This is a genomic window from Aquimarina pacifica (genome assembly GCF_000520955.1).
GTDB lineage: Bacteria > Bacteroidota > Bacteroidia > Flavobacteriales > Flavobacteriaceae > Aquimarina > Aquimarina pacifica.
In genome coordinates, this window is sequence record NZ_JACC01000003.1 from 1 (window position 1) to 57,671 (window position 57,671).

Annotated in this window: 48 protein-coding genes and 1 other RNA gene (1 of these 49 running past the window's edge); 24 read left to right on the forward strand and 25 right to left on the reverse strand. The window is 32.4% G+C overall.

The features are described from left to right. Window positions 1-366: 366 nt before the first annotated feature. Genes DZ60_RS0102330 through DZ60_RS0102340 form a run of 3 tightly spaced genes read left to right on the forward strand, consistent with a single transcriptional unit; the run spans window position 367 to window position 7,192 of the window. Window positions 367-3,702, forward strand: coding sequence for a transglutaminase family protein (locus tag DZ60_RS0102330; protein WP_025740151.1), 3,336 nt, complete (start codon window positions 367-369; stop codon window positions 3,700-3,702). A 17-nt stretch (window positions 3,703-3,719) separates the two neighbouring features. Beyond that, window positions 3,720-6,296, forward strand: coding sequence for a circularly permuted type 2 ATP-grasp protein (locus tag DZ60_RS0102335; protein ID WP_034228517.1), 2,577 nt, complete (start codon window positions 3,720-3,722; stop codon window positions 6,294-6,296). A 2-nt stretch (window positions 6,297-6,298) separates the two neighbouring features. Beyond that, window positions 6,299-7,192: a transglutaminase family protein gene (locus DZ60_RS0102340; protein WP_025740154.1), complete on the forward strand. Its 894-nt coding sequence runs from the start codon at window positions 6,299-6,301 to the stop codon at window positions 7,190-7,192. A gap of 118 nt (window positions 7,193-7,310) precedes the next feature. Here DZ60_RS0102340 and DZ60_RS0102345 read toward each other — a convergent pair whose 3' ends face one another. The 3 genes from DZ60_RS0102345 to DZ60_RS0102355 all read right to left on the reverse strand — a co-directional run bounded on the left by DZ60_RS0102345 (window position 7,311) and on the right by DZ60_RS0102355 (window position 12,493). Beyond that, window positions 7,311-8,255 carry an alpha-E domain-containing protein gene (locus DZ60_RS0102345; RefSeq protein WP_025740156.1) on the reverse strand — a complete coding sequence of 315 codons (945 nt, stop codon included), beginning with the start codon at window positions 8,253-8,255 and terminating at the stop codon, window positions 7,311-7,313. A gap of 4 nt (window positions 8,256-8,259) precedes the next feature. Then, window positions 8,260-9,726, reverse strand: coding sequence for a circularly permuted type 2 ATP-grasp protein (locus DZ60_RS0102350; protein WP_025740158.1), 1,467 nt, complete (start codon window positions 9,724-9,726; stop codon window positions 8,260-8,262). Window positions 9,727-9,961: 235 nt separating this feature from the next. Further along, entirely contained in the window at window positions 9,962-12,493 is a 2,532-nt protein-coding gene (locus DZ60_RS0102355; RefSeq protein WP_025740160.1) for a T9SS type A sorting domain-containing protein, read from the reverse strand. 221 nt (window positions 12,494-12,714) lie between these two features. On the opposite strand from DZ60_RS0102355, the gene trhA reads away from it, so the two are divergent. Further along, a complete protein-coding gene (gene trhA, locus DZ60_RS0102360; protein ID WP_025740161.1) occupies window positions 12,715-13,341 on the forward strand; it encodes a PAQR family membrane homeostasis protein TrhA in 627 nt (208 codons plus the stop codon). Between the two features lie 161 nt (window positions 13,342-13,502). Here the strand turns inward: trhA and DZ60_RS0102365 are convergent, their stop codons facing one another. The 3 genes from DZ60_RS0102365 to DZ60_RS0102375 are packed head-to-tail and all read right to left on the reverse strand — an operon-like array spanning window position 13,503 to window position 15,350. Beyond that, window positions 13,503-13,931: a DUF4268 domain-containing protein gene (locus DZ60_RS0102365; RefSeq protein WP_025740162.1), complete on the reverse strand. Its 429-nt coding sequence runs from the start codon at window positions 13,929-13,931 to the stop codon at window positions 13,503-13,505. A gap of 10 nt (window positions 13,932-13,941) precedes the next feature. Continuing rightward, a complete protein-coding gene (locus DZ60_RS0102370; RefSeq protein ID WP_025740164.1) occupies window positions 13,942-14,619 on the reverse strand; it encodes a ZIP family metal transporter in 678 nt (225 codons plus the stop codon). Beyond that, window positions 14,619-15,350, reverse strand: a complete 732-nt coding sequence (locus DZ60_RS0102375) for a class I SAM-dependent methyltransferase (protein ID WP_025740165.1) — start codon at window positions 15,348-15,350, stop codon at window positions 14,619-14,621. The genes DZ60_RS0102370 and DZ60_RS0102375 overlap by 1 nt, the downstream gene beginning before the upstream one ends. A gap of 105 nt (window positions 15,351-15,455) precedes the next feature. Between DZ60_RS0102375 and DZ60_RS0102380 the strand changes: the two genes are divergently transcribed. Then, complete coding sequence (locus tag DZ60_RS0102380) at window positions 15,456-16,613, forward strand: THUMP domain-containing class I SAM-dependent RNA methyltransferase (protein ID WP_152537345.1); 1,158 nt, start codon at window positions 15,456-15,458, stop codon at window positions 16,611-16,613. Window positions 16,614-16,634: 21 nt separating this feature from the next. Here DZ60_RS0102380 and DZ60_RS0102385 read toward each other — a convergent pair whose 3' ends face one another. From DZ60_RS0102385 to DZ60_RS0102400, 4 genes are all read right to left on the reverse strand, one after another. After that, window positions 16,635-17,387: a DUF6048 family protein gene (locus tag DZ60_RS0102385; RefSeq protein WP_025740169.1), complete on the reverse strand. Its 753-nt coding sequence runs from the start codon at window positions 17,385-17,387 to the stop codon at window positions 16,635-16,637. Then, window positions 17,362-17,892 carry a DUF6452 family protein gene (locus DZ60_RS0102390; protein ID WP_025740171.1) on the reverse strand — a complete coding sequence of 177 codons (531 nt, stop codon included), beginning with the start codon at window positions 17,890-17,892 and terminating at the stop codon, window positions 17,362-17,364. Before DZ60_RS0102390 ends, DZ60_RS0102385 begins: the two co-directional genes overlap by 26 nt. Before the next feature lie 63 nt (window positions 17,893-17,955). Beyond that, window positions 17,956-19,371, reverse strand: a complete 1,416-nt coding sequence (gene rlmD, locus DZ60_RS0102395) for a 23S rRNA (uracil(1939)-C(5))-methyltransferase RlmD (RefSeq protein ID WP_025740172.1) — start codon at window positions 19,369-19,371, stop codon at window positions 17,956-17,958. 129 nt (window positions 19,372-19,500) lie between these two features. After that, entirely contained in the window at window positions 19,501-20,664 is a 1,164-nt protein-coding gene (locus DZ60_RS0102400; RefSeq protein WP_025740173.1) for a mechanosensitive ion channel, read from the reverse strand. 271 nt (window positions 20,665-20,935) lie between these two features. On the opposite strand from DZ60_RS0102400, the gene DZ60_RS0102405 reads away from it, so the two are divergent. From DZ60_RS0102405 to rocD, 3 genes are all read left to right on the forward strand, one after another. Beyond that, entirely contained in the window at window positions 20,936-21,487 is a 552-nt protein-coding gene (locus DZ60_RS0102405; RefSeq protein ID WP_025740174.1) for an RNA polymerase sigma factor, read from the forward strand. Continuing rightward, on the forward strand, window positions 21,477-21,866 hold the full coding sequence (locus DZ60_RS0102410; RefSeq protein WP_025740176.1) for a DUF6768 family protein: 390 nt from the start codon (window positions 21,477-21,479) through the stop codon (window positions 21,864-21,866). Before DZ60_RS0102405 ends, DZ60_RS0102410 begins: the two co-directional genes overlap by 11 nt. Window positions 21,867-22,103: 237 nt before the next feature. Then, window positions 22,104-23,384, forward strand: coding sequence for an ornithine--oxo-acid transaminase (gene rocD, locus DZ60_RS0102415; protein WP_025740178.1), 1,281 nt, complete (start codon window positions 22,104-22,106; stop codon window positions 23,382-23,384). Between the two features lie 30 nt (window positions 23,385-23,414). On the opposite strand, the gene DZ60_RS24615 is transcribed toward rocD, so the two are convergent. Together DZ60_RS24615 and DZ60_RS0102420 are read right to left on the reverse strand one after the other, a co-directional pair. After that, window positions 23,415-23,780, reverse strand: a complete 366-nt coding sequence (locus DZ60_RS24615; protein WP_152537346.1) for a DUF2752 domain-containing protein — start codon at window positions 23,778-23,780, stop codon at window positions 23,415-23,417. A 25-nt stretch (window positions 23,781-23,805) separates the two neighbouring features. Then, window positions 23,806-24,087, reverse strand: a complete 282-nt coding sequence (locus DZ60_RS0102420) for a CD225/dispanin family protein (protein WP_025740179.1) — start codon at window positions 24,085-24,087, stop codon at window positions 23,806-23,808. A 344-nt stretch (window positions 24,088-24,431) separates the two neighbouring features. On the opposite strand from DZ60_RS0102420, the gene DZ60_RS0102425 reads away from it, so the two are divergent. Together DZ60_RS0102425 and DZ60_RS0102430 are read left to right on the forward strand one after the other, a co-directional pair. Further along, a complete protein-coding gene (locus DZ60_RS0102425) occupies window positions 24,432-24,641 on the forward strand; it encodes a hypothetical protein (RefSeq protein WP_025740180.1) in 210 nt (69 codons plus the stop codon). Further along, window positions 24,638-25,198 carry a hypothetical protein gene (locus DZ60_RS0102430; RefSeq protein WP_025740181.1) on the forward strand — a complete coding sequence of 187 codons (561 nt, stop codon included), beginning with the start codon at window positions 24,638-24,640 and terminating at the stop codon, window positions 25,196-25,198. Before DZ60_RS0102425 ends, DZ60_RS0102430 begins: the two co-directional genes overlap by 4 nt. A 39-nt stretch (window positions 25,199-25,237) precedes the next feature. Here the strand turns inward: DZ60_RS0102430 and DZ60_RS0102435 are convergent, their stop codons facing one another. Further along, window positions 25,238-26,269, reverse strand: a complete 1,032-nt coding sequence (locus DZ60_RS0102435; RefSeq protein WP_152537347.1) for a hypothetical protein — start codon at window positions 26,267-26,269, stop codon at window positions 25,238-25,240. 13 nt (window positions 26,270-26,282) lie between these two features. Beyond that, window positions 26,283-27,185 carry a hypothetical protein gene (locus DZ60_RS22300; RefSeq protein ID WP_025740184.1) on the reverse strand — a complete coding sequence of 301 codons (903 nt, stop codon included), beginning with the start codon at window positions 27,183-27,185 and terminating at the stop codon, window positions 26,283-26,285. Window positions 27,186-27,401: 216 nt separating this feature from the next. Here DZ60_RS22300 and DZ60_RS0102445 point away from each other — a divergent pair, with 216 nt between their 5' ends. Next, window positions 27,402-28,553 carry a cysteine desulfurase family protein gene (locus tag DZ60_RS0102445; RefSeq protein WP_025740186.1) on the forward strand — a complete coding sequence of 384 codons (1,152 nt, stop codon included), beginning with the start codon at window positions 27,402-27,404 and terminating at the stop codon, window positions 28,551-28,553. Window positions 28,554-28,578: 25 nt separating this feature from the next. Here the strand turns inward: DZ60_RS0102445 and DZ60_RS0102450 are convergent, their stop codons facing one another. Both DZ60_RS0102450 and DZ60_RS0102455 read right to left on the reverse strand, forming a co-directional pair. Next, entirely contained in the window at window positions 28,579-31,047 is a 2,469-nt protein-coding gene (locus DZ60_RS0102450) for a TonB-dependent receptor (RefSeq protein ID WP_025740189.1), read from the reverse strand. 13 nt (window positions 31,048-31,060) lie between these two features. Continuing rightward, window positions 31,061-32,749 carry a M23 family metallopeptidase gene (locus DZ60_RS0102455; protein WP_025740191.1) on the reverse strand — a complete coding sequence of 563 codons (1,689 nt, stop codon included), beginning with the start codon at window positions 32,747-32,749 and terminating at the stop codon, window positions 31,061-31,063. A 542-nt stretch (window positions 32,750-33,291) separates the two neighbouring features. Between DZ60_RS0102455 and DZ60_RS0102460 the strand changes: the two genes are divergently transcribed. From DZ60_RS0102460 to DZ60_RS0102475, 5 genes are all read left to right on the forward strand, one after another. Beyond that, the gene (locus DZ60_RS0102460; RefSeq protein ID WP_025740193.1) at window positions 33,292-33,582 is read left to right on the forward strand and encodes a hypothetical protein; all 291 of its coding nucleotides are present in this window, start codon (window positions 33,292-33,294) and stop codon (window positions 33,580-33,582) included. Between the two features lie 7 nt (window positions 33,583-33,589). Further along, on the forward strand, window positions 33,590-33,880 hold the full coding sequence (locus DZ60_RS0102465; RefSeq protein ID WP_025740195.1) for a cell division protein ZapA: 291 nt from the start codon (window positions 33,590-33,592) through the stop codon (window positions 33,878-33,880). A 52-nt stretch (window positions 33,881-33,932) separates the two neighbouring features. Further along, window positions 33,933-34,045, forward strand: a non-coding RNA gene (gene ssrS / locus DZ60_RS24620) — 6S RNA. A 55-nt stretch (window positions 34,046-34,100) separates the two neighbouring features. Next, window positions 34,101-35,669, forward strand: coding sequence for a ribonuclease Y (gene rny / locus DZ60_RS0102470; protein ID WP_025740197.1), 1,569 nt, complete (start codon window positions 34,101-34,103; stop codon window positions 35,667-35,669). A 136-nt stretch (window positions 35,670-35,805) separates the two neighbouring features. Beyond that, complete coding sequence (locus tag DZ60_RS0102475) at window positions 35,806-37,683, forward strand: M61 family metallopeptidase (protein WP_025740198.1); 1,878 nt, start codon at window positions 35,806-35,808, stop codon at window positions 37,681-37,683. 195 nt (window positions 37,684-37,878) lie between these two features. Here DZ60_RS0102475 and DZ60_RS0102480 read toward each other — a convergent pair whose 3' ends face one another. Continuing rightward, the gene (locus DZ60_RS0102480; RefSeq protein ID WP_025740199.1) at window positions 37,879-38,337 is read right to left on the reverse strand and encodes a GNAT family N-acetyltransferase; all 459 of its coding nucleotides are present in this window, start codon (window positions 38,335-38,337) and stop codon (window positions 37,879-37,881) included. A gap of 256 nt (window positions 38,338-38,593) precedes the next feature. Here DZ60_RS0102480 and DZ60_RS0102485 point away from each other — a divergent pair, with 256 nt between their 5' ends. The 3 genes from DZ60_RS0102485 (at window position 38,594) to DZ60_RS0102495 (ending at window position 44,851) form a co-directional block, all read left to right on the forward strand. Next, window positions 38,594-40,453: a DNA topoisomerase IV subunit B gene (locus DZ60_RS0102485; protein ID WP_025740200.1), complete on the forward strand. Its 1,860-nt coding sequence runs from the start codon at window positions 38,594-38,596 to the stop codon at window positions 40,451-40,453. Between the two features lie 32 nt (window positions 40,454-40,485). Then, a complete protein-coding gene (locus DZ60_RS0102490; protein ID WP_025740202.1) occupies window positions 40,486-43,137 on the forward strand; it encodes a DNA gyrase/topoisomerase IV subunit A in 2,652 nt (883 codons plus the stop codon). A 124-nt stretch (window positions 43,138-43,261) separates the two neighbouring features. Continuing rightward, window positions 43,262-44,851 carry a kelch repeat-containing protein gene (locus tag DZ60_RS0102495; protein WP_034228455.1) on the forward strand — a complete coding sequence of 530 codons (1,590 nt, stop codon included), beginning with the start codon at window positions 43,262-43,264 and terminating at the stop codon, window positions 44,849-44,851. A 91-nt stretch (window positions 44,852-44,942) separates the two neighbouring features. Here the strand turns inward: DZ60_RS0102495 and DZ60_RS0102500 are convergent, their stop codons facing one another. The 5 genes from DZ60_RS0102500 to DZ60_RS0102520 form a co-directional block, all read right to left on the reverse strand. After that, window positions 44,943-45,521 (reverse strand): PhnA domain-containing protein, encoded by a 579-nt coding sequence (locus tag DZ60_RS0102500; RefSeq protein WP_025740205.1) that lies wholly within the window; start codon window positions 45,519-45,521, stop codon window positions 44,943-44,945. Window positions 45,522-45,722: 201 nt separating this feature from the next. Further along, complete coding sequence (locus DZ60_RS23950) at window positions 45,723-47,330, reverse strand: PKD domain-containing protein (protein ID WP_025740207.1); 1,608 nt, start codon at window positions 47,328-47,330, stop codon at window positions 45,723-45,725. A gap of 780 nt (window positions 47,331-48,110) precedes the next feature. Next, window positions 48,111-48,923 (reverse strand): TerC family protein, encoded by an 813-nt coding sequence (locus DZ60_RS0102510; RefSeq protein ID WP_025740209.1) that lies wholly within the window; start codon window positions 48,921-48,923, stop codon window positions 48,111-48,113. Continuing rightward, a complete protein-coding gene (locus tag DZ60_RS0102515) occupies window positions 48,923-49,297 on the reverse strand; it encodes a hypothetical protein (RefSeq protein WP_025740212.1) in 375 nt (124 codons plus the stop codon). The genes DZ60_RS0102510 and DZ60_RS0102515 overlap by 1 nt, the downstream gene beginning before the upstream one ends. Before the next feature lie 69 nt (window positions 49,298-49,366). Next, window positions 49,367-49,855 carry a helix-turn-helix domain-containing protein gene (locus DZ60_RS0102520; protein ID WP_025740214.1) on the reverse strand — a complete coding sequence of 163 codons (489 nt, stop codon included), beginning with the start codon at window positions 49,853-49,855 and terminating at the stop codon, window positions 49,367-49,369. Window positions 49,856-50,232: 377 nt separating this feature from the next. On the opposite strand from DZ60_RS0102520, the gene DZ60_RS0102525 reads away from it, so the two are divergent. From DZ60_RS0102525 to DZ60_RS0102540, 4 genes are all read left to right on the forward strand, one after another. Beyond that, window positions 50,233-51,387, forward strand: coding sequence for a M14 family zinc carboxypeptidase (locus tag DZ60_RS0102525; RefSeq protein WP_025740215.1), 1,155 nt, complete (start codon window positions 50,233-50,235; stop codon window positions 51,385-51,387). A gap of 78 nt (window positions 51,388-51,465) precedes the next feature. Continuing rightward, a complete protein-coding gene (locus DZ60_RS0102530) occupies window positions 51,466-51,945 on the forward strand; it encodes an Lrp/AsnC family transcriptional regulator (RefSeq protein ID WP_025740217.1) in 480 nt (159 codons plus the stop codon). 133 nt (window positions 51,946-52,078) lie between these two features. Further along, window positions 52,079-54,664, forward strand: coding sequence for a phosphoenolpyruvate carboxylase (locus DZ60_RS0102535; RefSeq protein ID WP_025740219.1), 2,586 nt, complete (start codon window positions 52,079-52,081; stop codon window positions 54,662-54,664). 139 nt (window positions 54,665-54,803) lie between these two features. Then, window positions 54,804-55,316, forward strand: coding sequence for a DinB family protein (locus DZ60_RS0102540; protein WP_025740220.1), 513 nt, complete (start codon window positions 54,804-54,806; stop codon window positions 55,314-55,316). Between the two features lie 18 nt (window positions 55,317-55,334). Here DZ60_RS0102540 and DZ60_RS0102545 read toward each other — a convergent pair whose 3' ends face one another. The 3 genes from DZ60_RS0102545 to DZ60_RS23955 are packed head-to-tail and all read right to left on the reverse strand — an operon-like array spanning window position 55,335 to window position 57,390. Then, window positions 55,335-55,967 (reverse strand): alpha/beta hydrolase, encoded by a 633-nt coding sequence (locus DZ60_RS0102545; protein ID WP_025740221.1) that lies wholly within the window; start codon window positions 55,965-55,967, stop codon window positions 55,335-55,337. Between the two features lie 9 nt (window positions 55,968-55,976). Next, entirely contained in the window at window positions 55,977-56,825 is an 849-nt protein-coding gene (locus DZ60_RS0102550; RefSeq protein ID WP_025740223.1) for an alpha/beta hydrolase family protein, read from the reverse strand. 1 nt (window position 56,826) lies between these two features. Beyond that, window positions 56,827-57,390 carry a TetR/AcrR family transcriptional regulator gene (locus DZ60_RS23955; RefSeq protein ID WP_025740225.1) on the reverse strand — a complete coding sequence of 188 codons (564 nt, stop codon included), beginning with the start codon at window positions 57,388-57,390 and terminating at the stop codon, window positions 56,827-56,829. Window positions 57,391-57,475: 85 nt separating this feature from the next. Here DZ60_RS23955 and DZ60_RS0102560 point away from each other — a divergent pair, with 85 nt between their 5' ends. Beyond that, on the forward strand, window positions 57,476-57,671 hold the 5' end (the start) of the coding sequence (locus tag DZ60_RS0102560; protein WP_025740227.1) for a PaaI family thioesterase. The gene runs 233 nt beyond the window's last position; the window shows 196 of its 429 coding nt (coding positions 1-196); it begins with the start codon at window positions 57,476-57,478; its stop codon lies off the right edge, out of view.

Sequence of the window (57,671 nt, forward strand, 5' to 3'; positions counted from 1 at the left end):
TTCATAATACTATGAAGGGTTTTTTTTATACCATAATTTCATCAGAATTAAAACAACAAATATTTGAAATGGGAGGGGATAAAACACAAAAAAACTCCTTAAAAAAACTCTAATAGGAGGAACTATTGTGTTTTTTTGATATTTCTAATTACATTTTGAATACTTATGCAGTGATAAAAAAATGAAATCTTTATTTTAATTAAAATAGAATAGAAAGTCAACAAGAATAACTTTTGATAAATGATAAACTCATAAATAAGATTAAAAAAAAATAAAAAATATGGTTTCTTAATAATTTAAAAATAACTTTAGATTTCTTATCGATTGAATTTCATTGATAATAGAAGTTAATTTTAAAACATATTTATGGCATTAAAAGTAGTCGTTTCTCATAAAACAGTTTATAAGTATGATCGTGATGTTAAATTATCACCACATGTGTTTCGTTTGCGTCCTGCCCCACATAGTCGAACACCGATTGAATCTTATTCTCTTAAGATTACACCAGAAAATCAATTTTTTAATTGGCAGCAAGATCCATTCGGAAATTATCTTGCACGTTTAGTTTTTCCGGATAAGACTAATAAGCTATCCATTGAAGTGGAAATTATAGCAGATCTAAAAACCATTAACCCGTTTGATTTTTTTGTTGAGAAATCTGCAGAAGAATTCCCATTTATATATGACAAAACTGTTAAAAAGGAATTATTACCATATCTTGAGATTACTGATAAAGGACCACTTCTAACAAAGTTTTTGACTACTATTAATACCACTTCTCGTAAAACTGTTGATTTTTTAATTGATTTGAATCAAAAAATATATAATTTTTTGAGTTATAACGTACGTATGGAAGCGGGAGTGCAAACCTGTGAAGAGACACTAAATAAAAGAAGTGGTTCTTGTCGAGATTTTGCTTGGTTATTTGTACAATCTCTTCGTCATTTAGGTTTCGGAGCACGTTTTGTATCAGGATATTTGGTTCAATTAGCATCAGATGAAAAATCTCTGGACGGCCCGTCCGGACCAGAAGAGGATTTTACAGATTTGCATGCATGGATAGAGGTGTATCTTCCTGGTGCTGGATGGATAGGTTTTGATGCTACTTCAGGATTGTTAGCAGGAGAAGGACATATTCCGTTGGCATGCACACCTTCTTTTGAAAGTGCAGCACCAGTATCGGGCTTTACAGATATTTGTACTACTGAGTTTGAATTTGAGAATTCGGTAAAACGAATTTTTGAAACTCCCCGGGTAACTAAACCATATACAGAATATCAGTGGAAAGAAGTTAACAAGTTAGGTTTAAAAGTAGAGAAGGAATTAGAAAAAAATGATGTTAGGTTAACAATGGGAGGCGAACCCACATTCGTTTCAATTGATGATATGGAGTCCGAAGAATGGAATACTGCTGCCGATGGACCTATGAAGAAAGAATTAGCCAAAGATTTATCAAGGAGATTAATGAAAGTTTTTGCGAACGGTGGGGTATTACATCATGCGCAGGGAAAATGGTACCCCGGAGAACCACTGCCCCGGTGGCAAATTGAAATATGCTGGAGAAAGGATGGAGAAAAAATCTGGCATGATAAAAAATTATTATCCACATTTAATACCGTTGCATCTCTTCCTGATAATGTCGATAAGTTATTTTTAGAAACTCTTTCGCAGTACTTGGCTATTTCTTCAGAGAATATTATTCCTGCATATGAAGATGCTTTTCATTATATGTGGGAACAGGAAAAATTGCCAGTTGATTATAATCCTAGTGAAGATACAGAGGGATCCTTGGTAAAAGAAAAGTTTAATAAAATTATTTCAGAGGGTACTTCAACTCCTGTTGGATATATATTACCGCTTAATAACTCTAAGAATATTTGGTTTACATGTGAGTGGACTTTTAGAAGGAAACATTTATTTTTAACCCCTGGGAATTCTCCTATGGGATTACGCTTGCCGTTAAATTCTTTACTTTCAAAACCTGCTCATGAAATATTTCCAATATATGAGCCTGATCTTTTTTCAAAGAAAAAGAAGTTTCCAAGCTTCAGAAGACGTGTGGTGAAAAGATATAACGAATTCTTAGAAAAAGGGATAGATTCTAGTTTGTCAAATTATTTTATCAGAACAGCACTTTGTTCAGAAATTAGAGAAGAGAAATTACATCTTTTTTTACCTCCATTAGATACAGCAGAAGCATTTTTAGATTTAATAGCGGCGATAGAGTTGACGGCCGAAAAAATCAATATTCCAATTGTATTAGAGGGCTATGAGCCTCCAAAAGATAATCGATTAGAGTCTCTCAAAATAACTCCAGATCCTGGTGTTATCGAAGTTAATGTACACCCTTCTCATGATTGGGCTGAATTAGTACAAACAACATCTACGATTTATCAACAGGCAAAGGAGGCAAGATTAGGAACAGAAAAGTTTATGCTCGATGGTAAGCATACTGGAACTGGAGGAGGAAACCACGTTACAATAGGAGGGGCCACACCTAAAGATAGTCCTTTATTGCGTAAACCAAGTTTATTACGCAGTTTATTGACTTTTTGGCAACATCATCCTGGACTATCATACTTATTTTCTGGGGCTTTTGTGGGGCCGACCAGCCAAGCTCCACGTATTGATGAAGCGAGGCTAGAAAATCTATATGAGCTAGAAATTGCTTTTAGTCAAATTCCTAAAAACGAAGAAGTCCCTTTTTGGCTTACAGATCGGTTATTTAGACATTTGTTAACTGATCTTACTGGTAATACACATAGGGCTGAGTTTTGTGTTGATAAATTGTATTCCCCAGATTCTTCTTCAGGCAGGTTAGGGATTTTAGAACTAAGAGGTTTTGATATGCCTCCGCACCCACAAATGAGCCTGGTACAAAATTTATTGGTAAGAACATTAGTCTCTTGGTTTTGGAAAAAACCCTATACCCATAATTTAGTTCGGTGGGGAACTGGTCTACATGATAAATTTTTGCTGGAACACTATGTTAGAGAGGATATAAAAGATATTGTTGTTCAATTGAATAAAGCTGGTTACCAGTTTAAGGCGGACTGGTTTGATCCTTTTTTTGAGTTTCGATTCCCATTAAATGGTGTAGTTACTATTAATAACACAAAGTTAGAATTACGTTCTGGAATAGAACCTTGGAATGTACTTGGTGAGGAAATGGCAGGAGGCACAACTTCGAGATTCGTAGATTCATCTTTAGAACGTGTTCAAATCAAGGTTTTTGATTTTATAGATGAAAGATATGTAGTAACTTGCAATGGTGTTAAGGTTCAATTACATAGTACGGGTGTTAAGGGCGAATATGTCGCTGGTATTAGATATAAGGCTTGGAACCCCTATTCCGCATTGCATCCAACTATAAAAGCTGAGGAGTCTTTGGTTTTTGACATCGTGGATACTTGGAATAAGAGATCTATTGGTGGTTGTACATATTTTATATCACATCCAGGAGGAAGATCCTATGATACATATCCTGTAAATAGTTTTGAGGCTGAATCGAGGCGAATAAATCGGTTTTGGGAATTCGGACACACGCAAGGAGAAATTAATTCGATGGATGGAAATTTCGATGATAGTGCGGTTGATATGAGTAAAAAAGTAAAAAATAACAGAAGTTCTAAAAAATTCAATTATAAAGAACTTCCAATTGATTATGAATTTCCATATACATTGGATTTGCGTAAAAAATGATAAAAAGTAATGTCCTAATGGATTTAAATACTAAAGAAGGACTCGTTAGAGATTATTTTTCAGAACATAGTTATGATGAAATGTTTTTATCAACTATGGAAATTAAACCTGCCTGGAAAAATATTTCCAATAGTTTAATTAATATGGGACGCGATGAGTTATTATCTAGACAGAAAGATATTGATTGGATGCTTTCTGAGAATGGGGTAACCTATAATGTTTATAATGATCCCAAAGGATTAAACAGACCTTGGAATTTGAATATAATTCCATTTGTATTATTAGAGTCAGAATGGAGAGGTATTGTAAAGGGGTTGCAGCAGCGAGTTCATCTTTTGGATTTAGTTGTGAAGGATATCTATGGAAAAAGGGAGTTGATAAAAAATGGTATTATTCCTGCAGAAATTGTTTATGGTCATCGAGGGTTTCTAAGACAATGCGATCAAATACTCTATAATACTCCAAAAAATATATCTATTTATGCATCCGACCTCTCTAGAGGTCCAGATGGCAGAATGTGGGTAGTTAATGATAGAGCACAGGCACCTTCTGGTATGGGGTATGCTTTAGAAAATAGGGCTACGGCGGGTAGTGTGTTATCTGATGTTTACAAAAAAAATGATGTAAAAAGAATTGACGGTTTTTTTCGTGATTTTAATAAATTACTAGTAGAATCTTCGCCTAGTAAAAATCCAAATCCTACTATTGTTATTATTACTCCTGGACCACATAACGAAACCTATTTTGAGCATGCATATTTGTCATCATATTTTGGTTATCCTTTGGTAAGAGGGAATGACTTAGTCGTACGTGAAGGCTTTTTATGGATGAAATCTTTAAAAGGGTTAAAGAAAATTGATGTGGTATTGCGCAGGGTAGATGATGTTTTTATGGATCCCTTAGAACTAAGAGAAGACTCTTATTTGGGGGTTACAGGACTTTTAGATGTGGTACGTAGGCAAAATGTTACCGTAATAAACCCTATAGGAACAGGTGTTATCGAAAATTCGGGATTGATTCCTTTTATGCCCGCTATTGCTAAATATTACTTGGGTGAGGACTTAATATTACCACAAATTGCTACTTGGTGGTGTGGACAGGAAAAAGAACGATCATTTGTACTAGAGAATTTATCAAAATTCGTTATAAAACGTATTGATCGATCCAATAGAGAAGATATAGTTTTTGGAGAATTTTTAACGTCAGAAGAAGAGGTGAATTTAAAAAATAAGATTTCTAAAAGTCCTTATCTTTATGTAGCACAAGAGAAAATAACTTTTTCTACAGTGCCCAACTTTACTAATGAACGATTTGAACCCAGAAATATGGTATGCAGAGCATTTGCAATAGCCAAAGGAGATGATTATAGGGTAATGTCCGGAGGGTTGGTACGAGTTTCTCCCGAAATAAAAACACGTAGGGTAAGTAATCAGCGTGGAGGAACAAGTAAAGATTTTTGTGTGCTATCTGAATCTAATAATTTAGAAAATATACATCCAGTATGGCAAAATGATCAAAAAATAACAGTGGCTAAATTGGATGACCTCCCTAGTATGACTGCCGAAAATCTATATTGGACCGGTAGATATTTAAGTAGGGCATTAATTACGAGTAGATTCTTGCGAATGGTGCTGAAGCAATGTACAAATTCAGATTTAGATATTCATACGATTACAGAAAATGAAAAGTTACATGTGCTACTTAGAGGGGTTACTAAGTTAACGAATACATTTCCAGGTTTTTTTGATTCTTCTAAGGGCAATCCTCTGCCAGATATAAGAAAGGAATTAACGGCTGTGGTTTTCGATAAGACTAAGCAAGGTAGTTTAGCAAACATACTCTCGTCTTTTAATAATTCATATTATGCCATCCGTAACTTATGGTCAACAGATATGTGGCGTGTTTTTGATAGTATTCAAAAAATATGTGTTCTTATGGAAGAAAAAAATGAAAGTACAGACCCTGTTTCTCTTAAAGCTATTTTAAAAATATTAGATCAGTTAATTACCAGACTTATTGCCATCATGGGGCTAATTGAAGAAAGTATTTTAGTTAATCAAGGATTGCTCCTATATTTTATAGGATTGAATTTGGAAGCCAGTATTTTTAAAATTAAAAAACTGGATATACTAATTACAAAATCAACAAATAAGGATATGGAATATGACTTATTAGAATGTTTGTTGAATAGTATGGAAAGTCTAAATATCTATAGATATAGCTATCGTTCTTATATCACAGTTGAAAATACATTATCCCTCGTACTCCTTAATCCTGAATATGCAAGATCATTGATGTACTTGGTATCTAGATTACGAAAAGATATTGGTAAATTACCATTTTCGGAAAATAAAGGTACATTAAATAATTCTCAAAGATTTATTAATGAAGCATTTTTAAAACTGAAAAGTATTACAGTAACAGGTTTGATAGATTCAAGTACAGAATATAGGAATGTGAAAGAAAATTTTAAAGAATTATTAATAGAATTAGAGGAGCAACTGACAGGTATATCTATTGATATTACGAATACATATTTTAATCATATTTCTGTACAATGTCAACTCTCTACTCAAAGTTTCCCTAAAGAATAACCATGAATTTTAAGATTATACATAGGACTGAATATCGTTATAACTCGGATGTTAGTTTTTGTCATAATATAGCTACAGTTATACCACGGGAAAGTCCTGGGCAAAAACTTTTGGATTTTAATTTATTGATCAATCCAACACCTGCTCCTATTGATTTTTCTGAAAGGACTGATTTTTTTGGAAATCAAATTACCCGATTTTCACTACAACAGTTGCATCGTAAACTAGAGGTTACTTCTACAAGTATAGTTCAAAGAGATTACTCGCACATTCGTAGAAATTTTTATACGGATGCTTGCAAAAATGTAACGCTTTCTCAGGCGAGATCATTATTAGATAAAAATGATGAATATAGTATTGAGGCAAAGCAGTATCTGTTAGAATCAATATTGATAAGAAATATTGGTAGTATGATAAAAAACTATGCAGAGCTTTCGTTCAAACCAGAAAGGTCTGTTTTTGATGCAACCTATGAGTTAATGCAGCGAATTTATACAGATTTTGATTTTGTTCCGGGTTTTACAAATGTATCTACTCCTTTAAAAGAAGTGATGAAAGAAAAAAAAGGAGTTTGTCAAGATTTTGCCCAAATAGCAATTGCTTGTATTCGGTCAATAGGTCTACCGGCAAGATACATTAGTGGTTATATTGAAACAATACCACCGCCAGGAAAGGTAAAACTTATAGGTACAGATGCGTCTCATGCATGGTTTGCTATTTTTATACCAAGTTTTGGTTGGGTAGATTTTGACCCAACGAATAATCAAATACCTGAAAATCAACATGTTGTTGTGGGTTGGGGTAGGGATTATTATGATGTACCACCATTAAAAGGAGTGGTTTATAGTTCTGGAAAAAGTAAACTAAAGGTATCTGTCGATATACGGCCGATATAAACTTTTTTTCGATTCCTCTATATCTCTTTTATTGCTGCTGCTGTTCTTGTTGTTGAATGGCTAAAGTGGTTTTTGTTTTATTGTTTTGGTGAATTGCTTCGTTCATATTGCATACAATTTAATAGTTAAAGTATTCCTTTTCCATCTTTTTACTAATTGCGACTAAGTCATTCAGTATTTTATCAATAAAAGTTTGAAAGTCTACTTCAATTTCTTCTATGTACTTGTACTTATATTCGTTGTAAATTTTATGCACTAAAAAAATTGTAGAATCCTTTTTGGGCTTTTTTTCTGATGATAATACTTGAATATGCTCTGTAACTTCATGAAGACTATTTATAACTGACCTTGGACAATTAGAATTCAATATTAGGAAATCTAAAGTATTGATACTGTTAGGGATTTTTTTTTGAAAACGATTCATCATATCATACGATTCTACACACTTTAATAATGTAGACCATTCTAAACTGCTTCCCATACCTGTATTATCTTGGTTACGAATCAGGAGAATATCGTTATATTTTGAATTTATAATTCGTATTACTTGTGTAGCTCTATCGAGGTTTATACCCAGTTTGATAATAGAATATACCTCATCATATAACAAAGTAGTTCTTATTTTAGCTTTTAATATGGCTGTAAATTCCATCACATTTGTAGTGAAGTCATAAAGCCCTTTTTTTACATAATCATCAACTGAATAATTCAATACAAAATGATAAAATTTGTTGATAGCTTCGTATAACTCTGTAGAAATAATATCGCGTGCACTATTTGCATTTTCGCGAGCCAATTTTACACAATTAATTATAGAGTATGATTTATCTGGATTGAGTCCAATATTATAGAGAACATCGGCATCGTATAATTCTTCTTCTGTTTTATGTGGATCTCCCACCATAAATAACATGGATTTCAATACAAACTGTCTGGATTGAGAAAATTCATTGGGAGCATCTAATGAAGAAAAATAATTAACACAAAGGTATCTTGCGACATGTTCCGAACGTTCAATATAACGTCCCATCCAAAATAAGTTGTTTGCAACTCTTGCTAGCATATATTTATTTTTTTAAAACCCAAGTGTCTTTAGAGCCACCCCCTTGAGATGAATTAACAATTAAGTTTCCTTTTTGCAATGCCACGCGAGTTAACCCACCTTTTAGTGTGAAATTTTTATCTTTTCCTAGTAGGGTATATGTTCTTAAGTCCACATGTCGCGGCTCAAAAGAACCTTCACCCTCAATATAAGTAGCATGCACAGAAAGTGACATTATAGGTTGTGCTATATATTTTCTAGGACTTTCTTTGATAACCTCTTTGACTTTATTAATTTCTTGAGTGGTCAGTTTATTACCAATAGAAATGCCATAACCTCCAGCTTCATCTACTGGTTTTATAACAAGATTATGAATGTTTTCTAATACAAATTTAAGATCATCAGGCCTACTGCAATGATATGTATGCACATTATTCAAAATAGGTTCCTCATCCAAATAGTACTTAATTATCTCAGGCATATAAGTATATACTGCTTTGTCGTCTGCAACTCCTGTGCCCGGGGCATTTACCAAACATACGTTTCCTTTGAGATATGCTCTAAACAGTCCGGGAACTCCTAGTACAGAGTCCTTCCTAAAGGCTTTTGGGTCGATAAAAGCGTCATCTATTCTCTTATAAATTATATCAACTCGTCTTGGACCATTAATAGTTTTCATATATACAAAGTCCTTTTCTACAAAAAGATCTCTTCCCTCTACGAGCTCAACTCCCATGCCCTTTGCCAGATAGGAATGTTCATAGTAAGCAGAGTTAAATACTCCAGGGGTTAAAACCACCGATGTCGGATTGTCCACTCCCTTTGGTTTCACTGTTTCGATAATTTCTAACAGATTCTGACTATAATTCGTAACAGAATGTATTTGATATTTGTCAAAAACACCAAATAATGCCCTTTTTAGCGCTGTTCGGTTACAGATCACATAACTTACTCCAGATGGACATCTGATGTTATCTTCCAACACATAGTATTTTCCATCAGAATGTTTAATGAGATCTGTTCCAGAAATATGATTGTAAACACCTCCAGGAGGGTTAAACCCTTCCATTTTCTTGAGGAAATTTGCCGAAGAATTTATGAGTACTTCCGGTATGATTCCTTGTTTTATAATTTTTTTATCATGGTATAAATCCCATAAAAAATGGTTTAGTGCTTGACTTCTCTGTAATACTCCTTTTTCGATATGTTCCCATTCTTTACTATCAATAATTCGAGGGAATAAATCAAACGGAAAAATTTTTTCTTTCGTTTGGTTATTACCGTATACTTGAAAAGTTATTCCTTGATTAAAAAAAGAAGTTTTAGCTTTTTCATTAAGAATAGAAAAATCATTAGTGGAGTGAGCACCATAAATATCAAATAAAGTTTGATAAACAGGTTTTACTTTTTGATTTTTATCAAAAACTTCATCCAGCTTATTTTGTTGGCCTGAATACGAGGAAAAAATAGGGTGATCTTTACACGATTTCATAAATCAATATGTCTTATCGCAAGTTATTGATCTTTGTTGTTTTTTTTATTGATAATAATTTAAAAATACAGGTATTTTTTTAAATTATTCGCTTATGTAAAGGCCTTTGAGGTGTTTTTGGTATTGATTTAGTGTTAAAAATAAGTGTTTTTTAATGATTTATTAAATTGCGATTAAGCTTTTAAAGTCGATTTCTTCGCTAGGTTCTAAAAAATGTTTTTACTAGCATAAGAAGTTATTTATTTTTTATAATTTTTTTATAATTTTTTGTGCCATCCTCATTACTTATTTCCATAATATATATTGCATTATTAAGTCCATCAGTATGTATCGTATTGGTATGTGTTGTTAGATTTTTGGATATAAGTAGCTGACCAGAAATAGAATATATTTTTAAGGCTGAATTAGCTTTTTCTCCTAAATCAATTGTAAAGTAATTTGTAAACGGATTAGGGAAAAGTTTTAAATCCTCAATTTTTTGCGATATTAGAGCGTTGCTCTTGTTCGAAGTAGTACAATTAATTACCGAGTTATTATTATCTACATCAAGTAAAGTCCAAATTGAAGCATTAGTATTATGTTGCAGGGAGCTCAGGTTTATATTTGTACCAAGGTTTAAATAGGTATCCCATGCTACATTTTTAATAGTATAGCCCTCAGAATCGTTCGGTATTATTTCCCATTGTGTCCATGTACCTGTAAATGTAGTAGGAGCAATCTCTATTTTAGAATTCGAAGTGGCTCTTAATCTTTTACCGGTTCTTACATTTTTAAATCTATAATAGTATTGGTCTTCACTAGGTACTTCTTCAATTTCCCATTGGGTCCATGTACCTGTATAGTTTGTTGTTGCGAGCCTTACATTTGCATAATTTGCTGTAGATGATATTTGAGCCCATAAATCTGCATCAGTATTTGCGATCCTCACAGTTTTTCCGATAAGTTCTTCTCGTCTTAAAGAAGTACAATTTTCACTTTCTTTGGGTATATAAATATCACATTCGTTATAATTGTGGTTGCCATATAAGATTTGACTTCTTAGGGAATAAATTGATTTTGAAACTTTTTTGATAGAGGCTCCTAGTTCTTCATATAGTTCAAAATCTTCAGAAAATACACCTTTGTTAGAGTCATTACCTGCTTTATCAATAAACCTAAACCAATGAAAACCAACATTACCTTTATTGCGTAAAAGTTTTAACATCCAGTTTTCATACCAATTCGCTCTATCTTGTTGAGTTGGTACTGTCCATCCAGCACCATCTTCATTACCTAATCCAGAATCATCTCCTTTAACATAAAACTCTGTTATTATAAATGGTGTATCAGAAGCATCTAACCACATGTCCATATGTTCTTCTTCGGGTTCAAATCGATTATAATAGTTTACAGAAATAATATCCATATACTTGCCTGCAGCCTCAAATAATTGAGGTACATATTTACCACCACCGTGATAACGAGTTCCTAATAGCATATGATTGGGGTCAACAGATCTAAAGGCTTCTGATACAATCCTAAAATAAGTTTCAGCAACATATCCCTGGTATTCTAATTCGTCATCTTCTGTAATATCATTTATAGAATATCCTGTCCCATATTTTTCTTGCATCCAAGAATTTGCTTCTTTAAATTGTGCATTATCATTTGATAATTGTAAACTTAAAGAGAGTTGGTATTTGTAAAAGGGAAGTTCATTATCGAGGAAATAGCCAAGCACCCACGGATCATTAAGGTATGGTGCTAATTGTGTAGCGGCAAGATTTTGACAAAAACTTTCGAATGTAGGTTCGAATACAGGTAATACATCTAATTCATAAGTGTTTTCAATGGTACTAGATGTGTCATTAAACTGTTTTATAACATTAAATCTGGGAGTATAGGCTATATTATCAATGTTTTCATCTGACCAACACCCCATTGTATTTATACCCATATCTTTAAGAATGGTTGGTTGAGATAGACCACCACCTTCTATTACTGAATTGAGGCCTGCACTATAAAATATAGCACCTTCTGGATCTATAATGTGCCATGTGTTTTCGCAATCTTTTTCGACTCTAAAAAAGCCCGTTGCGGTTGATGAACCTTGAGTCCAACCCCCGTAGGTATTCCTGTTTTCTGATTCATCGTGTTCTGATATTAAATTGCCATTATAATCTCCTTTTTCAGTTTCTATTGATACCGTATTATAAATGTCATATACAGGTATATTATATGATGTAGTGTCATAAAATAGTAATTGCGGTCTATCATTACTGTCAGATGCTTCATTTGAACCTAACAGAATGGGAGATGAAATTATACTGGTTGTAAATATTTTAAAGGCTAACGCCTGACTAGAGTTAGAAAATTGATGATTAATATATTCGGTAACATCAATGTAATATATATCATTTTCTTTAAAACCCCCGGAGGTAAAACTTTCAGTGTCTGTGGGTAGGGTGTTCCATGTTGTAGATTCGCCAAATCCGGTATCTAGTCCTAGGACACTTATATTACCATCATGACCTCCGATCTTAACTAATTTTAGTAGTACTTGTTGGTAATCATCAGGCATTTCACTTTTTAGAAATTTTAAGATAGAAACTCTCTCATTAGATTCTGAAAATGTATGCTTTAACTTAAGTACTCCTTCTGTCCCAAAACTCGTGTTTGGATTCGATATTTCTGCATATAAGTCTATTGAGGGTGATATAGCTGTAGTTTGACAGTGAGATGAAAAGTTTATTGCCAAAAGTAGAATAGTAAGTATATATTTATTCATAGTGATAAGTAATTAGAGTATTTGTGTTTTTTAATAGATATAGAAAGGTACAATTAATGAAAGATTTTAGTAATGAATTCTATAATTCGTATTGTTAAAATTAGAATTCGCAATGAGAGATGTTTTTAGGTGATAAAATCATTATGTGAATTCGATTATTGTAGGTTTTACTTGTATGATGTTGTGTACCACTAGTGATGTTTCTATATCTTTGTTCTTAAATGAAAATACAATCTGATACAGAAGAACGGTGGAACTGGTTAACTCATGGTTTTGCATTTATTTTATCCATATTGGGACTTTATGTTTTGGTGACTCACGATACAGAACAGTCAAAATATAGCCTATTTTCTTTATTACTTTATGGTATTTCATTGTTGGTATTGTATTTCGCCTCTTCAGCATATCATTTTAGTCAGAATCCTATCTTAAAAAGAAGGTTTAGAGTTTTAGATCATATTAGTATATATGTTTTGATAGCAGGAACTTATAGCCCTGTTGCATTAATATCTTTATTGAACAGCAGAGGTTGGCTTTTATTTTTTTTGGTATGGACAATTGCTCTTATCGGAACGATTTTAAAGTTGTTTTTTACGGGGAGATTCGAAATAATGTCTGTTATTCTTTATTTGATTATGGGTTGGTTGATTGTATTTGATATAGAAGCATTAATTACCCAAGTAGGTTCTGATGGAATTACATATTTAATTATAGGTGGTTTATTGTATACTGTAGGAATTATTTTTTATGCCATAAAAAAAATACCTTTTAATCATGTTATCTGGCATGTTTTTGTAATGGGCGGAAGTATTTTTCACTTCTTATTTATTTTTAAATATGTAATTTAATAAGGACTGTTGTGAGGTCCTAAAACACAAGAAAGATTTTAGTTTAGGATCTGTTAGGTTACATAAAATATTATATAGATACAATATTTTTGAAGAGTTTAAATAGATTGTCTATTGCATCAAACAGATTTGGGTGATAAGAAATATAAGAATTCTTTATATCAAGATTTTACATATTCTTTATACTCTAAAAAGAAAGCTTCAAATCTGGCCATATTATCATTAAGGAACTGCATAGTATGATCCCAGTTAGCTTTTTTATGGATACTCACATTAGGTAATTCTATATATATTCGCGATATGATTTTTCCATTATCGAGTTCATAGGCTTCATCAAAAATTACATCTGCAACATATTCAGAAGTTAAGATGGTTTTTAGACTAACAAACTTTTCAAAGTAATAGGCCCTAATTACTTCATCTTGCGGTTCAATATCAATAGATACTTGAGCTTTTTTTGTGGTAAATGTAAACTTGAGTGTTACGTCTTTTATCTTAGTGTTATATAATAGCCATTTTCGAGGATATTCTTTTCCAAAAGAGGTCCAGAATTTTTGTCGTATTTGTTTGGATTCTGATTTGCTAAACATGTCTTTTATACTATATTAGATATGCAGCCGCAGTGGCTAGAAGAATAACCAAGAGTTTAGTGATGTTAAATTTATGGCCTTCATTGCTTTCAAAAAGTATTGTTGTAGATACATGCAAAAATATACCTATTACTAATGCTGTGATTTCACGATAATATTCTTGGGCAATTTCAAAATTTTCTGAAATAAAAGCTCCCAAAGGGGTCATTAAGGCAAAGGATACTAATAAAAATATAGTAGTGATTCTCTGGATTTGCGTATTAAGTAAAAAAGTAGTCAAAATCATTGCTACAGGTATTTTATGAATAATAATACCCATTAAAATTCCGTCTGTGTGATGTATAGGAAATCCTTCGAGAATGGCATGTAACCCTAAGCTTATGAATAATAATTTCGGAACCTGATATGTTTTTTTATCCAAATGAATGTGGCCATGTTCAGCTCCTTTAGAAAAATATTCTAGCACCTTTTGTAAAAGAATACCAATCATTATCCATACACCCGTTCGTTTTGCAAAAGGGTTATCCTCGAATACTTCGGGCAATAAATCAAATATTGTTATAGCGAGTAGGAATGCACCACTAAAAGCAAGAAGTAATTTTAAATTTTTTTGATTAGCCTCCTTAAAAATAAAAACTATTAAAGCACCAATAAAAACTGCAGCTATGGATAGTATGTAATTGTTCACTATTTAAAAATTAATATAAGTCTGGGTGAGTTTTTTACATTAAACTTTTTCAATTGATAATCTCCAAAAATATCCAGAAGATCAATATTTGCTTTAGAAAAATAATTCTGAAAATCGTTTAAAGTAATACTTTTAACACGTTCTGTGAAGAAAAAATCTTCATCGTTATCTCTGAATCTAATTTCTTTGATAATATACCCCTCTTTGTGATATCTTTTGATATTAAAAGTTATGTTGTCTACAATTTTGGTTTCTTCGGGAACTAAAGTATTGATAACATATTCTACATTCATAAAATCAATTACACCAACCCCTTTTTCATTAAGATCAGATTTAATTGCCTTAATGGTATTTAGATTATCTTCTTCGCTATCAAAGTATCCAAAACTGGTAAATAAATTGAAAACCGCTGAAAATTTTTCTGAATATGGTTTGCACATATCATGCACTTCAAATTTGAGAGTTTCATTCTCGAATTGCGAAGCATACTCAATACTATTTTTAGATAGGTCAACTCCTGTAACATTGTACCCTAATGTGTTGAGATAAATACTATGCCTACCCTTACCGCAAGCCAGATCCAAAATTTTTTCATCGGATTGAAGACTTAAATAATTGGTCAAGGTATCCATAAAGGCTTTTGCTTCAGTATGGTCTCTATCCTTGTATAAAACATGATAGTAGGGAGTGTCAAACCAAGAGGCGTACCACATTGTTGAATCTTTTAGCATAAGGCGCAAAATTAATGTATTTTTGTGGTTTAATACGAGAAGTTTACTAAAGTTTTGTTACTAATATGTAGTAATTAAGTATGCTTCAGGTCGAAAACATGAATAGTGAGTAATTCGTTTAAAATGGTAGCCAAAACCCTTTTTGGTTTTGAAGAGGTTCTGGCAAGAGAGCTTAGGAATTTAGGAGCAGAAAGAGTAGAGATAGGTAACCGTATGGTTAGTTTTTATGGTGATACAGGCTTTATGTATAAAGCAAATTTGTGCTTAAGAACTGCGATAAAAATTTTGAAACCTATTGCTTCGGGAAGGGTAAGAAATGAAAAGGATTTGTATACATTTATTCAGAGTATTCGTTGGCAAGAGTATTTGGCTATCGAGGATACATTTGCTATTCATGCTACTGTAAATTCTACAATTTTTACACATTCTCATTTTATTTCTTTAAAAACAAAGGATGCCATAGTGGATCAATTTAGAGAGAGAACAGGAGAACGACCAAGTATTGATTTAGATCACCCAGATTTATCGCTAGACGTTCATATTCAAGGTGATTTATGTACACTTTCTTTAGACAGTTCAGGTGGTTCCCTGCATCATAGAGGGTATCGTACGGCAACAAATATTGCTCCTATTAATGAGGTTCTTGCAGCTGGCTTATTACTGCTTTCTGGCTGGGATGGGCAATGTGATTTTTTAGATCCAATGTGTGGTAGCGGTACTATGGCAATAGAGGCGGCTATGATTGCTTGTAACATTCCTGCAAATTTGAATAGGAAAGAATTTGCATTTGAAAAATGGTTAGATTGGGATATGGATCTATTCGAAAAAATAGAAGAATCGTGTCTTAATAAGACAAGAGATTTTAGATATTCGATAGTAGGTATGGATAAAGAATATTCTGCTGTACGAAAAGCGAATGTTAATGTTGAGAATGCTAATTTAACAGACTTTATAAAAATAAAAGAAGGTGATTTTTTTGAAAGTGTAAAAGAAATAGAAGGACCGCTTCATATGGTATTTAATCCGCCTTATGATGAACGTTTAGAAATCAATATTTCTGAGTTTTATTCAAAAATAGGGGATACGCTAAAACGAAATTATTCTAATACAAATGCTTGGTTTATAACAGGTAATCTAGAAAGTCTTAAGTATGTAGGACTTAGACCATCACGAAAAATAAAAGTATTCAATGGTAAACTCGAAGGAAAGTTAGTTAAATATGAAATGTATGCAGGAAGTAAGAGGACCAAATTTCAAAAATAGCATAACATACCGCTAGTATCCCTACTGTTTCTTTTTCTTATATAAAGGGAAAAAGTAATTTATAGAATACCCATATCCAACACCAATACTACTATAATCATTGGTTCTTCCAAATCCCGGAATGTGAAGGTTCTCAAAATTCCCTGGAGTGTCTTCACTGACAAGGCTTCTGAGGGAGATATTCCCACTTAAGTAAACATTATGTAGGATTTCTGCTTTTAGTCCTATAACTAATCCAATCCAGCTAGCGGTTAAATCCTCATATCTTGAAGCCTCGGTTATTTGATTTGTATCAAAGTAATTAGATGTACTATAGATAGTATAGTCGTTAAGGGTTTGATCAAATATAGAAAACCCATATCGCAACCCAACAACAATCATATTTTGCATTCCATACCAATTGTCATAAAGATTATAATCGATCCCCACTCTGGCATAGTTTCCCATACTTCGAACATTGATGTTTTCTTCATCTCGAATTAAAGATTCGTTTCCCATTTCTGCAGCTATGTAAAACTTTTGGGATATTCTGTAGTCGCCAACAATTTCTATTCCCTCATAGTTATCGTCTGTATAGGTTCTTATCAATTTACTAATATCTGCACCAATTCTTAACCCATATTTTTCTCCTGGTGGTAAAGTATCTAAGGGGTTTTCCCTTTGTTCTTTTTCGTTGGGAACTACAGGTATACTATCGGTACTGATAGAGGTTGGTTCCTGGCCATAGAAATAGCCTGTAAATAAGATACTAATGAAAAATAAATATATGCGCATCGGTTTCGTCAGTTACGTCGTCTCTTTGTATTGTTATGTTTTGTATCCAGTTTGTATCTTCTGGATCATCTAGATTCTCAAGAATTGATACGGTCAATCCTCTAAAATTAACTTTAAATCCACAGGCACTACTTACATATTCTTCTACAGGTGTGTATTGAATACTTAGGAGGTCTGTATTAGGGATGTTTGTTGTATCATCTACTGTATCTGAGTCAATAGTTAAAAAATACTCAGTAATAGGACTATCTGTTCTAAGAGGTATTAGAATAGAATCAGTTACACTTTCTAATGGGTAAATATCATCCATTCCCGCACCTTGTACTTCTAGCTCAGAAGGTGCTTCTACCTCAATTCCTGTTTCAAAATCTATAAATTTTATGATCAAAAATGGAGTTGTTGCAGTACCATCTGCACAGATATCATCTCGTTCACAACTTGATATCAAGTAGATACCGAACAATAATAAAGGGACTAATAGTAAATATTTATACGTTTTTATCATCTGTTAGCTTAATTTTCTAATAATAAGAGGTAAAAAGTATACAACTTAAAATTACAAATCTCTTTATACTCCTCTCTTTTCAAGTAAAACCACATTTTCTACATGATACGTTTGTGGGAACATATCTACCGGTTGTACTTTGGTTACATGGTATGTCCCATCTAATAACGCCAAATCACGAGCTTGTGTTGCACTATTACAGCTCACATACACTATTTTTTGAGGGGATATATGTAATAATTGCTCAACAACATCTTTATGCATTCCGTCTCTTGGCGGGTCTGTTATAACTACTTCGGGTTGACCATGCAGCGCAATAAAATCTTTGGTAAATACTTTTTTCATATCTCCAACATAAAACTCTACATTGTCTATTTCATTTCTTTTTGCATTGTCTTTTGCATCTTCGATAGCCTCGGGAACGGCTTCTACGCCAATAACCTTTTTAGCCTTTTTGGCAACGAATTGGGCTATGGTTCCTGTACCTGTATATAGATCATAAACTAATTCTTTACCCGTTAGACCGGCAAAATCACGAGTAATCTTATACAGTTCATAGGCTTGTTTAGAGTTAGTTTGATAAAAAGATTTTGCATTAATTCTAAAGCGCAACCCTTCCATCTCTTCTTCAATATAATCTTTTCCTCTATAACAGATAACTTCTTGGTCATAGATGGTATCATTGCCCTTAGAGTTTATAGTATACTGCAAAGATGTTACTTCGGGGAATTCTGAAGCAATGTAATCTAGTAAAAGAGTTCTATTGTCAATGTCTTCATGAAAAAATTGCACTAATACCATAATTTCACCAGTAGATGAAATACGTAACATTAGAGTTCGCAAGAAACCTTCTTGCTTGCGCGCATTATAAAAAGTAAGATTATTTTGAGTAGCAAAGGCCTTAACTTTATTTCTTATGGCATTACTCGGATCCTCTTGTAAGTGACATGTATCTATATCAAGGATTTTATCCCACATTCCGGGGATATGAAAACCTAACGCATTTCTATTTTTAATTTCAGAATCACTTTGAATTTCATCAAGAGTAAGCCATCTACTATCACTAAAAGAGAATTCCATTTTGTTTCTGTAAAAAAATTCATCTACAGAACCTAATATGTTACTAACTTCTGGCAATTGAACTTTGCCCAGACGAGTAAGATTATTAACTATTTCCTGTTGTTTATAATTAAGCTGATGCTCATAGCCCATAAATTGCCATTTACATCCACCACAAGTACCAAAATGTTGACAAGCTGGATCAACACGTTTATCTGATTCTTTATGAAAAATAGTTGCAGAGCCTTCATAATAAGCCTTACGCTTCTTACTTACCTGTATATCAACAACGTCTCCTGGAACAGCATTGTTAATGAATATAACTTTTCCGTCCGGAGCTTTAGCAATACTTTTTCCTTTTGCTCCCGCGTCAATAACTTCGATGTTTTCGAAGATTTGTCTTCTTTTTTTTCTTGCCATAGCGCAAAAATAGAATAATTGAAAAGATTATTAGAATAAGGATTAAAATTTTATAATTTATTTCATTTTAAAAAGAAAAGACTGCCTTTTTAGGCAGTCTTTTTCCAGTTGTTCCCAAAATAGTATTACTTACTTCTTGTTAAACTTATCTAGTATTTTCTCCATTTGTTTACCAGCTGCTTCTCTACCTCCTAAACCAAAGGATAGGGCGATGGTGATGGCTACAGTTCCTAAGGTTAATCCAAATGCAAGATTTATAATTTCATTAGCGATTCCCATGGTACCTAAGCCTATAGCCAGAAAGATAGCTATAATAGCAACTCTCATGATAGAAGCTATAAATTTGTTTTCTTCTTTTTTAGAAAAGTTTTTGTACGCAACTGTCGCAATCCAATTTCCGATAGCCAAAATTATTAGACCAAATAAAATCTTTCCTGAATAGGTAATTATAGTATTTAATATTTCAGTTAACTGACCGAATTCTAATTTTTCGACGGCTGTAACGATTCCAAAAATTACAATAAAGAAATATACGATGTTACAGATGAGTTTTACAACATTAGTATCTCCAGTAATTGAGTTTAGATTAATTTTGGTAAAGAAGTTGTTTAAATTCATGCTATTAAGAAGGTCTTTGAGTAGTTCGCTGATAAAACGACCTCCTATAATAAAGATGATTAGAATAAGTGTTGCTACCATGACTTTTGGGATTGCTCCCAAGAATGTTTCTAGCATTGCAGTTGCAGGTTGCGAAATTGCCTCCATATTAAGAATGTTTAAGGCTGCAATTAATAAAGGAATGAAAATGAAAATGAAAACAATTTTCTTTAAAATAATAACGAGGTTAATATTCTCAGGAAGTTTTAGTTTAGGTACAAACTTCTGAATAGTGTCTCCAGATAATCCTACTAGTTCTGATACAATAGTTGCCAGCATATATCCAATATATCCTACCAATCCAGCACCTATAATATTAGGGATGAATCCTAAGAATCCGTTTAGCATATTTTTTATAGGATCCATTACATTTTTAATGCCTAATTTGTCTAGAACCAACATTAAGACAAAAATCATGATTAAGAAATAAACTAATTTTCCGATAAAATTAGAAAGTTTAATTTTTTCATTTTTTAATTTTTCATCGATCCCCGTTTTCCTAATTACTTTAGTAATAACTCTTTTAATTATATTAGCTAAGAACCATCCTATTATTAGTATTATTATTGCTAATACGATATTCGGAAGATATTCGCCATTAATAAAGTTTTTTACTAGATTGTTAAAGTGCTCCATATTTTTATGATGTTTTAGTGTTTGGTTAAATTAGTATTTCTGTATACGGATCTTATTTTTTGATATTCAAATACATGCCGTATTTTCGACGAAGTGTTATTACAACCGATAAAAATGATTTTTTAATTTTAAAAGAGTAGAGTAATTCTTTAATACGCTATTTTGATAGAAACAGGTTTCTTTTATCCAAAAAGAAAAAGTGTAAATTTTTTGTGTGAAAAATGAACCTCATTACTAGTTCGACGTCTTATTAGTATAGATGTATTTGTAAATGACTAAAAAAGTATTCGATTCACTATTAGTACTTCAATGCCAATCTGGAAATAAGAAATCCATGACACTTCTTGTAAAACGATGGCATATAAAATTGTGTAAACATGCTTATAGATATACAAAGGACCTAGAGGTGTCTAAAGATATTACTCAGGATAGTTGGTATACGATTTTCAAGAAGATAAGAAGTATTAAAAATCCTGATAGTTTCGGGAGTTGGGCCATGATGATTGTTACCAGAAAATCACTTGATTGGTTGAAGAAGTATAAAAAAGAACATGATTTTCTTGATGACTATTTAATTACGAGGCAATTAGATCTTGATGGTACTCAGCATAATAGTGATCCCATTATTAATCAACTAAGAATGGCAATTCATAAACTGCCAAAAAATCATGAAATAGTACTCAATCTTTTTTATTTGGATGACTTTACAATACAAGAAATAGGAGAAATACTTGATATTTCTACTGGAACTGTGAAATCAAGATTATTTAACGCAAGAGAAAAATTAAAAGAAATTTTAAAACAAACTAATTATGAAAAATGATATGAATAATGTAAAGGACATTGATCAACTTATAAAAGAATCATTGACAGAAGAAGAAGCTAAGTTTTATGACGAACTTGATGAGCAAAATCTTTTTGAAATGGTCGGAGGGCTTTTTAAAACAACGAATAGATGGGTGCTAATAGCAATGAATACTGTTCATGTTATTGCTTTTGTATTTTTTATTTATTGTTGTATTCAGTTTTTTAATACAGATAGTACTAATGAACTTATTCAATGGTTTGCAGCTGGATTTGTTTGTATGACCTTCTTGGTAATGATTAAACTTTTTACATGGATGCAAATGGATAAAAATGCATTGTTAAGAGAAATAAAGAGATTAGAGTTACAAATATCATCAATAGCTACAAAAGTGTAATGATTTGTTGTCAAATAAAACAAGTTTTTGAAGAAAAAGAGAATCATTGTTTTTTGCAGTAATGTCAGAGATTGTAGGGTTATCTTATGTTTATTTAAGTTTTTGTTCTTTATGTGGTTTTAAAATTAAAAAATCAATAAAGATTTAGTAATTTGCGATTAACTTCATAAAGGATGATTTCTCTCCAGAAGTATATCAAAGTAGGAATTGTAAAAGTTTTATTTTAATACGTGAATAATGGCATTACTAGAAAAAAAGTCATCACAACAATCAATTGAATTAGAAGATAAATATGGTGCTCATAACTATCACCCATTACCTGTGGTACTAAGTAGAGGAGAAGGTGTATATGTTTGGGATGTAGAAGGGGAGAAGTATTATGATTTTTTAAGTGCATACTCTGCAGTAAATCAAGGACATTGTCATCCTAAAATAGTGGGAGCAATGGTGAATCAGGCACAACAGTTAACACTTACTTCGCGCGCTTTTTATAATGATAAGTTAGGAGAATATGAGAAGTTTGCAACCGACTATTTTGGGTTTGATAAACTCTTGCCAATGAATACAGGTGCCGAAGCTGTAGAAACAGCTTTAAAATTATGTAGAAAATGGGCGTACGAAAAGAAGGGTATTCCAGAAAATGAAGCTCAGATTATTGTATGCGAAAATAATTTTCATGGTAGAACTACCACTATCATCTCTTTTTCTAATGATCCTGTAGCAAGAAAAAATTTTGGGCCCTATACAGCTGGATTTATTAAAATAGCCTATGATAACCTATCTGCTTTAGAACAAACACTACAACAAAACAAAAATGTTGCTGGTTTTTTAGTAGAACCGATACAAGGCGAGGCTGGTGTATATGTTCCCTCAGATGATTATTTGATTAAGGCCAAGGCATTGTGCGAAAAATATAATGTATTATTTCTGGCAGATGAAGTACAAACTGGGATTGCAAGAACTGGTAGACTATTGGCGACTTGTGGTAACTGCTCTTGTGCGGATAAGAGTTGTTCTCAAAATCCAGACGTAAAACCTGATGTTCTTATTTTAGGAAAAGCACTAAGCGGTGGCGCATATCCTGTTTCTGCAGTATTGGCCGATAACCATATAATGGATGTAATCAAACCGGGTAATCATGGTAGTACGTTTGGAGGTAATCCCGTTGCGGCGGCTGTTGCAGTAGCGGCCTTAGAAGTAGTGAGAGACGAAAAGTTGGCTGAAAATGCCTTTGAATTAGGAGAGTTGTTTAGATCAGAATTAAATCTTTACATTAAAGACTCTAAAATAGCAAAATTAGTTAGAGGTAAAGGGTTATTAAATGCTATTGTAATTAATGATTCTGAAGAAAGTGAAACTGCCTGGAATATTTGTGTTGCTTTAAAGAAAAATGGTCTTCTTGCAAAACCGACTCATGGTAATATTATTCGTTTTGCACCTCCTCTGGTTATGAACAAAGAACAGTTGCTAGATTGTGTTTCTATCATTATTAGAACCCTTAAAGAGTTTGAGGTATAAGGTTGAATAAGATCATAATTACAAGGTGTATTAAGGAGCAAGGATTGTAAAAGGGTGTACTTCAATATTTCTTAACACCCAGAATAAAACAATTATCACTCCGAAAATTACAGGAGTATATGGATGATATAAGTAGTTATAATAGTCTTTTTTCCTGATCCGGTTAATGATTCTCATACAAATATTATAGAGAAAAGTTAGTATACCCAGAATATAGAGGGCATTATAGTCTAATGTGGCAATAATATTTAAGTGAAGCAATTGATGCAATGCTCTTTGACTGCCGCAACCAGGACAATATAGACCTGTTACTGAATGAAAAGGACATGCAGGAAAAATACCAGTTGTACTGGGGTTATATACATAATATAGGGATAGTAGTATTATAACTACCATCCCTATTATTATATATTTATATTTTTTAGTAGCTACCACCACCACTCAACATTGCCATACCTCCCATTAGGAAGCCAAAAATAGCATATAATACAAAAACAACAACACCAGCAATCACGGTATATTTTAGCCATTTTTTTGCATCATCAGATGCTTTTTGTGCGGCTTCATAATTACCATTTTCATACTCCGAATTTACTTTTGTAGCATTTATAAGGGCTACAATACCAAGAGGTAAGCAACAAAAAAGTAATGCCAAAATTGATTCTACAAGATAATTTTTAGGTTTAGCTTGATTAGTTTCCATAAAATTTGAAATTTAGTTAAATGATTGTTTAGTACTCATTATTTTTAGTAATAGATTCGAAATCATTTTATTATGATTTCAAGGCTAAAAAAAGTCTCTATTCTCTACATAAGACACTTTTTGTTTTCCCTTGAGTCTCTAAAATTACTATTGTTTTTTCGAATTTTTAGTATATGTTATATGCGAAGTAGTAAATAAATACCTCACTTCAATTACCTAATTACCTTCTTTATTATATTTAGAAAACTCATCTCATCATTTTAGGTTTATTATACGCAATATACATAATTAACTTGTTAAACAATTATACGTTCAAAATTCTATAATTTAATATTTTTGCATTTATGAATAATACGTTTAAAAAAGGAGTACGACTATTTCTTATTATTTTGGGTGCAATTGCACTAATAAGTGAAATTTCATCAATCGAAAAGAATTATTATATCCAAAGCATTGGAGTTGTTTTATTAATGTTGGGGGTTTTTCTAGTAAATACCAAGGTAAAACCAAAGGAAGAACGTATTTCGAACAGTTTTGTTGAAGAAGAAGAATGAGTAAAATAAGTATAGGAGATACCGTAGAAGTATTAGATGATCCTATTTCTGGTAGAGTAGTCGCTATTACTGCAAGTGAGGTTACGATTGCTACAGAGGATGGTTTTGATATGACTTTTGATATCAGAGAAGTTGTAAAAGTAGCGCAAGGGGAGATGATTATTCCTTCTTATGAAGAGGTTGCTAAAAATTTGCAGGAGAAAGAAGTTTTTAAAAAGAAACCGAAAAGACCAGTTCAAAAACCAAAAGAGCGCAGTGCGCCGCCAATGGAAGTTGATTTGCATGTTAATAAACTTGTTAAATCTACAAAAGGAATGACCAATCATGATATGGTTATGCTGCAATTAGATACCGCGAAAAGGCAATTAGATTTTGCGATTAGCAAACGTATTCCCAAAGTGGTTTTTATACATGGTGTGGGGCAGGGAGTTCTCAAGGAAGAACTGAAATATCTTTTTGGAAGATATGATAATGTTCGGATATCTGAAGCGGATTATAAAAAATATGGATTAGGAGCTATGGAAATTTATATAATACAAAACCCCAAAATAATATAAATTATATTCAAAATATTTTTAATAATGCTTTACCTAATATTATTCGATAGTTATTTGTTCTGTATCTAATACTAATGATTCTATTACTACAGGAGTGCCCGTTCCTTCGATAATAAGATCTTTTACGGTATAGGTTCTTACAGAAGTTTGTGTGGTTTCTCCAGTTTCCTCATCCTCTTCAGTTTCTAGATCTGTATAGGAAATCTCTAGAATTCCGCTAGAAGCGGTAAGTTCTTTACTAATTGTCACAGAACTAGGAAGTGAACCATTACAAAAATAATCTTCAGTTTGTTCTGTCTCAAAAGAAGTGTCAAATTCTGTATAGGTTAGCAGGTTGTCTGCCTCATCAAAACTAATTGTAATTGGATCATCTTCGGATATGTCGTCTGCCAAGGGAAGAATATCAAATATGTTATTTGTAAAATTAATAGTAATTGCTCTGTCGAGATCACTATTAATCTTATAAAGCGTAAAAGTGTCTATCGGATCCTCGGTACAGCTTTGTATATCTCCTGTAAAGTCAATAGATATGTCTGCTTCTATGGTATCACTACCTAATAGTATATATTCTTTTCTGATTGCAATATCATCACCTTGTAACGTAGCATTTTCTACGGTCACCGTTCTAGTATATCTTTCTTGAGTATTTGATGTAGCTTCTAATGCCTCATAGCTAATATTTACCGTTCCCTCTGTGCTAATTAATTCATCAATAATAGAAATTCCGCTAGGAGGGACGCTATTACAAAAATAATCAGGTCCAGAAATTGCTGATTCATATTCTCTGAAAATTAACAGATTATCTGTAGAATTTAGCGTTACTGTAGTGGATTCATCTGTCGAAATATCATCTACATTTGGTGATATTTCGAAAGTGGTACTTGTAAAACTTACGGATAAAGATTTATTCCCAGTATCTTCAATTTTATAAAATACGTACGCTTGGTCTGTGAGGTTTGCACAGTTTTCTAGAGATGCCTCAAAATTTACTTCGGTTTCTATAATATCCCCTTCACTGCACCCAGAAAAAAAGAAAAATACAAGAGCATATAAATAAAATTTATTCATCATTCAAATTTGCTTGTTAATTAGGAGAGGTAACTTTAGAAACAGTCGTATCTATATACCCAAATGAAAAATCCTCATCTTCAAAATTTTCATTCTCATCTTCAAAAACTAAATTGCTTATAGTAATAATTGTTCTGTAAGTAGTCTGTATAGTATTGTCTAATATAGGAGGAACTTCAATAGGAGTTTCAGGGAACTCAGGATCCAAATAGAATAATTCTCCCGATTCTGTTTCGCGATCATCTCTGGGACTTCCGTTTTGATTGGTATCTTCATTTCTGGTAAGTACACCATCATTATCATCATCTTCTTCTAAATAATCAGGTATTCCATCACCATCTGTATCTCTTGGATCATCATTGTCTGCAATGTCATTTACTAATTCTACACTAGTAAGAATATTATCACCATCATCATCCTGATCTTTATAGTTGGGGATTCCATCTCCATCAGTATCATCGTCTTCAAGGTCTCCATTACCATTAACGTCTTCGTCTTCGGCATCGACACCATCATTATCATCCTCAGTAATTATAGAGGTCGAGATTTCTGCTGTACCCGATATAATCAGTAATTCTTCTAGTATAGTAATATCACTAGAGGGAAGAGTACCACAAAAATAATCACTAGTGATTTCTGAATTGAAACTGCGATAAATAAAATGTACATCGTCACCAATGTCTATATATATAGGAGTTGTGGTAACAGTTGTATCTGAAAAAGATTCGTTGACAAAATCAAAAGAAATAGCCTCTTGGGTATCGTCATTGATCTTAAAGAAAACATATTCATCTTTTAATGAACCTCGGCAAAGTTCTAAATCTACTTCGTCAAACTCAAAACTAGTCACTATGATATCTCCATCATCACAAGAAGATAGTAGGTGTAAGAAAAATAAGAAATACAAAAGCTTTTTCACGTATTTTGAAATTTATTGTTAGTGTAAAAAGGTATCCTTTTTGTAAAGACGATAAAAAATATAAAATGTTTTGATGACTATATATTTTACAACTAAATTCAGACAAAAGTAAAAGAATTGAAAGATTATAGCACACCGGATTAAAAATAATTTTATTTCAGTTAGTTTTGTAGCGACCAAATAAATTCATTTCATACAATTTAAGGCACTGTTTTTATGGAAAAGATGTATTTTGATAGCGCTGCGACTACAATAGTAAGGCCCGAGGTAATTGCCAAAATGGTTTCTGTATTAAAAGAAGATTATGGCAACCCGTCTTCTAGCCATAGCTACGGTCGTTCGGCAAAAAATCATATCGAACAAGCTCGAAAAAACATAGCAAAATATTTAGGTGTAAAAGCTTCTGAAATTATTTTTACCTCAGGAGGGACTGAAGCTGATAATTTGGTAATTAATAGCGCCGTTAGGGATTTGGGGGTTAAGCATATTATCACATCTAGGATTGAACATCATGGTGTATTACATACTGTACAAGAAATTGAAAGTCAAACAGGTATTGCTGTTAGTTATGTTTCTGTAAAAGAAAATGGAACTTTGGATTACCAACAATTTGAGTCATTATTGCGTTCTTCTAATGAAAAAACACTAGTGAGTTTGATGCATATTAATAACGAAATTGGTACTATTTTGGATATCGAACTGGTTGCTAGTTTGTGTGACCAATATGACGCTTTTTTTCACAGTGATATGGTACAGTCAATAGGTCACTATGCTGTTGATTTGAGCAAGATATCTATAGATTTTATAGCTGTTAGTGCTCATAAATTTCATGGCCCCAAAGGCATCGGTTTTACATACATCAAACAAAACTCTGGTTTGAAACCTTTGATATTTGGAGGAGAGCAGGAACGTGGGTACAGAGCAGGAACAGAAAGTGTTCATAATATTGTTGGGATGGATGAAGCACTAAGATTATCCTATGAGAAGCTAGATGAAGAAAGAGATTATATTTTGAGTCTTAAACAGTATTTTATAGAAAATCTTGAAAAGAATATAGAAAAGGTAAAGTTTAATGCTAATTGTACTGACTCGATAAATAGTACTTATACATTGTTGAATGTCTGTCTTCCGGTTTCTATTGATAAAGCGGGGATACTTTTATTTCACTTAGATATTAATGGCATTGCTTGTTCAAAAGGGAGTGCCTGTCAGAGTGGAAGCAGTAAAGGTTCGCATGTACTTGCCGAAATTTTATCTGATGAAGATCTACAAAAGCCTTCTATTAGGTTTTCTTTTTCAACATATAATACTTTTAAAGAAATTGATTATGTTATTAATGTCTTAAAAAAGTTTATTGAAGATAATTAAATAACCCTAATTTCATAGCAAAAACCTAAAACTTCATGTTTACTCTAACATTAAATACTCTTGGAGTTAGGTAGTTTGGAATTGAGAATTGTAGTTGTGTCGATGCATCTCTAACAAAAGTATTGGTAATGGCATTTAGGTTATCAAAAATATTATAGATTTCAAAACCTAGAGACAACTCTTTAAATGTATTTAGAAAATGGCCTTTTCTGAGTCTCTTATCTTTATCTACTAAGACATAAGAAATTCCGAGATCTGCTCTTCTGTAATCTCTAAGGCGTATTTGATAGTCATAGGGATCCGCGTAGCTCGGAGAGCCTCCTGGCACGCCAGTTTGATAAACCATGTTCAGATACATTTTTAGGCTAGGAATTGATGGTACATAGTCTTGAAAAAGAACACCTATTTTTAGTCGTTGATCCGTTGGCCTAAAAATGTAACCTCTATTGTCAATGTTTTCTTCTGTTTTTAAATACCCCAAACTTACCCAACTCTCTGTTCCGGGAACAAATTCTCCATTAAGCCGAACATCAAAACCTTGTGCATATGCTTTGGCATTATTTGTTGCACGGTATCGAATTCTAACATTCTCGATGGTATATGGGTTTACGTCTGTAAGTTTCTTATAGTATATTTCTGATGTTAATTTAAATGGTCGTTCCCATAGCTTAAAACTATAATCGTTTCCAAGAACAAGATGCATTGATTGTTGTGCTTTTACTGCGGGTCTTACTACACCTAATGAATCTCTAAGTTCTCTATAAAAAGGGGGTTGGTGATACCAACCTCCTGAGACTCTAAAAATCATATCTGTTTTCCAATCAGGTTTTATTGCGATTTGTGCCCTAGGGCTTACCGTAATTTGTGAGTCAGAGCTAGCTACCGTAGCTCCAGTTACATTCCAATGATGAGTTCTTACACCCATATTAGCCCATATTTCGTTGTCGTTTATATTGGTTCTAAGGCTATATTGCGCATATCCAGAAACACGATCAATCCTAGCTTTATTTGTAGCTCTTACTTCTGTAAAAGGAACAAGAGGGCTAGCATTAGGAATATAGGGCTGCTCATTTATAAAATCATTTATAGGTGGTCGTATTGAAAAACCAGCAGAATCAATTATTTCATATTCTTGTAATCGGTCTCTAATATCCTCTGAAGTATACTTAATCCCCCAATCGAATTGATGTGTATCCTTAGTATAAGTCCCCTTGTGCTCAATATTAAATATTAATGCGTCCAAATCATTTCTAGCATGCGTCAACTGCGCACCTACACCTTCGCTAAATTCAACTTCGCCAAGATCTTCACTACCAATATCTGTATTTACTGTTCCAAGGGCATATGCTGCAAGAATGTCATAGTATTCCTGTTCTTGTGTGTGATATCCTGATGCTATTAATTTAAGAGTGAGTCTGTCATTGGCTTTATAAGTACCTTTTAGAGCACCAAAAAAAGTTTTGTACCGATCTTTTTCTTGACCTTGGTAAAAAACAGTTAATGCTTGTACGGTTTGTAGGGTGCCAAAGTTGACTTGTTCTGTTAAGGGTTCATAGTCGTATGTATTAAGCGCTACATTTCCTAAAACTCCCAATTCGAATTTATTAGAAAAGTTATAAGATATATAGGTTTGGATATCTGCAAATCTTGGTGTGAAATTAGTTTCAGTATTTTTTGCATCTACAAGTAAACTATTATCTCTATAACGCACTCCAAGAATTGCAGAGAGTTTTTTACTTTTTGAAATTCCTTCAGCAGAAATACTTCCTCCAAGCAAACTTAGATCAGCTGTTGCACCTAATCCGGTTGGCCTTTTGTAAGTAATGTCTAATACAGAGGATAGTTTATCGCCGTATTTCGCCTGAAATCCTCCTGCAGAGAAATCTACATTGCGCACAAGGTCAGTATTCACAAAACTGAGTCCTTCTTGTTGTCCTGATCGAATTAAAAATGGTCGGTATACTTCAATTTCATTTACATAGACTAGGTTCTCATCATAGTTTCCACCGCGTACTGCATATTGTGTGCTTAATTCATTATTCGAGCTTACTCCAGGGAGGCTTTTAAGAAGGCCTTCTACACCTGCATTTGCGGATGGGGTAGTTCGTATAGTTTCTGGATCTAAGGTGGTTATTCCTTCTACAACTTTTCTTTCTCTACCCGATATGATCACCTCACTTATTTGTTCAATGTCTGATTTTAGAACAGGGTTTAGTTCATATTCTTGATTATCTTCAAGATTAACTGTGAACCTTAAGTTTTTTAAGCTTATATGCGAAATATTTATGGTAACATCTTGATTTGATGGTATACTAAGTGAATATACTCCATTCTTATCAGATTGTGTGCCTGAATTTTCGTAAGAAACATTTGCTCCTTGAATTGGGGTATTTTTTTCATCTAGAATAATACCCTTGAGTGTAGCATTTTGCGCTTTTAAAGAAATACTAATGAATAAAAAAGAAATCAGAAGAAATAAAAATGAATTTTTCAAAAAAGTGATGGTTTTAAAGTTTTCTATAAAATGTGGTTTCGAATGTTGCCCTATTTCCTACATTATCTAACACCACAAGTTTAAAATTATTTTCTGATTCGGTGGAAATTATGTCATTAAAATCATAAATTAACATTCCTGTTTTATAATCATATTCTAAAAGAATGAATTTTCCGTTAATTGTTCCACGATAACTTTTGATTCCTGATTGGCTATCATTGATCTTTATTTTTAGATGGGTTGCTGTAGAAATCCATTTTTTATTAGCTACATTAATGGGTACTATAATAGGTTTTTGATAATCAGTAAATAGGGAGTACGTTCCAAACGTTCGTGTTCTTGTGTAAAATCTATTACCTTTTTTTGAAGTATCCGAGAATGAATGTTTCTTTGAGTTATATATCCTTCCTATGTAAAGTTTTTTTCTATCTTCTTCTTTGTAATTAGATACATCAAAGGCTATTGTCATTTTTTTATGTAGTGGTGTTCTATTATTATGTATTTTGGCTGTTTCGCCTTGCACAGATAAGTTTAGGTATGTGTCATCGTATAAACTTCCTTTAGGAATAAATACATCTACTATACCTGAATTATAGGTGTAATTTTCTGTACTACGAGCATAATTTGTGGTTTTAACAATGTCCTTTTTTGTAATAGGAAGTATTGTTTTTCCTAGTATCGGAATATTAATAGTAGTGGTGTTGTTCTCATGATCTCTTACAGATATAGTATACTTATAAGAGAGACTATCTTCTATTGCAAGTACACCATTATTCACTTTGTTTTTATATATTGTAAGTGGATTGTTTTGTTCAATAAAAAGCTTACTAATTCTACTTCTATTTTTTTTGAAATATCCGTAATCAATTAGCCTATTAGCATAGCGTGTTTCTGCGAATGAAAAACGATTCATCTCTAATCGTAAATTTTCTTGTCCGTTGATGTACGTAGAAATTTCATAAATCCCATTATTGTTTTCTGCAAGATCTTGTTTGTCAATGGTAGAAACACCAAATCCAATTGTGCCCATTGCTGTTATTTTTTCTGATTTAAAACTACCATCGCTTTGGGGGGTAATTTTTAATTTAATAGGTTTTTGAGTACCATTAACATGGCCGTTTTCTCCTAAAGTATAAGCCCAGAGACTATTCACAATTGGTTTTCTAGTATCTTTTACTTCGATACCAAAATTTAGAGGATTCATAGGTCTGGCTTTTTGGTCTCTAATTTCGAAATGAAGATGTGGGCCAGAACTTCCTCCTGTATTTCCACTATAGGCTATTATATCTCCTTGGTTTACTGTAAGAGATCCAGAGGTGGGGAAGAGTTCGATTTCGTATGATTCTTTGGCATATTGTCTTTTTTTGACATATTCCTCGATTTCTGGAGCAAATTTTTTGAGATGGGCATAAACAGTTGTATATCCATTAGGGTGAGATACATATAATGCTTTTCCATATCCTCTATGAGAAATTTTGATTCTACTGATTCTTCCAGAAGCAGCGGCATATACCTTAAGACCTTCTTCACCATTTGTTTTCATGTCTAATCCAGAATGAAAATGGTTTGATCGTAACTCTCCAAATGTTCCCGAAATAACCATGGGCACATCTAAGGGATGAATAAAATAATCTGTTGCAAGATCTTTCTGCCCAAAACAAAAAGAAATACTAAAAAAAAATAACACTGAGATTTTATACATATAAAGAATGATGTATGGATGAATGTAAAAACGTTATAAAACTACTTATTTTTTTGTTTTGATGTGCCTTTTTGATTGAGAAGTTACATCTTTTTTTAATCGAAGTTGCCTATTTTAATTTCAGTCTACAATAAAAATATTTTTTTTACCTTATTATATCCAGAGTTTTAATAAAACTAATGAAGTATTGGTATGATAGTGTGAAAATTTCTTAACATTAGTTTTTTAAAAATTGCATATTAATGTTTTTACATAGTGCATATCAATTGAATTATGACGTGTGATCTCTTAAAAAACACACTGGGTAAAGACAATATTTATGAAACAAGTATCTATTAGGATTTACAAATTGATTGAGTATAGATAATTATGTAATGAAGAATCTTATCTTCTATACGTTAAGTATTTATGAGTAATGATTATCCTATAAGTTTTGTGTGTCAAATAAGTATATAAAACGATCTTGAAATTAGTTTAAAAACTATTGGGATTTTTCAATTGGTATGTTAACTTTGTGTAACTAAGTATCGCGAAAAAATATAATGAGTAATTTAATTGAAATTATTGATTCTCTTGAGAATAGGATAAGTAAGTTGCTTCATAAGTATGAACTATTGAAACAACAAAATACTACTCTAAAGAAGAAAATTGTTGAATTAGAGTCAGAATCAGAGCTTCAAATAGATCAATTAAAGCAATGGGAAGAGAAATTCAGTGCACTCAAAAATGCAAACGCGATGCTAGGCAGTGATGAATATAAAAGGGAAACCAAGCTCAAAATAAATGCTTTAATAAGAGAGATTGACATGTGTATAGCACAACTTTCTGAGTAAGTAAAATATGGCAGAAAAGCTTAAAATTAAGTTATCAATTGCAGATAGGGTTTATCCCCTAACAATAAATCCTGATCAAGAAGAAGGCTTGAGAAAGGCTGCAAAAAAGATAGAAGGAATGATTAAGCAATTTGAGCAAAGTTATGCGGTTAGAGATAAGCAAGATGTATTGGCCATGTGCGCATTACAGTTTGCTGCAAAAGTAGAACAAAAAGTTATAGATAAAGATGACGATATGATTCGCGTAGCGGATAGATTAAATGAATTAAATGATCTATTGCATAATCATTTGTCATAACGTTCTTAAGAATAAATAAGGTTACTGCCTGCATTAGTTGTTATTTTGATAAACTCAACAAGAATTTTTTAAAAAGGGTGAGTTTAAGTTGTAAAAGCGCGCCGTTCCTTTTGGACGCGGATTCTTGAGCAGCTTGTTAGCCCTAAACCTGTTTTTACAGAGTTTATACAAAACCTTTACTAGTGTGGGCTTTTTTTATATATAAATACTAACACAAATTATGGATAATAATATTATGTTTTTGATTGTTGCAGGAGTGATAGGTTTGATTATTGGCTTTATTGTCGCCAAAATCCTAGAACGAAATAAGGCATCAGAAATAATAAAAAATGCAAAGAAAACTTCTAACAGTATCCTAAGGGATGCGAAAAGTGAAGGAGAGACGATTAAGAAGGATAAAATATTACAAGCAAAAGAAAAATTTATTGAATTAAAATCTGAGCATGAAAAAGTAATATTGTCGCGTGATAAAAAAATTGCCGAAGCAGAGAAAAGAACTAGGGATAAAGAATCTCAAGTATCTAGCGAATTATCAAAAAGTAAAAAATTATCTGCAGAGTTAGAATCAAAAATAAAGGATAATATTCAACGAAAAGAATATTTAGATAACAAACAATCTGAGTTAAAAAAGCTTCATAAAAGCCAAGTACAACAGTTAGAGGTGATATCAGGGTTGTCTGCAGAGGATGCAAAAGCTCAATTAGTAGAGTCCCTTAAAGAACAGGCAAAAAATGATGCAATGGGACTAATTCAGAGCACAATAGAAGAAGCCAAACTAACAGCTCAACAAGAAGCTAAAAAGGTTGTAATTAATACCATTCAAAGAATAGGTACAGAGGAAGCAATAGAAAATTGTGTTTCAGTTTTTAATATCGAAAGTGATGATGTTAAAGGAAGAATAATAGGTCGTGAAGGTAGAAACATTAGAGCGATAGAAGCTGCTACGGGAGTCGAGATTATTGTAGATGATACTCCTGAAGCAATTATTTTGTCATGTTTTGATTCTGTAAGAAGAGAAGTTGCACGTTTGTCGTTACATAAATTAGTCACTGATGGAAGAATTCATCCTGCACGTATAGAAGAAGTTGTTCGAAAAACAAGAAAACAAATAGATGAAGAAATTATAGAAGTAGGTAAACGTACTGTAATTGATTTGGGAATACACGGATTGCATCCAGAACTTATTAAAACTGTAGGGCGTATGAAATATAGGTCATCATATGGCCAAAACCTCCTGCAGCATTCTAGAGAAGTAGCAAAATTATGTGGTGTTATGGCTGCAGAATTAGGGTTAAATACAAAACTTGCTAAAAGAGCTGGATTACTTCATGATATAGGAAAGGTTCCCGATACAGAAACAGAAGTACCACATGCTATTTTAGGGATGCAATGGGCAGAAAAATACGGAGAAAAGCCTGATGTTTGTAATGCGATAGGAGCGCATCACGATGAAGTAGAAATGAATTCGTTGATATCACCGATTGTTCAGGTATGTGATGCAATTAGTGGAGCAAGACCGGGAGCAAGACGCCAGGTATTGGATTCTTATATCCAGCGATTAAAAGATTTAGAAGATATAGCATTTAGATTTGAAGGTGTTAAAAAAGCATATGCAATTCAGGCAGGTCGAGAATTACGAGTTATTGTTGAAAGTGAAAAAGTCAATGATGAAAAAGCCGCAAGTCTTTCTTTTGAGATTTCTCAAAAAGTACAGACGGATATGACATATCCTGGTCAGGTAAAAGTTACTGTGATCCGAGAAACAAGAGCTGTTAATATAGCAAAGTAATTAATGATGTATTAATTAAAAAAGCTCAATTGTAAACCTGTTTTTGCAATTGAGCTTTTTTTAATTTATGTTTCTAAATATGAAACATTTAATTTTTTTTTACGTCTAAAGAATAGTAAATAGTTAATTATATAGAATGAAAAAGATATTGACCAAGATTTCTATTGGTATGGTATTAGTCGGATGCGGGACCAAGACTCCTGTAAATGATTTAGCAATAAATACTCCTATTGTAGCAACCGTAGATTTAATTCAAACAAAAGAAGATAAAGTTCCTGTAGAAATAAATCCGGGACGCTTTTCAAAGGATACTATCAATTATTATCTTCCTAAAGTTGTTCAGGGAACCTATGCGGTAAGTAATTTCGGGAATTTTATTGATAATTTTAAGGCTATTGATTATGAGGGGAATGAGCTTAGTTTTAGTAAAAAAAGCACTAATGTTTGGCAAATTGCTAATGCGCAGAAGTTAGATAAAATACAATACGAAGTAAATGATACTTATGATATTGAAAATACAGAAGTGAGTACTCCATTTTCTCCGTCAGGCACCAATATAGAGCCAGAAAACTATGTGCTTAACTTACATGGTTTTGTTGGGTATTTTGATGTTTTAAAAAACAATCAATATGCACTAGAGGTAAGTGCCCCCGCCAAAATGAAAAGCACTTCTGCATTGCAAAAAATAGATGCTGAGCTGAGTAAAGATGGTTTAATAACTACTGATAAATATTTTGCTTCCAGGTATTTTGAAATAACAGATAACCCAATGATGTATGGTGATCTTGATGTTGAAGAATTTATGGTTGGAGATATAAAAATTGTACTCAGTGTTTATTCTCCGAATAAAGTGCATACCGCAAAAAAAATTAAAGAGACTGTATATAAAATGATGAAAGGTCAAAAAACGTACCTTGGTGACATTAATAGCACACCCAGATATGACATATATTTGTATCTATCATCTGGAGATATGGACGCTCCTTCTGGATATGGTGCGTTAGAGCATCATACATCTACTGTAGTTGTATTGCCAGAACAAATGCCTGATGAGGCATTAGCATCATCTATGATTGATGTAGTATCTCATGAGTTTTTTCATATTGTAACACCTTTAAGTGTTCATTCTGAAGATGTTCATTATTTCGATTATAATACCCCTACTTTTTCAAAACATTTATGGATGTACGAAGGAGTAACCGAATATTTTGCAACTTTGTTTCAAGTTAATCAAGGGTTAGTAGAAGAACAAGAGTTTTATGATAAGATAATGAGTAAAATTCAAAGTTCTAAAGGGTTTGATGATACTATGAGCTTTACAGTAATGAGTGAAAATATTCTAGAGCAACCTTATGCGTCTAATTATGTAAATGTTTATGAAAAAGGAGCGCTAATCGGTATGTGTATTGATATTTTGATGCGCAAGGAAAGTAAGGGTAATAGAGGAATTCTATCACTGATGAAAGAATTATCGATGAAGTATGGTAAGAATAAACCTTTTGACGATGATAAAATAATAGCAGAAATAACTGAAATGACATATCCTTCTGTAGGTGAATTTTTAAAGACACATGTAGAGGGTAAGACACCGATAGATTACGAAACATTTTTTAAAACGGTAGATCTTATAATGCAGTCAGAAAAAATAGAAACGAATTATGTTCAGAATTCTGGAGCATTAATATTTGCGGGAAATCAAGAAAAAGGAACATTGTTTTTTACGGATCTGGTTTCCGAAAACAGTTTTTGGGCAGAAAATGGGGCAAAACCTAATGATGACATTTTAGAGATTAATGGAACTGCATTAACTCTTCAAAATGCGAATACAGTGCTCAGCGGAACTTTTCAGTGGCAAGAGGGTGATGATGTCGAGATAAAACTTAATCGTAAAGGAGAAGAGGTGCTTATTAAAACAAAAGTTACTAAATCATTTACCAATGGGAAAAGGCTTATGGTAAATAAAGAAGGATCAAAAGAACAAGCATCTCTGAGAGAAGCTTGGCTTAGAGGTTAAGTACACAAAGAATTATCTACAAAAAAAAGAGACTCTTATTAAGAGTCTCTTTTTTTACACAGTCATTTTATATGAGAACTGGAGTGAGATAGCTGTCAGTTTTACATTAGTTTTGACCAGTAATAGGTTTTCTAGTATATAAAGAGATTTCAATATATCCGCGTTGCGTTTTATAACAAGTCATTTGTCTACCCATCAATTTTTATTGTGTTTTGAAAGAAAAACAAGCTCTAAGTCATCATTGATAAGTTTTCTTTTATACTCTGTATAGCCTATTTTTTTATACAATGCTATATTTTTAATGCTTTTATGTCCTGTAAACAATGAGAAATAGGTTGCTTGTTTAAAATAGTTTTCTATTGCAAAAATTAATTGTTTTCCCAAGCCACGATTTTGAAAATTTTCGTGAACAATAAGCTTTTCAATAGAACAGGTTTCTTTTTGCAAAATAGCTCTTACAGAGCCTATAATAAAGCCATTAGATTGTATTTTTAGAAACACGTATTTATTGTAATCGTTAATAATAGATTCTAATGTTTGGGTTAATGGAGCAATATCAAAGTTTTGATATATTCTAGCTTCGCTTACATAGCATTTTTTCTGTAATTCTAATATTTCTGGAAGATCTTCAATTTGTGCTTTTTCAATTACCATTTGTTTATTCTATTGCTTTTAAACCGTTCATAAAGAAGTTCGAATATGTAGCTCGAATTAGACATAAATTATATTGGTATAATCCTTTTGAGAATAAAAAGGCTTTTTATAGAATAAAGGTATGTAAAAAAATATAAAAGGTTGTTAATCAAATAATCAACAAAATTCATATTATAATTGTTAATTACTTTGTAAGAGGTATGTTTTAATTTTGTAAGCTTCGTCTTATCTTAGCAAGCATTCTACCCAAGATTTTATGAGCCAAGAAACTAAATATACCGAAGATAATATACGATCCCTCGATTGGAAAGAACATATCCGAATGCGTCCCGGAATGTATATAGGTAAATTAGGAGATGGTTCCTCTGCAGATGATGGGATATATATCTTATTAAAAGAAGTACTCGACAATTCTATTGATGAGTATGTTATGGGAGTAGGAAAAACCATAGAAATATCTATTCAGGGAGATAAGGTAATCGTACGAGATTATGGAAGAGGAATTCCTTTAGGCAAAGTGGTTGATGTAGTATCTAAGATGAATACCGGAGGAAAGTATGATTCTCGGGCATTTAAGAAATCTGTGGGTCTTAACGGGGTTGGTACCAAGGCAGTAAATGCTTTGTCTACATTTTTTAGGGTAGAGTCAACGCGTGATGGTAAATCAGCTTCTGCAGAATTCGAAAAGGGAAACCTTACAAATCAAGATAGTTTAGATGAAACTTCGAGAAGAAGAGGAACAAAAGTAACTTTTGTTCCAGATGCGACTATTTTTAAGCATTATAAGTATAGAACAGAATATGTTGCGAAAATGCTTAAAAATTATGTGTATCTGAATCCAGGTCTAACAATTATTTTTAATGGAGAAAAGTATTTTTCAGAAAATGGATTAAAAGATCTTTTATCAGATAACATAAATGAAGACGATAGGTTATATGATATTATTCATCTTAATGGGGATGATATAGAAATTGCAATAACTCATAGTAAAACGCAATATAGTGAGGAGTATCATTCTTTTGTAAATGGACAGCATACTACGCAAGGAGGGACTCATCAAGCCGCATTTAGAGAGGCTTTGGTTAAGACAATTCGGGAGTTTTATGGTAAAAACTATGAAGCTAGTGATATTAGAAAATCCATTGTTTCTGCTATTAGTATTAAAGTAATGGAACCCGTTTTTGAGAGTCAAACCAAAACAAAACTTGGTTCTACAGATATGGGAGGAGACCTACCCACAGTTAGGACCTATATCAATGATTTTGTTAAGAAGTACCTCGATAATTATTTACATAAAAACTCAAATACAGCAGAAAGTATTCAGAGAAAAATACTGCAAGCAGAACGAGAAAGAAAGGATTTATCGGGAATTAGAAAATTAGCTCGAGAACGTGCAAAAAAGTCGAGCTTACATAATAAAAAACTTAGAGATTGTAGAGTTCATTTAACAGATAGTAAAAAAGATCGTAACCTAGAAAGTACATTATTCATAACAGAGGGAGATTCGGCTAGTGGATCGATTACAAAATCGAGAGATGTTAATACACAAGCAGTATTTAGTTTGAGGGGAAAGCCTCTCAATTGCTATAATATGAGTAAGAAAATTGTATATGAAAATGAAGAATTTAATCTCTTACAAGCCGCTCTTAATATAGAAGACTCCTTAGAAGATCTTAGATATAATAATATTGTGATTGCCACTGATGCGGATGTTGATGGGATGCACATACGATTATTATTGATTACTTTTTTCTTACAATTTTTTCCTGAAGTAATAAAAGAAGGACATTTATATATACTGCAAACTCCCTTGTTCAGAGTTCGTAATAAGAAAGAAACTATTTATTGTTATTCTGAACAAGAACGAAGAGATGCCATAGGAAAATTATCAGGAAAACCAGAGATTACCCGATTTAAAGGATTGGGAGAAATATCTCCTGATGAATTTGTGCATTTTATTGGTGATGATATTCGTTTGGATCCCGTAATGTTGGATAAAGAGAAATCTATAGAAGAACTATTGTCTTTTTATATGGGGAAAAATACACCACAACGACAAGAGTTTATCATAGATAATCTAAAAGTTGAATTAGACACGATTGAGGAAGAATTATAATTGAATAAGCGGCTCTTAAATACACAATAGATTTGGAAAACGAAAACGAAGAATTAAATCATAATACAACTCCAGAAGATCATCAGCCTCAAGAGGTTATTACCAAAGTTACAGGGATGTATAAAGATTGGTTTTTGGATTACGCATCTTATGTAATCTTAGAACGTGCTGTACCTGCGATAGAAGATGGTTTAAAACCTGTACAACGTAGGATTCTTCATTCTATGAAAGACCTTGATGATGGCCGATATAATAAAGTTGCTAATATTGTTGGTCATACTATGCAATATCATCCTCATGGAGACGCTAGTATCGCAGATGCTATGGTACAAGTTGGGCAGAGGGAGTTATTAATTGATATGCAAGGAAACTGGGGTAATATTCTTACAGGGGATAGAGCAGCAGCCTCGAGATATATTGAAGCGCGTCTGTCTAAATTTGCATTAGATGTAGTATACAACCCCAAAGTAACAGAATGGCAATTATCCTATGATGGTCGAAAAAAAGAACCTATTAACTTACCAGTTAAGTTTCCCTTATTATTGGCACAGGGAGCAGAAGGAATTGCTGTTGGACTAAGTACTAAGATCTTACCACATAATTTTATAGAATTAATAGATGCTTCAATTAAGCATTTACAGGGAAAAAGATTTACTATTCTACCCGATTTTCCTACATCTGGGATTGCAGATTTTACCAATTATAATGATGGTAATCGAGGAGGTAAGATTCGTGTACGTGCAAAAATTGCCCAACATGAAAAAAACACCCTTATTATAGATGAAATTCCTTTTTCTACCACGACAACCTCATTAATAGATTCTATATTAAAGGCGAATGATAAGGGGAAAATAAAAATCAAAAAAATTGAGGATAATACAGCTGCAAAGGTAGAAATATTGATTCATCTTCCTTCGGGGATTTCTCCTGATAAAACCATAGATGCATTATATGCTTTTACAAATTGCGAAGTGTCTATTTCTCCGTTAGGCTGCGTTATTGAGGATAATAAACCTAATTTTATTGGGGTTTCTGAAATGCTTCGCCGTTCTACCGATAATACTGTAGAGTTACTTAAGCGTGAACTCGAAATCCAATTAGAAGAATTACAAGAACAATGGCATTTTGCTTCGTTAGAAAGAATATTTATAGAAAACCGTATTTATCGAGATATCGAGGAGGTAGATACTTGGGAGGGAGTAATAAAGGCTATAGATAAAGGATTACAACCGTACATAAAGCATTTAAAACGTGCGGTTACAGAAGATGATATTGTACGTTTGACAGAAATTAGGATCAAACGTATTTCTAAGTTTGATATTGATAAAGCACAACAAAAAATAGAAGCTTTAGAAGCTGATATAGCGCAAGTAAAGCATCACTTAGAACACCTTATAGAGTTTGCTATTGATTATTTTAAAAGATTGAAAAGCACGTATGGTAAAGGAAAAGAACGTAAAACTGAAATAAGAATATTTGATGATATCGAAGCAACAAAAGTAGTCATTCGGAACACCAAACTATATGTAAATCGTGAAGAAGGTTTTATTGGTACTTCTTTACGTCGTGACGAATATGTTACTGATTGTTCTGATATCGATGATATTATATGTTTTACCCAAGAGGGAAAAATGATGATTACCAAAGTTGATTCTAAAACATTTATTGGTAAGAATATTATTCATGTCGCAATTTTCAAGAAAAAGGATAAGAGAACGATTTATAATATGATCTATCAAGATGGTAGAGGAGGGGCTTCTTACGTAAAACGTTTTGCGGTTACAAGTGTTACAAGAGATAAGGAATATGATCTTACCCAAGGTAAAAAATCTTCTAAAGTCTCTTATTTCTCTGCTAACCCTAATGGTGAAGCAGAAGTTATTACTATTTTCCTTAGACAAGCAGGGAGCATTAAGAAACTAAAATTTGATCTTGATTTTTCTGATCTTTTAATCAAAGGACGTGGTGTCAAAGGTAATTTGGTAACCAAATATAATATTAAAAGAATAGAGCTAAAAGAGCAGGGAGTTTCTACATTGAAACCTCGTAAAATATGGTTTGATGATTCTGTAAGACGTCTTAATGTAGATGGTAGAGGAGATCTGTTAGGCGAGTTCAAAGGAGAAGACCGTTTGTTGATAATTTCACAGAAAGGAGTATTTAAAACCGCAATTCCTGAGATGACATTGCATTTTGATTCTGATATGATTGTCTTAGAAAAATGGAAACCTAGAAAACCAGTTTCTGCAATTTATTGGGATGGTGAGAAGGAACGTTATTATGTAAAACGTTTTATTATAGAAAATCCGGAAAAAGAAGAAAACTTTATATCAGAGCACCCTAAATCTTTCCTAGAAATAGTTTCGACTGATTATAGACCTATGGCAGAACTAGTTTTTACAAAACTTAGAGGAAAAGATCAGAGACCGAATGAAGAAATAAATTTAGAAGAATTTATAGCAATAAAAGGAGTAAAGGCTCTTGGTAATCAATTAACTACATACAAAGTAAGGCAAATAAATCTTCTAGATGCTTTGCCCTATGAAGAACCAGAAGAATTACCAGCTGAAGAAATAGAAGTAATTGGAGAAGAAAATATTTCGTCCTCTCCTGCAGTTTCAAATAAGGAAAATGAAGATGACTCTTCTAAAGAAGGAGATGGAGAGCAGGCTAGTTTGTTTTAGAGAATACCTTAATGCTGTTTTTTTTTGTTTTAATCATTTGATTTTTAATTGATTATTTATTTTTTTAAGAAAAAAGTTCTGTTTTTTTTACCTTTGTAAGGCACAATTTTAAAATTAAAATCTTATGTTAAAAATCAAATTATACTTAGTACCTTTTTTAATATCTATGTTATTAATTGGTTGTAAAGGAGATGATAATAATGTTTTGACAGATGATGACCAAGATGAAGTTACCGAAGAAGAGACTGTCGAAGAACAAATAGAAGAAATTGTTTCTGTATTGACAGAAAATGAGGGTTCATTTACTAAGGCATGGAAAGTAAATTCTGCGGTACTTAATAATTCAAGTGGGGAAGTAGATATCTCGAATAACTTTAATGTTACAGATGATGAGTTCATTTTTACATTTGATGATGCTTCAAAAAGTACAATATTAAAAAGTACAGGAGGAACTCTAGAATGGCGTCAAGGTAATGCTATTGCCTATGATGCATCAAATGCTGAGGAAGCAGAATTGGATCTAAATGCTTCTTCATTAATTTTTCCGTTTATTATTAATGAAGAGGATCCAACGGAACTTCTGGTTAATGCAACAGGAACAGACTTTGTATTCGAAAAGGTACAGATAATCACAGAAGAAAATACTTTAGTTTCTACTTTAGAAATGATAATTAAAAGCAATGATGGTGAAACCTTAGATTTTGAATTATCGGAAAAATTAGAAGAGGATTATGCGATACCACCTTCTGAAAAGCTAGAGTTTACTGAAGCATTTACGATCCAGGATAATCGTATAAGATCTCATGCTCCTGGTATGAGAGGGTCCTATAGCGATAATAGTATGTTCGTAGCCAATAGAGCAGATGATCTTGGTAGTCCAGGTAATCTTCCAGAAAAAATTGTGAAATTTAGTCTAGATACTAACGAATCCACCGAATATATTAATGTAACTACGCCTCACGATTTTGTTTCTAAGCAAATGCATGTTTTGAACAATAAATTAGTTGTTGTCGGCGGACAGTATGTAAGTACTTATCCATTAGACTTAAGTGGCGAACCTGAAGTAGCGACACATGGTTTAGTATTGTCAAGATTTGGTAGTGCAGTAAAAGATAATGAAATTTATATAGTGGGAGGTTCATTAAATCCCAAAGATGGAGACCCAATTCCAGAATATCATTTAGGTGATGAAATCTTTAAATGGAATGTAGATGATAATTCTCTTGAGGAAATTGCAAAAATACCGGAAATACGTTCAGGAGCAAGATGCGAAATAGTGAACGATAAGCTTTACATTTTTGGCGGTTCAGATTATTTCTTTAGCCAACCTGCAAAAAATACTATTTATGTTTATGATTTTAAAACGGGAGAAGTAACTACAGAGTTTTTGCCTAGAGCAGTTAATTTTACATATGTTGGTACATTTGAAAATTTGATTTATGTTTCTGGACAAATCGAAACACAAGAGACTGATGCTGATACAGGAGAAATAACGATTGACAGAGATCCTTTTATAGGAGTATATGATACTTTTAAAGGAATATTCACAGAGCTAGAACATAATTTAGAAAGTCCAGAACTAGAAACTATTCATTCTATGGCTATTTTTAATGATAAATTATTTATTATTTATGGTCAACAGACTGTGACTACAGAAGAGGAGGAAGAAGGAGTCGTTCAAGCTTGGAGTATTCTTCAGGCAGATTTGAATTAATAACTCTTAATATATACTATAGTAATAAAAATAGAAGGATTGTTTAGACATAAACAATCCTTCTATTTTTAACCTACTTTTGGTTTCTTACTTAGGACTTCTTTACAAATTTTGTAAGAATAACAATATGCTGGCCACTTACACGACCCTCAATATGTTCTGGGTTATCATGAACTAACGAAATATTACGAACGGCAGTTCCTCTTTTTGCCGTAAAGTTGGCACCTTTTACGTTCAGGTCTTTTATAAGAACTACATTGTCTCCTGCATTAAGAACAGCACCATTAGAGTCAATATGTTTTATGGTATCTTGATCATCTTTTCCTTCTTCTGTAGCTTGGGCCCATGTCAATATTTCTTCATCTAGATAAAGTATATCCAGCAAGTCTTGTGGCCAACTTTCTGAACGCAATCTACTAAGCATTCTCCATGCCATTACTTGCACAGCAGGAACTTCGCTCCACATACTATCATTTAGACAGCGCCAATAATTAGGATCAGTTTTTTCTGGATCTTCTATCTGTTTTAAAGCATTTTGAGAAATCAAAATACAAGAATCTATTCCTGTTGTTGGCGACTTTGGTACCTCATATATCGTAAGATTTTCGGTTTCACCAGATAATTCGCATACAGAACCACTTCGCTTCTGCAATTCTCGTTCTAGGTTCATATTTTAAGTGTTATAAGTCCTTAATGACAAAAGTCGTTAAATTATATGATTTATGAGTATGTGATTCTTATTAAGATTAATAAGAACTAGTTTTTAAAAAAGATTATTAAAAATAAAAAAAGCCCTGGAAATTAATCCAGAGCTTTTAAGTAAAATATTTTAAGAATTATTTATTCAAAAATAATGATATACATTTTTTGTTTATCGTACTGCTGGTTGAATAAGCTCCATAGAAACATTTTCTATCCATAGGTCATTTCCTTCGAATAATTTAGCAGGATTTGAACCAACATTTACACCGGCAGGTACTATGTAGAAAGTAATTTCATTTGAAGTAGCCGTAAATGTAACAGAGTATTCAACAAACTCAGCATTTGTAGCTGTTTCCTCAATATCTTCTGAAGCTATACTAGTTCCTATAGCGGTTGTTTCATCGGTATCAAATTCTGCAGGTATTACGTAAGCAGTTCCGAAAGTTGTACCTGGTCCTCCAAAGTTTTCAACGGCTGCGAAGAAAGTTATCGTATACGTTTGACCGCTTACTACAGGAATTACTTGATACATTCTTCTTTGAATTTCATGTAGTTTACAAGAACTTCCTGTAATAGAAGTACTAGAACCACCTGGTTTAAATGTCGTACCTGAATTAGTAATATTAGCTGCAAGCCATGTATCAAGACTACTTGGTACATCCCAATCATTAGGATCTTCACATTCTCCTCCTACTATTGGATCTATAAATGCAATTACTGAACTCGAAGAATCGTCATCAAGGTCATCAGAACTAGTAACAGTTAAAGTAACAGTAAATATACCATCAGTAGCGTACGTGTATACAGGGTTCTCGTCAGTAGAAGTACCACTTGAATCACCAAAATCCCAAGAGTATGTAGCACCATCTGTAGATGTATTCGTAAATGTAACTTCACGTCCACTAACAGAAGTAGTAAAACTAGCGCTAGGAGTAACAGGAGCTGCTACCGTAATCATAGTAGTAGTAACATCTTCGATTCCATCAACACTCGTCGCTGTTAATTCAACTTCATATGTACCATCAGTAGCGTACGTATATACAGGGTTCTCATCAGTAGAAGTACCACTTGAATCACCAAAATCCCAAGAATAAGACGTTGCATCTTCAGATGTATTTGTAAAAGTAACCTCTAAGAAATCTACAACATTAGTAAATGATGCAGTAGGAATAACTCCATCAGCAATAGTAATATCTTCAGAAGTCGAATCTTCAACACCATCTTCACTTGTTACGGTAAGAGTAATTGTATAGTCACCACCTTCTGCATATGTATACACAGGGTTTTCTTCTGTAGAAGTACCGCTTTCATCACCAAAATCCCAAGCATATGTTGCTCCATTTGTAGACTCATTAGTAAAAGTAATTTCTAAGTCATTAGCAACTAGAGAAAAAGCTGCTGTTGGAGCTTCTGCTGCAATAACAGTTACTTCCATAGAACTCACATCCATTTTGTCACTTTCACTAACTGCTACTAATCTAACAGTATATGTACCCGCTTCTGCATATTCATGAACAGGGTTCGCGTCATTCACCAATCCACTGTTATCACCAAAATTCCAAGCGTAAGAAACGGCATTGGCTGATTCATTTACAAATGTTGCTTCTAAGAAATTTGTACCACTTACAGAAAAAGCTGAAGTTGGCGTAATTGAATCCTCGGAATCATCTTCTTCACAAGAATTTGTCAACCCTATTAAACCTAACGCCAAAACAAACGTCAAGCTCTTAAAAATATAGGATTTAAATGTTTTTTTTGTCTCACTAAAGTGTATCATATTTTTTATTTTTTTTAGAGAAACTAAAATAAGGATTTTATTTGAATCTGTTAATATTATTGTAATTTTTTCATGTTAAAATTAAAAAAAAAGCCAAAAAAATATCAATTTTTATGTTTTTCAACTTCGAAAGAGAACCAGTTGACGAAAAAACATAGATAGTCACCGCATTTAATTGTTGTTAAGTATTGTATTTGTGTTAGTTACAATACTTCAGAATAAATTGTTATAAATCATATGAATATTTATTATAGCTATCGATTAATTACAATAGTATTTTATATTTATATGTTAATTTTTAGCAATAATGAAATTTCTTGTTATTCAATTAATGTTAAATGAAGAAGTAACTTTTTTGGATAAGATTTATAGTGCCTAAAGTTACTTTGATTGGTATTAAACTTTGGTAACGATTATAAACCTCTATTTATACATTTTAATACTGAACTTTTCTATCAATTAACTAACTTAAAAATTGCCTTATTGTGGTCGTATTCTTTTTTGCGTTCAATGTATAATTACATTTAAAACTTCGTAGTTAATTGTATTTTTTGTTTACTATTAATATCTAATAGTACAGTCCACATAGAAAGTTAGGCTAAGTCTATAGTGAAAGCCGGTTTCTTAAAATTAACCATTAATACAATACAGTTGTATCATTTTTGCTACCTCGATGTAAAGTATACATACTAAATATATCAATTATATCAAGGAAATTAAACTTTTGATACTTACTTAATAATTGTTTATTAATTGTATGCAGACTTTCAGAACAAAAGCTTATTCATTAGACTTAGACGTAACTGTTTTCCCCTTTTTTCTTAGCTTAAAGTTTAAAAACTCGATAAATAAAGAAAATGCAATGGTAAAATATAAATACCCTTTTGGAATAGTACCAACTTCTGAACTAAATATTTTTAAATGTGCAAGATGTGCTGCTTCCGCAATTAGCATAAATCCGATAAGAATTAAAAAAGAAAGTCCGAGTATTTGAACACTAGGATGTTTATTTACAAAATTACCGACTGGTGTTGCAAATAGCATCATTATAAGTACAGATACTACAACAGCAATAATCATCAGAAGTAATGCATCATTAGGATCATCACTGAGACCATTTGTCATCCCTACTGCAGTAAGTATTGAGTCAAAAGAAAAGACCACATTTATTAGAGTGATTTGTACGATTGCATTAGATAAAGTCGATGAACTTTTTGCTTCAAGTTCTTTTTCTTCTTCTCCTTTTTCATCAACTTTTTCATGAATTTCATGAACACTTTTATATAATAAAAACATACCGCCTCCGAACAAGATGAGTGCCTGCCCACTAATTCCTGCTTCTATCCATGGTAAGTTAATATGCCAGAATGGAGCTTCCATTGCTACCAAAAGTGATATTCCGAATAATAATACAATACGCATTATCATAGCAAGTAGTAGTCCTATATTGGTTGCTTTTTTTTGTTGCTCACCAGGTAATTTACTAGATGCAATAGAAATAAAAATGATATTATCAATACCAAGAACGATTTCTAAAAAAGTTAGAGTCAATAAAGCGACCCATGCATCTGCTGTTGCAAAAATTTCTAACATTATTTTATTTTTTTGACGGTTCCACGTTGTTTATTAAATTGATCTACCAAACTATACTCAAAATCGTAGGTATCTTTTTCTGTTGTCAATATTTTAATATGAATAGCTTTTTCTTCTGCCATATTCTTTGGGTGTAGTTTTTGAACGATATATTCACAATCATTAATCCACCTTATGCTAGAAGTATCACTTTTTCCTTGAAAATAATCAATCTCTAAAGCCGTATCCCTAACAAATGTAGTTTTTACCAACTCACCATTTAGTATTGTTTCAAATTCAAAAGTACCGACATGAAATTTTTTACAGTCTCGCTCTTGCTGATAGCAACCAAAAAAGAATAATGTACAAAAGAAGAGAAAAGCTATTCGTCTCATATAATAGATCAAAATGAGAAACGAAAATAATTCTATTTATATAAAGTTAATAGTTTCGATTAAAAAAATTTAAGTTTTTTTTGTTTCATAAGAAGTAAAGGTACCATCCTGATAAAAGATAACAATACGATCAATTTTTTCATTACTCATAAAAGAGGTAGATGTATTTTTTTTTTCTTCGGGTTCGATATAAGTTGATTCCATTTTTTCCTTCAAGATTGTCTGAGAAAATAAATCTTGTTCAATTTCAGTAGAAGGGGAAGAGACTTCTTGAGTAATGGAAATATTTTTAGGAGTTTCCATTTTTATATTTTCTGTTAGCGTATTATTTGATTTAGGAAATGTACCTTTTCCATATAGCAACCATTGCATATCAACATCTGTATATGCCTCAATAATCTTCATCACAAAATCTAAACTGGGTTTGTTTCTTCCGCTTAAAATATGAGAAATAGAAGAACGCCCTACACCCAAATAATCTGCAAAGGATGAAGCAGATATTCCGTTGTGATCCATAATTTTTTGTATTCTAATACCAAAATCCTTACTGTTTACCATTGTAAACCATTTTTATTAGTGAATAGTGTTACAAAGGTAAACAATTAAGTGAAACATCTATTGTTACAATTGTAAACCGACTTAATAATTAATAAACTGATTAATTAAGTAGGTGCTGTTAAATATCTAGATTTAAAGCATTTGATTTATTTATTTGAATAGTTAAAATATTTGTTAATAATTAAAATACTTATGTAAACTAGATAATATACAGTGTTTATTAATGTAAAAAATACCTCACTAAGATTGGTTTACAATTGTAAATAAGATGTTGTTTACAATTGTAATTAGAGACGTGTTTTACAATTGTAATTCAACTTCTTATTTCTATGAATACTCGTTAAACAATGGTAATTTTGACTTTTTAAAATCTATGTATGGATACAATTACTTTATATAATATTTTTAACACGTACAAAGAAGTTTCTTTATTTGGACGTTACATTACTCTAGAAAATATTACTCCTTTATTAGATAAATTATCCAAAAAAATGCAGGTTGAGCAAATTGGTGTTTCTGAAAATGATGCTCCTATTCATCTTATTACTTTGGGTAAAGGATCTAAGAAATTACTTTTCTGGTCACAGATGCATGGCAATGAGAGCACAACTACAAAAGCCATTTTTGATGTAATTAATTTCTTGTGTTCTTCTAATGATATAGCAGAACGTATATTAGAAAAATGTACTTTATATGTTATACCAATATTAAGCCCTGATGGTGCAAAAGCATATACTAGACTCAATTATAATTCGGTAGATTTAAATAGGGATGCTCAAGATAAAACCCAAAAGGAAAGCATTGTATTAAGTAATATAATAGAACGTATCGAGCCAGATTATGCCTTTAACCTTCATGGTCAACGAACTATTTTTAGTGCAGGAAACACAAATAATCCAGCCACGGTTTCATTTTTATCTCCCGCCGGAGACCCAGAACGTTCTATAACGGATAGTCGTAAGGTAGCTATGGAGATTGTTGCAAAAATGAATGAAATGCTTCAAGAGTGTATTCCTAATCAAGTTGGAAGGTATGATGATGGTTTTAATTTGAATTGTATAGGCGACACTCTAGAGCATATGGGGATTCCGACTATTTTATTTGAAGCTGGACATTTCCCTAATGATTATGAACGCGAAAATACCAGATCTTACATTTTTTATTCGCTTATTACTTCTATTGACTATATAAGTACTACAGATATAAAAGGAGAGAGATATAAGGACTACTTTTTAATTCCGGAGAATGGAAAATGTTTTTATGATATCATTATAAGAGAAGTTATTCTTGATGGAGAGGTGGTAGATATAGCACTTCAATATCTTGAAGAATTATCGGAAAACAAGATTAATTTTGTGCCAAAAATCGCCGAAATAGGGGATCTACAGAACTTTTATGGTCACAAAGAAATTTTAGGTCACAAAAGAGCAATACATAACGAAAACGTTACAGTAGAGATAGTTCGAGGTGCAAGGCTGTTAAGGTTTTGCTTAGACTCTGAATTATTCTTAATAGAATCAATAAAAAACTGAAATAAAATATATGAAAACTCCTTTTTTCTGCTAAATTTGCAAAATAAATAATCGGGAAAATTATAATAATAAATAATTATGGCAAAGTTTAAATTAGACGAAGTTGATCATCAGATACTTGATATGTTGATAGAAAACACCCGTACGCCCTTTACGGATATCGCAAAAAAACTGCTAATTTCTGCGGGGACTGTGCATGTACGTGTCAAGAAAATGGAAGAGGCAGGTATAATTGAAGGGTCATCATTGACGTTAGATTATAAAAAACTTGGATATTCTTTTATCGCATACGTTGGTATCTATCTACAGAATACATCACAAACAAAATTTGTTTTAGAAAGAATTAATCAGATACCTTATGTTACCGTGGCTCATATTACTACTGGTAAATTCAATATTTTCTGTAAGGTAAGAGCAAAGGATACTAACCATGCTAAAGAAATTATTTTCAAATTAGATGACATTGATGGTGTTTATCGTACTGAAACTATGATTTCGTTAGAAGAGAGTATTAACGATAAGAAACGCCTAATGCATTCTATTTTTCAAGAATTATAGAGGGTATATTTTTAAATATAAAATGAACCCTTTAGGAAACTTTCTTAGAGGGTTTTTAATTGTGTAAGATTTTGTAAATCAAAGCACAATGAATACAAAAGTTCATTAATTACAACCAATTACCACCACACCCATGGCTAGAAGACCAAGAATCGAACGTTTTAAGGAAAATGTTCTGTCGAAGTATCAAATATATAATGGTATTTTTATTACCTTACCTTTTGATACTGTTAGTAATACAGGGGTTTTACTACCCCTTTTTCAAGATGTATGCGAAAAAGGATATGATGATTTAAAAAACCCCACAGAGATTGTAGAAAACTTTTTTGATTTATATCAAGATAAGCCTACACCAAAAGAAAAATACGATTTGCTTTTTCGTTTTATTCAATATATAGAAAGACAAGTTGTATTATTTGATGCAATTGAAGACGCTGCTTTTCCTGTTGTAAATAATATGGATGGTCGAGGGACCCTAAGAAGTATTAAAGAAGAAGCACAGGCAAAAGGACAGTTAGAAGAGTTAAAGAATTATTTAAGACGTTTTAAGATTCGTCCTACGTTAACTGCACATCCAACACAATTTTACCCTGGTACGGTTTTAGGGATTATACATGATCTTGATGCTGCCATTCGTGATAATGATTCGGCAATTATTAAAAAACTACTTGCACAATTAGGAAGGACTGCTTTTTTTAAGAAAGAAAAGCCAACTCCTTATGATGAAGCAGTAAGCCTTATTTGGTATTTAGAAAATGTTTTCTATCATGCTACCGGAAAAATATACAGTTATATACAACAGAATATTTTTGAAGGTGAAGATCTCGAAAATGATTTGATAAATTTAGGATTTTGGCCAGGAGGAGATAGAGATGGTAACCCTTTTGTTACTACAGAAACCACTTTAAAAGTGGCCAAAAGATTACGAAAAACTGTTTTAATAAATTATTATCGTGATATCCGTAAGCTGAAAAGGCGAATTACTTTTGGTAATCTTCAAGATAAAATTGCGGTTTTAGAAACTGCATTGTATGATAATTTTTATTATTCAAAAACTGCAGAACCATTATCGGTAGATACATTGATGAATGGGTTGTTAGAAATAAGAGAAGAACTAATAGCCGATCATCAATCGTTATTTCTGGAAGAACTTCAGGATCTGATTAATAAGGTTAAGATTTTTGGATTTCATTTTGCTACATTGGATATACGCCAGGATTCTAGAGTGCATCATACGGTGTTAACAAAAGTGGTGCAAAAAACTAATGAATTAGGGCTTGGTATCTTTCCTGATAACTATGAGTCTCTTTCTGATGAAGAACAAATAGAGGTGTTAACTAATATTGATGGTGTTTTGGATCCATCTATTCTAGATGATGATATCGCACGAGCTACGATAGAATCTATTTACGCTATCAAGACCATACAAAAGAAAAACGGAGAACGAGCAGCAAATCGCTATATCATTAGTAATAATGGAAATGAACTTAATGTAATGGAAACTTTTGCAATGATCAGACTTTGTGATTGGCAATTACCTACGGTTGATGTAATTCCTTTATTCGAAACAGTACCTGATTTGAAAGTTTCACACAAGGTTATGGAGTCCTTATACAGTAATCCTGTATATATGGCACACCTTAAGCGTCGTGGTATGAAACAAACTATTATGCTAGGTTTTTCTGATGGTACCAAAGATGGAGGGTATCTAATGGCAAATTGGGGGATTTTTAAAGCAAAAGAAGCATTGACCGAGGTGTCTAGAAAATATGATGTTAAAGTAGTATTTTTTGATGGCCGTGGAGGCCCACCAGCAAGAGGAGGTGGGAATACAAATCAATTTTATGCATCACTAGGACCAACAATAGAGGATGAAGAAATTCAGATTACGGTTCAAGGTCAAACTATTAGTTCTAATTTTGGAACCCTTGATTCTTGTCAATATAATCTAGAACAATTGTTGGGTGCAGGAGTAGAAAATCAATTAACTAGCAATGAAGGAAACCTTTTTTCTGCAGAAAATAAGGAAACAATGCAAGAGCTCGCTGATATTAGTTATCAGACCTATGTAGATTTTAAAAATCATCCAAAATTCCTTCCATACCTAGAGCATATGAGTACGCTTAAATATTATGGAAAGGCTAATATAGGTAGTCGCCCATCAAAAAGAAGCAAAAGCTCTACTTTGGATTTTGGTGACTTACGAGCAATACCATTTGTAGGTAGTTGGAGTCAGTTAAAACAAAATGTTCCCGGGTTTTATGGGGTAGGAACAGCTTTGAAAATTTTTGAAGATCGAGGAGATTTTGATAAACTAACTTCTTTGTACAAAGGCTCTCCTTTCTTTAGAGCATTGATAGCTAATAGTATGATGAGTTTGTCGAAATCATTTTTCGGATTGACAGCGTATATGAAAGAAGATAAGGAATATGGAGCTTTTTGGGATGTTATTCATGATGAATATCTATTAACAAAAAGATTATTACTTAAGTTAACCGGATATTCTCAACTTATGCAGAATGAGCCTGCAGGAAAAGCTTCTATTGATGTTCGTGAGAATATTGTATTACCATTGTTAACAATACAGCAATATGCTCTCAAAAAAATACAGGAGTTGAATAGAGATGAAAATGCAGATCCTAAGGATTTAGAAATTTATGAAAAGATGGTAACACGTTCTTTATTCGGAAATATTAATGCAAGTCGTAATTCGGCTTAATTTATTTAAAATACTGTTAAGTATATAGTTTTATGAGGTGGGAATTCCTAAATTCCTACCTCATTTTTGTTTTTATACTATTTGGTTTATGTATAAGAGCCATCTTATTTTTAAGTAATTCAAAATTTATTTTGTCAATATGTTATCACAAATATCAAAAGAAGAATACAACTCATATTATGCTACGTATATCGCAAAAGCGCAAACATCAGATATTATAGAAGGACTTCAAGAAAGTAAAAAAGAGTTTGTCGATTTTGTAAATACCATTCCCATAGAAAAAGGAACATATGCTTATGAAAAAGGTAAGTGGACAATCTCAGAAGTATTACAACATATAATAGATACTGAACGAATTTTTGGATATAGAGCACTGCGTTTTGCCAGAAATGATAAAACATCACTGATGGGATTTGAGCAAGATGAATTTGTTCCCTACTCTAATTCTGATGTATATGATAAAGAAGTATTGATAGAAGACTTTGAAGCAGTAAGAAATAGTACAGTGTCTTTGTTTAAAGGATTTACAGATATAATGTTATTAAGAATAGGGGAAGCAAGTGGAAGCCCAATGAGTGCTCGGGCAGTCGGATATATAATACCAGGACATCAAAAACATCATCTAGAAGTTATAAAAGAAAGATATTTATAAAAATAAACTAGAGTTATTTTAATAAATTATGTCTTTAAGTAAAGATGTATCTAATTCATGACCTCCAGGGTGTGTTATGAATTCTATTTGTGGCATAATTTGTTTTACTCTTATTTTTTCGGCTTCGACTATATCAATATCAAAATAAGGGTCTTGTTTGCCTACAATATGAGTAATTTTGGTTTTTCCTTCCAAAAAGGCAAAATCACTCTTGCTTAATTCTTTAGGAAATCCGCCAGAAATAAAGATTAGGTCGTTACAAGTCATTTTCATTTTAGCAATCCATCGACTTGCAATACTCACACCTTGAGAATACCCTAGAACGATAAGTCTGATGTCCTTTGGGATCTGTTCTTGTTCAAAAATTTGAGAGATATATCGAAGTACATTTTCAGTTTCTATTTTAGTATTTTCTTTTGTAAGCCAACTGGCTCCGACACGTCTATAATCATCTCCCTTGTAATATTTTGAAGGGGCTTGCGGAGCAATAATATAATTTTCTGTGCTGTCTAGGTTGTCAAAAAGTCGAATAAAATAACGACTGAGATATCCTATGCCGTGAAAAACTAACCAAACATTTTTAGTTTTGGGGGTTAATTTATTTAGAGTGTCATATGTGTTTGTAGATGAGTATGTTACTTCTTTTTGCATAGCTAAATTTTACAATTGAAACCAATCGTCAATAAAGTGCCACAAGATATCTCGATTTTTTGTTCTAAAAAAATCAAAATGACCAATAGACTTTAGGTTAAAATCATCAGGTTTAAGATGTTTTCTGGTAACTGAGGCATTTTTATAAACAAGATCTCCTAAAATATCTACTGATTTTTTAGGTGCAAATAGATCATCTTCAATACTTATTAAAAGCATTGGTTTTTTTAGATCTTTATAATAGATACTAGTGCTTTCTTTTTTAAAAAATAACATAGACTCTGGATGCAGTAGGAATGTAGCCCAATCTTTGGCGGCTTGTGTTGGCAATGACCTACCCAAACCAAACCAACGAGATGGATAGTACCCTAAAATAGCTGTTGTTAAGGGAACAAAACATTTGAAATTTAAATAAATTAATATCTGCATTCTTTTGGTAAAGTGTTTATAATAACCAAACTGAGAACCAACCGTAAGGTATTTGTCATAATATTGATGTGCATCGCTGAGTCCAATACTATTGCCACCATAACTGTGGCCAATCATATAATTTTTGTTTTCTGGAAACCTTTCTTTTGCATATTTAGAAATCGTTTTAAAATCTAAAGCCCATGTCAAGAAGCCTGCACTTTTTAAGGAACTGATGTTTTTAGAGAGAGAAGTGCCGATTCCCCGATAATCAAAAGTAAATACATTACACCCTTTATCAGCAAGATACCGAGCAAGGTTAAAATAAAATTTTTGAGGAACCGCAATAGCAGGGGCTAAGACAATAGTTTTTTTATTTGGGTTTGTCGGCATAAATTCATGAACCGATATCGGATAGGTGTCAAATGATGGTAGTGAGTAGGATTTCATATTAATGAGATGTGATTAGTGTTTCCATTCTTCTGATTGCATTTTTAACATACTTGGTGTCTTCGTAAATTAATGTGAGTAATATACCACCTTCAATGTCTTGAACTATTTGTTCGGCAAGTAGAAGAGATTCTTTAGGAGTTTTTTTCTCTTTTAATAATAGTTGGATACCTAGAATAAAATCTTTAAAGAATAATTGTATTTCTTTTTTATAAGAAGGGTTTAGGTGAATTGTTTCTAAGGCTGTGTTAGCCATTATACAACCGCCATTTTGTGTTGAAAAAATTTTTAAAAACAATTCCTTTATACGAGTCATTTTTTGGGATACTAGTAAAGATTCACTGTTTACAATTTTGAAGAAGTTGTGGGTAAAATAGTTGTGAACGGTTATCAGTACTTCTTTTATAAGTTCTTCTTTGTTCGAGAAGTAGTAGTAAAAATGAGACTTTTGTATACCGCAGGCTTTAGATAATTCATTCATAGTACTATTTTGAACTCCACGAATTCTCAGAATAGGAATAACTTTTTTTAGAACTTCTTCTTTTGAGGTTTTTACTATTGGCATTTTATTGAACGTTCGTTAAAATAATATATAAATATAGTTAGAATTTGTAAAAGTCATTGTTTATTTTTACTAAAAATTTTATTACATGAATGTTAAAGAACAAGAAGCTATATTACAACAATGTGCAATCCTTTGTAAGAATACATTAATGGAGACACTTGATATTTCTTTTTGTGAAGTGGGTAATGAGTATTTGGTGGCCAAAATGCCGGTTACTTCTAGAGTACATCAGCCTGATGCTGTTTTACATGGTGGAGCTATGGTAGCATTAGCAGAAAGTG

Coding starts and splice junctions, on each gene's coding strand:
- DZ60_RS0102455 (WP_025740191.1), bottom strand. CDS start 32,749: ATGTATAAAATCTCAGTGTTATTTTTTTTTAGTATTTCTTTTTGTTTT.
- DZ60_RS0102550 (WP_025740223.1), bottom strand. CDS start 56,825: ATGAAATCCTACTCACTACCATCATTTGACACCTATCCGATATCGGTT.
- DZ60_RS0102400 (WP_025740173.1), bottom strand. CDS start 20,664: ATGGAGCACTTTAACAATCTAGTAAAAAACTTTATTAATGGCGAATAT.
- DZ60_RS0102350 (WP_025740158.1), bottom strand. CDS start 9,726: ATGAAATCGTGTAAAGATCACCCTATTTTTTCCTCGTATTCAGGCCAA.
- DZ60_RS0102480 (WP_025740199.1), bottom strand. CDS start 38,337: ATGGTAATTGAAAAAGCACAAATTGAAGATCTTCCAGAAATATTAGAA.
- rocD (WP_025740178.1), top strand. CDS start 22,104: ATGGCATTACTAGAAAAAAAGTCATCACAACAATCAATTGAATTAGAA.
- DZ60_RS0102510 (WP_025740209.1), bottom strand. CDS start 48,923: ATGTTAGAAATTTTTGCAACAGCAGATGCATGGGTCGCTTTATTGACT.
- DZ60_RS0102460 (WP_025740193.1), top strand. CDS start 33,292: ATGAGTAATTTAATTGAAATTATTGATTCTCTTGAGAATAGGATAAGT.
- DZ60_RS24615 (WP_152537346.1), bottom strand. CDS start 23,780: ATGGTAGTTATAATACTACTATCCCTATATTATGTATATAACCCCAGT.
- DZ60_RS0102355 (WP_025740160.1), bottom strand. CDS start 12,493: ATGAATAAATATATACTTACTATTCTACTTTTGGCAATAAACTTTTCA.
- DZ60_RS0102390 (WP_025740171.1), bottom strand. CDS start 17,892: ATGATAAAAACGTATAAATATTTACTATTAGTCCCTTTATTATTGTTC.
- DZ60_RS0102365 (WP_025740162.1), bottom strand. CDS start 13,931: ATGTTTAGCAAATCAGAATCCAAACAAATACGACAAAAATTCTGGACC.
- rlmD (WP_025740172.1), bottom strand. CDS start 19,371: ATGGCAAGAAAAAAAAGAAGACAAATCTTCGAAAACATCGAAGTTATT.
- DZ60_RS0102435 (WP_152537347.1), bottom strand. CDS start 26,269: ATGATGAATAAATTTTATTTATATGCTCTTGTATTTTTCTTTTTTTCT.
- DZ60_RS0102520 (WP_025740214.1), bottom strand. CDS start 49,855: ATGGTAAACAGTAAGGATTTTGGTATTAGAATACAAAAAATTATGGAT.
- DZ60_RS0102405 (WP_025740174.1), top strand. CDS start 20,936: ATGACTAAAAAAGTATTCGATTCACTATTAGTACTTCAATGCCAATCT.
- DZ60_RS0102430 (WP_025740181.1), top strand. CDS start 24,638: ATGAGTAAAATAAGTATAGGAGATACCGTAGAAGTATTAGATGATCCT.
- DZ60_RS0102425 (WP_025740180.1), top strand. CDS start 24,432: ATGAATAATACGTTTAAAAAAGGAGTACGACTATTTCTTATTATTTTG.
- DZ60_RS0102385 (WP_025740169.1), bottom strand. CDS start 17,387: ATGCGCATATATTTATTTTTCATTAGTATCTTATTTACAGGCTATTTC.
- DZ60_RS0102330 (WP_025740151.1), top strand. CDS start 367: ATGGCATTAAAAGTAGTCGTTTCTCATAAAACAGTTTATAAGTATGAT.
- DZ60_RS23955 (WP_025740225.1), bottom strand. CDS start 57,390: ATGCCAATAGTAAAAACCTCAAAAGAAGAAGTTCTAAAAAAAGTTATT.
- DZ60_RS0102540 (WP_025740220.1), top strand. CDS start 54,804: ATGTTATCACAAATATCAAAAGAAGAATACAACTCATATTATGCTACG.
- DZ60_RS0102500 (WP_025740205.1), bottom strand. CDS start 45,521: ATGAACCTAGAACGAGAATTGCAGAAGCGAAGTGGTTCTGTATGCGAA.
- DZ60_RS0102465 (WP_025740195.1), top strand. CDS start 33,590: ATGGCAGAAAAGCTTAAAATTAAGTTATCAATTGCAGATAGGGTTTAT.
- DZ60_RS0102535 (WP_025740219.1), top strand. CDS start 52,079: ATGGCTAGAAGACCAAGAATCGAACGTTTTAAGGAAAATGTTCTGTCG.
- DZ60_RS0102495 (WP_034228455.1), top strand. CDS start 43,262: ATGTTAAAAATCAAATTATACTTAGTACCTTTTTTAATATCTATGTTA.
- DZ60_RS0102445 (WP_025740186.1), top strand. CDS start 27,402: ATGGAAAAGATGTATTTTGATAGCGCTGCGACTACAATAGTAAGGCCC.
- DZ60_RS0102340 (WP_025740154.1), top strand. CDS start 6,299: ATGAATTTTAAGATTATACATAGGACTGAATATCGTTATAACTCGGAT.
- DZ60_RS0102485 (WP_025740200.1), top strand. CDS start 38,594: ATGAGCCAAGAAACTAAATATACCGAAGATAATATACGATCCCTCGAT.
- DZ60_RS0102375 (WP_025740165.1), bottom strand. CDS start 15,350: ATGCTAAAAGATTCAACAATGTGGTACGCCTCTTGGTTTGACACTCCC.
- DZ60_RS23950 (WP_025740207.1), bottom strand. CDS start 47,330: ATGATACACTTTAGTGAGACAAAAAAAACATTTAAATCCTATATTTTT.
- DZ60_RS0102345 (WP_025740156.1), bottom strand. CDS start 8,255: ATGCTAGCAAGAGTTGCAAACAACTTATTTTGGATGGGACGTTATATT.
- DZ60_RS0102530 (WP_025740217.1), top strand. CDS start 51,466: ATGGCAAAGTTTAAATTAGACGAAGTTGATCATCAGATACTTGATATG.
- DZ60_RS0102475 (WP_025740198.1), top strand. CDS start 35,806: ATGAAAAAGATATTGACCAAGATTTCTATTGGTATGGTATTAGTCGGA.
- trhA (WP_025740161.1), top strand. CDS start 12,715: ATGAAAATACAATCTGATACAGAAGAACGGTGGAACTGGTTAACTCAT.
- rny (WP_025740197.1), top strand. CDS start 34,101: ATGGATAATAATATTATGTTTTTGATTGTTGCAGGAGTGATAGGTTTG.
- DZ60_RS0102545 (WP_025740221.1), bottom strand. CDS start 55,967: ATGCAAAAAGAAGTAACATACTCATCTACAAACACATATGACACTCTA.
- DZ60_RS0102420 (WP_025740179.1), bottom strand. CDS start 24,087: ATGGAAACTAATCAAGCTAAACCTAAAAATTATCTTGTAGAATCAATT.
- DZ60_RS0102410 (WP_025740176.1), top strand. CDS start 21,477: ATGAAAAATGATATGAATAATGTAAAGGACATTGATCAACTTATAAAA.
- DZ60_RS0102515 (WP_025740212.1), bottom strand. CDS start 49,297: ATGAGACGAATAGCTTTTCTCTTCTTTTGTACATTATTCTTTTTTGGT.
- DZ60_RS0102335 (WP_034228517.1), top strand. CDS start 3,720: ATGGATTTAAATACTAAAGAAGGACTCGTTAGAGATTATTTTTCAGAA.
- DZ60_RS0102525 (WP_025740215.1), top strand. CDS start 50,233: ATGGATACAATTACTTTATATAATATTTTTAACACGTACAAAGAAGTT.